This is a genomic window from Psychroflexus lacisalsi, from assembly GCF_020164495.1.
GTDB lineage: Bacteria > Bacteroidota > Bacteroidia > Flavobacteriales > Flavobacteriaceae > Psychroflexus > Psychroflexus lacisalsi.
In genome coordinates, this window is record NZ_JAIQYZ010000004.1 from 115,344 (window position 1) to 173,014 (window position 57,671).

Genomic DNA, 57,671 nt, shown 5'->3' on the forward strand with positions numbered 1-57,671 from the left:
ATGTCCTGTAATGTCTCATTGGTTACAATTATTTGTTAACTATGCGGCGTAGAGGTTCAAAAATTTTTTATGCACCGATAAAAGATTACTTTTGCGACTGAAAATTTCTGATTAATGGATCCATTTTTTATCAAAGCAGTTCAACTCCTTTTGAGTTTATCTATACTAATTGTATTACATGAGTTAGGTCATTTTATACCGGCTAAACTCTTTAACACCCGAGTAGAGAAATTCTATTTGTTTTTTGATGTCAAGTTTTCGCTTTTCAAAAAGAAAATTGGCGATACGGTTTATGGTATTGGCTGGTTACCACTTGGTGGTTATGTGAAAATTTCCGGGATGATAGATGAGAGTATGGACAAGGAGCAAATGGCAAAACCACCTGAGCCCTGGGAATTTCGTAGTAAGCCAGCCTGGCAACGACTCATCATTATGTTGGGCGGTGTGACCGTGAACATTGTATTGGGATTCCTGATTTATATGATGGTTCTTTTTGTTTATGGTGAAAACTATTTGTCTCCAAAAGTTTTTGATAACGGTCTTGAAAGCACCGAAATCATGAAAGACTACGGGTTTATGGATGGTGACAAAATTTTAAGCGTTGATGGAGAACCTCTACAAAGCCAGATCGACATTAATAAATATTTATTGCTTAGGGATATAAGCACCGTAGAAGTGGAGCATCCAACTGGTAGCTCAGAAACTTTATCGATTCCGGAAGATATCGGTCAGCAGTTATTTCAATCTGGTAGTTTTCAGCCTTTTTCACCGATTAAGAAACCCATGATCGATAGCGTATTGGCAGATTCTCCAGCAGATAAGGCCGGGCTTAAAAAAGGAGACATGATTACGTCCGTTAATGGTGAAAAGATCAATTACTGGCATGAGTTCAGAAAAAAAATACAAGACAATAAAGGTGTGCCCGTTGAGGTAACTTATACGAGTGCGCCTCAGGAAAATCCTGGACTGGATAGAGAATTGGCAGCAGAGGGGTTAGGTAAAGTAAATGTGACTGCCGATGAAGATGGTCTTATAGGGGTCATTACTTCAGCTGTAAGCGCGGATGATATCTTAACTAAGTCCTACAGCTTTGGTGAAAGTATAGGTGCTGGATTTGATTTTGCTTATTGGACGCTTCATGATTACGTCGCACAATTCAAATACGTGTTTACTAAGAAAGGAGCTACACAAGTGGGAGGCTTTGGAGCCATAGGAAGTTTGTTTCCCGATGCCTGGGACTGGAAAGCCTTTTGGACCACCACAGCGTTTATCTCAATTATCCTTGCATTCATGAATATCTTACCTATCCCTGCGTTGGATGGAGGACATGTTATGTTCCTGCTCTATGAGATGATCTCAGGGCGTAAGCCTAACGAAAAGGTGATGGAATATGCCCAAATGGTTGGTTTCTTCATACTTATAGCTTTGGTATTGTTTGCCAATGGAAATGACGTCTACCGCTGGCTGACAGGAGGCTAAATTTTTAAATATTTTTTTTGAAAAAACGTTTTGTGAAACTAAATATTGGTTTATATTTGCAACCGCAAAACACGATAGTTCATTACATCATATAAATTCCCCCTTAGCTCAGTTGGTTAGAGCATCTGACTGTTAATCAGAGGGTCCAAAGTTCGAGTCTTTGAGGGGGAGCAAAGTAAGCCTGATATGAAAATATCGGGTTTTTTTGTTTTTAAAGAATAATGTTTCAATGACTTATAGTGTCTACATCCTGAACTCTGAAAAGCTTGATAGGTTCTATATTGGATTTACGTCAAACTTGGAAAAACGACTGGAGTTTCATCTTAATGCGGAATCTCACAAGTTCACTTCTAAGGCGAAGGATTGGGAGATCTATTTAAAGATTGAATGCAAATCTAAGGAACAAGCTTTAGCCATTGAGAAACACATCAAAAAGATGAAAAGTAAAGTATATATCCAGAATCTAAAAAAATATTCTGAGATGAAAATTAAATTGCTAGATAAATATAGCTAGGGTTCGCCCCGATAGGTATCGGGGTTGAGGAGGAGCAAGTAAGCCTGATATGAAAATATCGGGTTTTTTTGTTTTTAAATTTTTCCTTCCTTAAGTATTGAACTTACTGGTGTTCTACGAGATTTAAGTCAAAGTCAACTTTTTCCTAATAAAAATTAGGGTACCTATTTTAGATCTAAAAAGGTCGAGAAAAAGGTAACAAGGTTTTTTGAAAAAGGTAACACATACTGAACTGTATATCAATTAATTAAAATTGATATGAAAACAAACAGCTTAAAAATTAGATTTATACTCTATAAATCTAGGATGACAACTAACGGTAGAGCTCCAATCCATTGTAGGATCACTTACAATAAAATAAGAAAGAGTTTTGCTACAGGATTATCTGTAAATCAGAAAGATTGGAATTCAAAAACACAATGCTCAAATCAAGACGAAATTATCAATCAAAGACTCAAAATTGTTCATCATAAATTAGAGGAGATTGAATTGTATTTGAATTTCAAAAAAGATGAATATGAGGTTGAGGCTATCTTGGCCTTATATTTCAATAAACCCATTGAAGAAAAAGGTGAATCTGTAATTTCCTTTTATAATAAATTCTTGAACAGGCAAAAGGATCTAATCGGTAAGGATATAAAGCAAATTACTTGGAATAAGTATCTCTACATTTATAATCATCTTGATGAATTTTTAAAATCAAAATCACTGGTTAAGCTTGAATTAAAAAAACTCAAACTAAACTTACTTTATGATTTCGAATATTTTCTAAAAGCCAAAAAAGGGAATAAGCAAATCACAGTCAATAAGACTTTGCAGAGATTTAAGAAAGTTATAAAACAAGCTCAAATAGAAGGGCTTATTGACAGAGATCCATTTTTAGGCTATAAGGTGAAAAAGATAAATAAGCAAATTGTTTATTTAAAGCATTCTGAGTTAAAGAAACTAGAAGAACATAAGTTTGGGAATTACAGGCTTGAAAAAGTTAGAGATTGCTTTGTTCTATGCTGTTATACTGGTTTAGCTTATAATGAAATGTCTAGATTAAAATCTAAGCATCTCCAAACTAATGGGGGTGTGAATTGGATAATAATAGACCGTACTAAAACTGAAAAGACCCTAGAAATACCACTTTTGAAAAAAGCTGAAAATCTGATTTCCAAATATACTTTTGATAAGGTTTTAGAATTACCAGTTGTTTCGAACCAGAGATTTAATTCTTATTTGAAAGAAATAGCTGAAATAGTTGGGATAGAAAAGAATCTGACTCATCATGTAGCCAGAAAAACATTTGCTACTACAGTCTTGCTAGAAAATAATATTCCAATAGAAATTGTAAGCCATGTACTTGGACATAGTAGTATAAAAGTAACACAGGATCATTACGGTAAAATCTTAAGTAGTAGCGTAGCAAAGGAGTTTAAGTCTCTAAACTCGGGATTGCTGATTTTCTTATAATTATCATCTATTAAATTAAGCATCAGTGTTTTACGCATAAAAATACACGTTTTTTTCTTGCGTAATTGCATGGTTTTTCGTATCTTTTACTAATAAACCTATGCAGTTATGATAAAATATACGCCTTCTAATCAGTTAAGTTTATCCGAGTTTTCACATCCCTTCGAACAAGAATTGTTATCTGATAATCGCTGGGTAAAATTATCACAACTCATCCCTTGGGATGCTTTGGCAAAGGTATATTCCAATAAACTCAATGCACGTAGTGGTAGAGAGAGTATTGATGTCCGCATGGTTATAGGTGCAATTATTGTAAAGCATAAGATAGGGCTAAACGATAGAGAGACCGTTACGATGATTAGCGAAAACATCTACTTGCAATATTTCTGTGGATTAAAGTGTTTTCAAACCAAACCCCCTTTTCATCCCACTGTACTTGTAGCTATTCGTAAACGAATGGGGGCAGTAAATTTTGACTCTTGGAATACTCTAATCATTGAAAAGGCAGATAGCTTGAAGCCAAAAAGGGCAAGGAATATTCAAAAGAACACCGAGGAAGATGCCCCTAAACAATGTACCTCTGGTAGTAAACACAAAGGCAAACTAAAGATTGATGCTAGTGTGGCTGATCAAAGAATAGTGTTCCCTACCGATGCTGGTCTGCTTAATACAGCACGCAAAGAAAGTGAGCGAATTATAGATTTGCTCTACGAGCAAACCCAAGGAGTTAATAAACCTCGGGATTACCGTCGAGTAGCAAGAACAGAATATCTTGTATTTTCTAAAAAACGCAGAAAGACAACCAAACAAATAAACAAGTTCATTCGAAAACAACTAGGATATACTAGGCGTAACCTATCTTATATTGAAAAACTGTTAGACCAAATAGAAGATCAAAAAAAGGATGAACACTTGCCTGGCATGTTTACAGATCTTAGCACTGCTTATCCCTGTAAATTCCCTCTACCAAAACGGGACCAAAAGATTTACTGGGTGCTTCAACTCATCTATGAACAACAATACTATATGTATCACGAAAAAGTTAATAGTGTAAAAAATAGAATAGTCAATATTTATCAACCTTACGTTCGTCCTATCCCAAGAGGAAAGGATAAAGCATCAACAGAATTTGGAGCAAAGATTAGTGCTAGTGAGATAGATGGAATGAGTAGAGTAGAACATATAAGTTGGGATCAATTTAATGAATCTAAAGATTTAGTATTACAAGTAGAATCCTACAGAACCACCTTTGGTCACTACCCAGAATTACTACTGGCAGACCAAATATACCTCAACAGAGAGAACAGAAAATGGCTCAAAGAAAAAGGGATTAGAATTGTAGGAAAACCATTAGGGAGACCGCCAAAACAAGAGCTTTCTGCCTATCAAAGGCGAAAACTCAAAAAAGAGCGAAACCAAAGAAACCTAATAGAAGGAAAGTTTGGACAAGCAAAAAACGCATACGGACTTAGCAAAATAAAAGCCAAAAGAAAAGACACATCAGAAAGCTGGATTAGTGCCATTTTCTTCATAATGAACTTAATAAACTTATCAAAAATAGCAGATAAATATGCTATTTTTTGTGCCTTATTTAAAAATTGGATATATGCTAAGCTAAATCCCAAAATAAAAGGGTGTTTCTATAATACTGATGTCACTAAACTCTTTTTTATTCAAAATTACACACCTCTTGAACTAAAATAAGCTTGAGTAAATCAGCAAGCCCTAAACTCGAAACTTTAATTTTTTTTGGAAAATTTTCAGATGTTTCTTTCATGGAGTTAAGCGCTACATAATTAAGGATCAACCCCACTCTTTTTTTACTCTGGGATAGCCCCGTACACATTTAATCTTAAAATTATTATTATGGTAACTATTATTGATTTTAAAGCCAGTGCAAACAAAGAAACTGGTGAAGAATTCTATTCATTGATTGTTCAAGGAGGAGTTGAATCTGTAAAGAGCAGAGAGACTGGGCGTAATTACTTAACAGCTAGGAAAGCTTACGTCACTTCCACATTTAATGAAGTAACCTGCAAGGGTTTAATTGGCTCTCAAATACCTGGGCAAGTTGTAAAGGTAGATTCTGAACCATACAGTTATAAAATTCCTAACACTGAGGAAACAGTAACTCTTACTCATCAGTATCGCTATATGGATGATGAAGAAGCAACGGTCAAACAAAACGTTGTAGAATCTGAAATGGTTAACTAACCTTTTCAAACGTGTCAACTATGAGTCTCCTATGGGGGCTCATTTTTATTTATAGCCTACTATACTTGAAAATAGTAGGCTTTATACTTTTTAAAATTAGAAACTATACTTATGAAATTAGAAATAGCAAAAAAAGAAGCTCTTAAACTTAGAATAGGTTTAAGCGGAGCAAGTGGTTTTGGTAAAACTTATAGTGCATTATTGTTAGCCTATGGTATAACTCAAAATTGGTCCAAAATTGCGGTTATAGATACTGAAAATAACAGTGCAAGTCTGTATTCAAATTTAGGGGAATACAAGACTATAAATTTAAAACCTCCTTATGCACCAGAACGCTTTATAGAAGCCATAGAGCTATGTGAGACTAGCGGAATTGAAGTCGTCATTATAGATAGTATTTCTCATGAATGGAATGGGAAAGGCGGTTGTCTTGAAATACATGAGCAATTAGGAGGAAGGTTCCAAGATTGGGCAAAAATAACACCTCGCCATGGTTCCTTTATAGATGCCATACTCAGTTCTGAATGTCATGTAATTACAACTACACGTCGTAAAACTGATTATTCTTTGGATGTAGTTGGTAACGGAAAGACTAAAGTCATAAAACATGGAACCAAAGAAATTACGCGTGATGGTTTTGAATATGAGCTTACAGTGAATTTTGAACTTATTAATGATAAGCATTTAGCAAAAGCTTCTAAAGACAGGACTTCATTATTTATAGATAAGCCAGAGTTTATTGTAAACACTCATACAGGAAGAAAACTATTAGAATGGTGTACAGAGTCAAATGAGGATAGGCTTAGAGGCGTTTCAAATGAAATAGAGAGATGTGAAACTGTTGATGGCTTAAAACACATATATCAAAAGAACATAGACCTAAAAAGTGAAATCGTGCCAAAGCTTCAAATTAAAAAGCAAGAAATAGAAAGCTTAAAAAATCAAATTGTAGAATCTAAAAACATCGACTAATTATGGAACAAGTTATAGAAAGTCAGCATATTATTAATGAAAATGAATTGGTTGAACCTGACCTAAAGGCTAATAATTTTATAGGAGGAAAGACAGAAGAGGTTACTTTAGAACATTTAAAACAAGACTGTATTATTCCTGTATTTTCAAAAGATAATGAATCTACAATTTCTCATTATCAGTTTGTAAGTGAAATTCAAGACCTTATAGAGACGGCCATTCCTTCTATAAAATTAACCAAGCCTCTTATAAAAGTATCTCACACAATCAAAGGGAGAACACCAAGTGCAATAGGAAAACCTGCTAAAGATTTAGAAGATGATGAGAAAACTATCTATTATGAAAGATGTGCTTTTATATTTCAGGCTATCGGTAGAAGTGAAATCGTAAATGGAGACAAACTTAACCTTACTATAGGAGGAGTAAGAGCTTATAATCAAGAGAACTTGTACAGCACAAAGTCACTTGAAAAGTTTAAAGTGTTTATTGGCTATCAAAATATGATTTGTACTAATCTGTGTATTTCTACAGATGGCTTTGCTAGTGAAATTAAAGTAGGCTCTGTCCATGATCTTAAAGAGCATGTTCTAGATTTAGTTCAAAACTTTGATGCAAGTAGACTCTTAGGAATGATGGAACGGATGAGTAAATTTAAATTAAATGAGCAAGAGTTTGCCCACTTCATTGGAAAACTTAGAATTTATAATCATCTAGATAAAACTGCTAAAGCGAAATTGCCAAAAGTCTTAATTACAGACAGTCAAATTAACCATGTGGTAAGATCTTATATAAAAGACTCTCATTTTGGTAAAGATGAAAATGGAGAGATAAGTTTATGGCAGTTATATAATTTGCTTACAGACGCTAATAAAGCTTCCTATATTGATAATAACCTAGAGCGTAATGTAAATGCATACGAACTAATGAATGAGCTTGGAGATTCTTTACTTTATGAAGATCCTAATTGGTTTGTGCACCAATTTATATAGCTATTTTCTATGAAATCTAAATATTTCAATTCTATTTTAAAGTATTGCTCACCTAAAGTTTTATACATCATAAATGCTCACAGAAGATTGGATAAAAGGATTTGTCCGTTTGAAGTTAGAGCTAGATCAGATGTTGGAGACCTTAGGCGAGGAGATATCATGTCAGTTGAAAGTATAAAAGTAACACAAGACTTAGTTACAGTGTTTATTGTAAACCGTAAGGCCTACTATTACTATCATTTTGATATTCTTTAAATAGCTATATAATAAGTGTTATACTGTATTTTGAATTAAAAACTTTTGAGACGGCTTCACTTCCAAAAAAAGCCACTGAAAACGATTGATCAATTAAGCCATCTTTAAAATTACAACTTTTAGAGATGGCTTTTATCAATGTTTTAGGCACTCGTAAAAAATCTATACGAAAAATAAATGACAATATGCTTGCATATTATGTTAAAATTTCGTACATTTGTGTTAAATGAATGATTTAGTTTACAGAAGAGAGATGATGTTGAATGAAAAAACTAATTTTACCATAGGCAAAGCGCCTAATCTTTCCCCTACTATATCCTTTACCCATTCGATTATAAAAAAATTAAACCAGACAGGTAGAGACTGGTAATTTATATAAGATTAGTCTGAAATCTAGTCTTACACTTAATTAAAAAAATAAATGAAAGAAAGATTAAATGAAAAAAAAAGATTAAATGAACTTGAACGTCAACCAATCCAATCCAATCAATCACCATCAACTATTAATTCATCTCTAACTATCAACTATGTTACTGATGCTTCAGAGTTAGAAAAAACTAATGAAACCCCTAATTTCATTAGCAATTCAACAACTATTGATAGATTTGAAGAGGTTGATAACAATGTCACTTTACCGATATTTTTTGGTGAGTGTAAAATAATACAAATACCTAAAGGTATAAGAAGGCGTATTAAAAGGTTACCTAAAGGAATATTAAAAAAGATTGACTTTAATACAGATATGGCAGTTGAGAAGTGTTTTATTATGATTTCGAACTTGACTTATACTGTATTTGAAGATGAGAATTATTGGAAAGGATTGTCTTCAGAAATTTTAAAACATCAGTTCAAAAAAGGGTCTGATAATACATTTGTTTATAAAAAAATTATTGAGGCTTTAAAATATGAGACTAATAATACTGATCCAATTATAGACTGTAAAAAAAATAGTAACAACACAGAAACCTATCGTGAGAATTATTATGCAAAGCAATATAGGCTTAATAGTAGTTCGAAAAATATAGCTCTAGAATCATATCAGATTAAATTTGAAGACAACATAATTATTAAGGAAGATCATTGTTTGGAACAATTCAATAATGCAAGTTCTAATGTAATAGGACGAAACCTAATTAATGTTTATGGCCAAATAACTTTACCATCTAGGGATGTAATCTTAAATCATGCAAAAAAACTTGTCAAAGAAAATCACAAAAATAAAAAGGGTAAGAAATTAACTTTTCTAAATAAGAAATCGAAATCTTATTATTCAAGTTCAAAACCAAGGTCCTTTGTAGAATATAATATCAAATTATATGATTCTTTGGTAGGTAGTAATTATATGATTCCGAAAATTGGTGATTTTAAATCAGGTAATCGTGTAGTTGATAGTTTCAATTTAATGCCTTCTTGGATAAGATCATTGATTAAAATAAATAATGAAGAAATTATTGAGCTTGATTTTAAAGCTTTACATCCGAATATAGCATTTTCTATTTATGGTGAACCAGAACACCAAATAACTCACGAATATGTTGCTAAAGCCTTAAGCAAACCTTTGTATGAGATAAAAATTGAACATTTGTCTTTTTTTAATAAGAGAGTAGAAGATATGAAAAAAAGCATCCTCTATGATTTTTATTACGAAAGAGAAAAAGTAATGTTAGAAAATCTAATTCGAGAGAAAGAAAAATATAATTACAAGAAAACATCTCAACAATTATTTAAAAAAGAGGTAATTATAATGAGTGATATAATTTATGAATTAAACAGATTTGGTATTTATGTATTATATGTCTATGATGCATTGTATTGTAGACAAACTCATGAGGGAATAGTAACTGAAATAATGAATAGAGTAATTAAAAAACATGGCGTTTTTACCAGTATTGGATAATAAATAAATTTAATAGAATGATGACAGAAGCAGAAGAGAGAAAAAAATTTATAATCTACAAATCAACAAACCAGACAACTAATCAAGTATATGTTGGTTCTACGACGTATTCACTTCAACAGAGAAGGTTAGATCACCAAGAAAGAGCTAATAGAACAGAAGAAGGAAAGTTTTATGAAGCTATATCCACCTATGGATCCAATAATTTTAGTTGGGAAACCATAGATACTACTGAGAACACAGATGAATTAGCCTTAAAAGAGCAATATTATATTGCTGAATATGATTCTTACAATTCTGGCTATAATTCAGATTGTGGTGGTGGATTTAAGAAAACAGTATTCCAATACTGCAAGGAAACAGGAAAACAAACCGCTAGGTTTGAATCTTTAGAAGAAGCTGCAAAGTCAGTTAACACTTCTAGATCTAACATAAGCTCAGCATGTTTAGGAGGCTCTAAATCAGCAAAAGGGTTTAGTTGGTCATACAAAGACCTTGATAGTTTTAAAACTGCTGATAAGCGCTTAAAATACGTTAAGCAGTTAGATGTAGATGAGGTCATTATCAAAGAATATAAGTCTATAGCTGAAGCTTCCAGACAAACAGGAATAAGCAAATCATGTATTGCAAAGACTGTAAGGGGAGAGAGGCAATATGCAGGAGGATTCTTGTGGATGAAATAAAGGCTACAATGCCTTATAAAAATAAAACCAGTTCATTTATTTGGGCTGGTTTTTTTTAAAACTAATAACAATTGATCATTAAGTATTTATATTTAAGGTTACAATATTTATTTTACTGTATACATTAAATGTGAAAACTAAAGGATTGGTTAAAGTAAATATAAGAAGAGAGGATTTTTGTTAGAAGACATAAAAACAGAGATTAGTTTGAGCTAAGTGTTGAAGACAGCTTTTCTGTTTTTAATGACAGTATTTTGGTGAAACCCAGTGATTTTGGCAATTTCTACATTCTTGTAGCCTTTCTCCAGTAATTCAATAGCTTTCTTATTCTTTGTTTTAGTCAAAAATTCAATAGGGTTTTCTTTAGTCCGTATACTGCGGCCCTTATATACTCCCCTAGCTTTTGAGATAGCAATTCCTTCTAGCTGTCTTTCTCGGATTTGGTTTCCCTCCATTTCTCCAATAAGACAATAAAAAAATCACTAAATTTATACTATTAATAAAACGGAGATAACACAACTTGTTGTGTTATCCATACGTTGTAGTGCATTAGAGAAAATGAAATGGGTATATTTGATTTTTTATTTGGAAAAGAATCTTTATTAGCTTTGCAATTGAGGATATTCTATATCGGGATTATTTAGTTGAACAAGCTAGAAAGAAAAACTCACCTTTTGATTTCATAGATATGTCAGCTAAGAAAGCTTGGAAGCAAAATGAATGGAAAAAAAGATGTAGAACAAAAATTAAGGGTTGTGATGGTGTGATTGCATTAATAAGCAAAAGAACACATTTGGCAAGCGGTGCAAAATGGGAAATGAAATGTGCATTAGAAGAAAAAGCACCAACTGTTGGTATGCAAATAAAATGGAACGATAAAGGTGCAAAACCGAAAGAACTGAAAAATAAAAAAGTAATCCAATGGACTTGGAATAACATCTCTGAATTCATTACTAAAATTTAAATTATATGGCAACAACACAAAATTTATTTATTAGCCATTCTTGGCAGTATTCGGACGCATATGATAAACTATGCAACCTTTTGGACAACCGCAGTTATTTCGATTATAAGAATTTTTCTGTTCCAAAAGACGACCCAATTCACACTAACGGCACTGACAAACAACTTCTTGAAGCTATTACTAATAAAATGAGGCTAAGTCACGTAATTTTAATTATGGCAGGGAAGTATTCAACTTATAGCAAGTGGATTAACAAAGAAATTATAGTTGGAAATGAAGGGTTTACGAACCCTAAACCAATCATTGGCATTAAACCTTGGAGAAGCACTGTAGTATCAAGTGTCGTAAGGGACAATGCGGCAGAAATGGTTAATTGGAATACACATTCCATAGTTGAAGCAATAAGAAGACATTCAAACGCTTAAATCAATGAGAAAAGCACTAATTGTAGGTATAGACCACTATTCAAATGTTTCTGAGCTTTTTGGATGTGTTACAGATGCTTATTCACTAAAATCTGTTTTAGAAAGACATAGTGATGGAACTATTAATTTTGCGTCTAAACTTGAAGTGGCGACTAATGATAAATCTGCCATAACGAGAAAAGAACTCAAAGAACTTTGCATAGAATTATTCAAAGATGATTCTGATGTTGCCTTATTCTATTTTTCGGGACACGGTTATGTCGAGAACACAGGTGGGTATTTAATAACTAGTGAATGTTCTGATGGCGATGATGGTTTTCCAATGACAGAGTTGTTACAAATCGCAAATGAATCAAAAGCTAGAAATAAAATAATAATTCTAGATTGTTGTCATTCAGGATTTGTAGGTAAAGCAGGTGGCTCTGATATAAGTGCTACTCTAAGTGAAGGAATGACAATATTGACTGCATCTAGTGAAACTCAATATGCAGTAGAAGAAAATGGTTCAGGTGTCTTTACGAGTCTTTTAGTTGACGCACTTAGCGGAGGAGCATCTAATTTAGTCGGAGAAATTACACCAGGCAGTGTTTATGCTCATATTGACCAATCATTAGGCCCTTGGGAACAAAGACCTATTTTTAAAACAAACGTTAGGAGTTTTACAAGTCTCAGAAAAGTTCAGCCGCCAATTTCTCTCTCTGATTTAAAACTAATTATTGAACTCTTCCCAAATAGGGAAGATGTTTTTAAGCTAAATCCAACATTCGAGCCAGAATATAATGGTCATATTGAGGAGAATACTGAAAAATTTGCAATCCTTCAGAAATATAATAGAATTAACTTGGTTATCCCTGTAGATGAAGAGCATATGTATTTTGCAGCAATGAACTCAAAAGGTTGTAAAATGACAATACTTGGAGAACATTATTGGAACTTGATAAAGAAGGACAAACTATAAAAACGCACTACAACAAAATGTATAGTTAATGGCGGTTTTATTCTAAATATCAGCATTTTAGCCTAGAATAAAGCACCTGTTAAGCTGGAATTTAAGTGCCTCGAAATCCGCCACTAACCATACACAAACGTTGGGCTTCATTCAAAAAAGAGCCAACCGCACAAATAGCACATTTGGTTTTTGCCGACACGAAAGCCAACGCAGAAAAAAACCAAAAGAGCTATTTTTTGCCAACGCTAACCGAGAATAATGAGAATTGAAATATGACAATAGAAAAATACATTGATAATATAAATCAACGCTACACACTCGGTAACGCTACAGAACATACTTTTAGAGGAGACCTTCAACAACTTATAGAAAGTTTAGCCATGGACGTGCGAGCTACCAATGAGCCTAAACGGCAGGAGTGTGGTGCTCCAGATTACATCTTAACTAAAAAAGATATCCCTGTTGGTTTTATTGAAGCTAAAAACATAGGAGATAAAGATTTAGAAGGTAAAAAAAAAACAGGCAATAAGGAACAGTTTGATAGATACAAAGCTTCTTTAAATAATCTGATGTTTACAGATTATCTAAACTTTCACCTATACAACGAAGGGGAATTAGTAACTAAAATAGCTATTGCTGAAATTTCAGGTGATAATATTATAGCTAAGCCTGAAAATTTTGAGCCTTTTGAAAATCTTTTAAAAGACTTTACAACTCATGTAGGGCAAACCATCAAAAGCTCTAAAAAATTAGCAGAAATGATGGCGGGCAAAGCACGCCTATTATCTGATATTATTGGCAAAGCTCTTGTAAGTGACGAGGTTAATCATCAAAACAGTACACTTAAAGACCAAATGTTGGCTTTTAAAGAAATTTTGATTCACGACATTACGCCTAAAACTTTTGCAGATGTTTATGCCCAAACTATTGCTTATGGTATGTTTGCAGCACGATTAAATGACCCTACTTTAGAAACATTCAGCAGACAAGAAGCAGCTGAACTTATTCCAAAATCGAATCCTTTTTTACGAAAACTCTTTGGGTACATTGCAGGACCAGATATAGACGACCGTATAAAATGGGTAGTAGATAGTTTGACCGATATTTTCTTAGCGTGTAACGTAGAAGTAATTCTAAAAAATTACGGAAAGACTACAAAAATGGAAGACCCAATCATCCATTTTTATGAAACTTTTCTGACTGAATATGACCCTAAATTGCGTAAATCCCGTGGCGTTTGGTACACTCCTGCCCCAGTTGTAAATTTTATTGTTCGTGCAGTAGATGATATTTTAAAAACAGAATTTGATTTACAACAAGGTTTAGCAGACACTTCTAAAACAAAAATTAAAGTAAACACACAAACTCCTGACAAGCGTTCTGTGACAGGATACAAGCAAATAGAACAACAAGTTCACAAAGTACAAATTCTTGACCCAGCTACAGGAACAGGAACTTTTTTAGCGGAAGTCATCAAACACGTCAACAAAAAATTTAAAGGACAAGAAGGGATTTGGAGTAGTTATGTTGAAAATAATTTACTCCCACGTTTAAATGGTTTTGAATTACTAATGGCAAGTTATGCAATGGCACATTTACAAATAGATTTATTACTAAAAAAAACAGGTTTTAAAGCTACCAAAGGGCAACGGACAAGAGTTTACCTAACCAATAGTTTAGAAGAATACCATCCAGATACAGGAACATTATTTGCCAACTGGTTAAGTAGTGAGGCAAATGAAGCCAACCACATAAAACGAGATACTCCTGTAATGTGTGTGATTGGAAACCCGCCATACAGCGGCATTTCTTCCAATAATGGCAAATGGATTAGTGATTTGATTGAAGATTATAAATATGTTGATGGCGTACATTTTAATGAGCGTAAACATTGGTTAAATGATGATTATGTAAAATTTTTACGCTACGGACAGCATTTTATTGAAAAAAATGGAAGCGGAATTTTAGCATTTATTAATCCTCACGGATTTTTAGACAACCCCACTTTTAGAGGTATGCGTTGGAATTTGCTTAAAACATATGATAAAATCTACACAATAGATTTACATGGGAATAGTAAAAAGAAAGAGGTCAGCCCTGATGGTTCTGCTGACCAAAATGTGTTTGATATAATGCAAGGAGTTGCTATCACTATTTTTGTTAAAACAGGGAATAAAAAGGCAAAAGACTTGGGAAGAGTATTTCATTTCGATTTGTTTGGAAAAAGGGAACTTAAATATGACTTTTTAATTAACAACTCGCTTAAAAAGATAGACTTTAAAGAACTTCACCCAGAAAAACCATACTATTTCTTCGTTCAAAAAGACAACGAAGGCATCAAAGAATATAATAAAGGGTTAAGTGTTACTCAAATTTTCAATCAAAAAACAGTAGGGTTCGTTTCTGCAAATGATGGTTTAAATATTTCATTTTCAAAAAAAGACCAAAAAGAAAAGATAGAAGATTTGTTTGAAATGGAAGAGTCTAATTGGAGAGAAAAATATAAAAGGAAAAAAGATTCCAGAGATTGGACATATTTAACAGCCAAGGAAGATGCGAGTCTTAATTATCAAGAGGACAAACTATTGGAGGTCTCATATAGACCTTTTGATAATAGATATACAGTTTATACAGGCAACTCTAAAGGTTTGTATTCAAGTCCCCAAAGAAAAGTCATGCAAAATTTTCTGCATGACAATAATGTTGGTTTGGTAATAGCAAGACAATCATCGGATGAGTATTGGTGCAATGTTCAAGTCACAAATAAGATGATAGATAATCGTTATCATTTTAGTTATAAAGGAACGGCCTCTCAATTTCCTCTTTACATTTATCCCGAAACCCGAGGTCAGAAAACTATTGAAAAAACTACAGAAAGAACACCAAATCTGAAAGCAGAAATAGTTAAGCAAATTGCAGAGCATTTAAGGTTGACTTTTACCAACGAAAAAGAAACCACCGAAAAAACCTTTGCACCCATTGATATTTTAGATTATATCTATGCCGTTTTACACAGCCCAACATACAGAGAAAAATACAAAGAGTTTTTAAAAATAGATTTCCCTAGAGTCCCTTATCCAAAAAGTCAAAATATCTTTTGGGAATTGGTAAAATTAGGTGGAGAAATACGCCAAATACATTTAATGGAATCGCCAAAAGTGGAGGATTTCATTACACGTTATCCAGAAGGTGGAGATAATACGATTACTACGAAAATTGGTAAAAAGGATTGGGAGTTATTTGATAAAGAAAACCAGTTGGGTAGAATATGGATAAATGAAGAACAGTATTTTGACAATATTCCGCTAACTGCTTGGGAATTTTATATTGGCGGCTATCAGCCCGCTCAAAAATGGTTGAAAGACCGCAAAGAAAGAACCTTAGAATTTGATGATATTTTGCACTATCAAAAAATCATAGTGGCACTTTCAGAAACGGATAGGGTGATGAAAGAAATTGATAAAATTGAGATTGAGTAAATACTAAGCCAAATGGATTTTAATAATTTATGTGAATATTACGAATACCTTGAAAACGATACTAATTTTCAGTATTTAGATTTAAACACGTATAAATACATTACCGTTTTACGAGATAAAACAGCAGACGAAAACACTAAGCAATTGTGTTCTTATGAATTATTTTTTGCTGACTTCTCAATAGAGAAAGGCGTGCACATTCCAAAATTTCAAAGTGGAGGAAATGCATATCCAACATTAGAATTATTTAACGATTTTGAATACATAAAAGAGAGGGCAAAAGAAGTAATAAATCCAAAGTATAAAGCAAAATACAATCATTTGCTTTGGCTAAGTTCAGCTAAACATATTGATTTTGCCAAAGAAGCAATTGAAAGTTATCTATTGCTATTGCAAAATTCTTCGTTTTTAATTGATGATAATTTGCAATGCTTTTCTTTCGTGAAATATTTCAAAAACCTTTTTGTGTTGTGCCAAACTATAAATCACAAAAAAGATGAAACTCTAAACTATTTAGTTTCGCTTTTGGAAAGTGATAAAATAAACGATTTCACTAAGTATTCATTGATGGATTTTGTCGTTGAGAATAGTAAAAAAATAGATTCTTCGATTACAAAAACCTTTTACGATTATTCAAAAAATAAAATTGACCATTTATCCGAAAGGGTATTAGAAAGTTATTTAAACCTGCTTGTCATTCTAAGTCAAAAGCTAAACAAACCAACAAACGAATTTCACGAAAAATCAGGTGATTATCATATTGCACAACTCAAAACCGAAAAAAATCATGGTTTTATTGCTCATCATTATTATACAAAGGCATTAGAAGAATATAAAAAGGCTAAAAATGAAGGGAAAATTGAGACAACAGCAGTTTTACTTGAGCAAGCGAAAAAGACTATTGACCTTAAAAAAGTTTCTTTTGAAGTTAAAGACGAAAAAATAAATAAAGCCTTAAATCAATTATGGGATTTTACAAAGAAAAAAATCGACTATCTTATTGAAAATGGAAATGATAAAGATATATACGAGTATTTAATTTTAGAAAATTTATTTCCTAAAGCTGCCACCTTAAACGAAGAAATTAAGCCAGTTATGCTCGATTTCGTTTCTACAATGACATTTGACATTAATAAAAACGTCAGCAAAAACAAATCAGGTGTTATCAATCCCTACTCAATACATATTAACAACTTTTCTATCAATCACATTTGGCTTGTTGTTACAAAAGGAATTAAAAGCTGTAATATTTCCTATGAAAGCTTAATTGATTATTTAAAAATCGATTCTTGGTATGGACAAGATTTTACTTATTTAGATACAAACAACGAAACCCAAGGTTTTAATTGGATTGAATTACTTTCTCCTTCACTACAAAGTTTTTTCGTTCAAACAGAAATTGATATAAAAACAAACAGTCATAACCCAAAACGCTACATTTTGGCAATAGACAGTTTGGTGTTGAAATTTGAGGGTCTATTGCGTGAGTTCTCAAGAATGATTGGTGCCCAGACAATAGAAATTAAAGAAAACGGTACAGAAGAAAGGATTGGTTTCGACAAATTATTGGATAACGAAAAGCTAAAAGCATTAATTCCAGAAGACGATATTGCGTTTTTTAAATTCTTGTTCACTTCAAGCGGAATGAACTTAAGAAATAATGTTGCACATTGCTTTTTTACAACTAAAAATTACACATCAGCAGTTATGCTTTTACTAATTGTTGCATTACTAAGACTTGGAAATTATAAACTTGAAACGAAAGAAAAAGAACTTTAAATGAAAAGCCAACGCATAAAGTCATACACATTTACAAGTCGCTCGAAAAGCCAACCGCCAGAGCCAAAACTTGTCAATAAGCATGTCTTCGCCAACGCTGTCGAAAAGAAAGCACAGGCATACAACAAAGAACTGAGTTAAAAAACAACTTTTCTACTTTAATTTGAAACACTATTAGTCTAGGCTTAGAGATTTACATTTGTGATTCTTTGAGTTTTTTGTTGTTTATCCTTTAAGCGTTTATGAAAAAATGTATTCCTAAAATAGAAACTTTCAACTTCATAACCAATGTCGTTTTAGAACCATTGGAGGCCATTAAATAGCTATTGATTTACCTATTAGTAGCTATAAAACAGCACTTTAATATTTGTTTGGAGGTTATTCTTTAATCTTTTATAATAGAGTGTACTCTTAAAATAGAATTTCCCAACTTAAAAACCAGCAGCTTTAAGAATAGCCGTTGGTTAAAACAATTTAGTTTTTGAGATTAATGCAAAGTCTGTTGGTTAATATATATGAGAGTGTTAGTTTTAATCAAAATTAAAAATATCCTACTAAAAGATACATAACTTATAATGAAGTAAAGATTTGAAAAGAGTTTATACGGATGTTATCTGCAAGCAAATCAAAATATTCCTAAATAAGTTAAATACATATAAACCTAAATGACATGAAAAAAAAAATAATTCTAATTGCAATCGGTATTTTTACAATGACTAGTAGCTATTCTCAGGTTTTTTCAGATTTGCCGTTCAATATTAAAATTGGGGAAACAGGTCATGAAGAAATAGAAAATCATGGTGTTTGCGAGAAAAGAATAAAAGTAAGTGCCTACTCCTTTAGATGTGAGGAATATGAAATAGCGGGTAAATTCAGGGTTTTCATGTCTCAAAATGAGGTTGTTAATAAGATTAAATTTAGCAATTATCATAATCATAGACTACCAAGAAAGTGGAGTGAATTAGGGTTATCTCTAGGATCTGGCTATCAAGGTTCCGATGGTTTATTTACTCAGACAACAAATGGGACTCAGAAGGAGGAAGTATTAAGAATTTTAAAATTACAAGGCATTTCGGGTATCAGAGAAATAAAATCTTCAGATTATAAAGATATTTTGTTCGAGCTGGGAAATTATGAATATCAATTTAGAGTTCATTATGGTAAAGGACTTTGGTCTATAAATATTAGTGAATTTTATTAAATAATTTTGATAGTCAGTTTCTTATCCTAAACACCTTTAAAGAAAATTGTAATAAATAGTGAACAGCTAACAAAGGACTGAGGTAAAAAACAACTCTTTTCTACTTTAATTTTGAGACACTATTATTCTAGACTTAGAGGTTCACATTTGTGATTCTTTGAGTTTTTTTGTTGTGTTTTCTTTCTACCTATCTAGACAAAACAGATGCTTTTAACTTCATAACCAACGTGGAACCAACGGGTTTTTGCAATCCATTGGTATTCTAATCCAAGATAATTGTAAAGCCATTGGAGGCCTTTGATTTGCCTATTAGTGTCTATAAACAGCATATTTATAAACGTTGCTAGGTTATTGTTTAAACATCTATAAAGAGTTTACTTTAAAATGTGATTGATTTAGTCAAAGAACAATAAAAACGACATTTTTTTGGTTAAAATTTTAAGACCATAAAAAATTCACTAGGTTTATATAAATAACATACGGATAACACAACTTGTTGTGCTATCCGTATGTTGCCTACAATTGCAGAATGCACTCTGACGGAATAAACCAGATTAAAAAAAATACAACTATGACAGCTTACGAAATCCTTGATAATGGTGGACCCGGATTCCCAGGTGAAACAGCCCGAGTTATGACAAGAAATTATATCGAATTTAAATCTCCATTTAAATCCAGTAATTCAGTAATTAGGAAAATTTTGAATGATAGAGATGTTGTATACAAACAAATAGGAATGGATGTATTAAATTCTGTGTTAATAGAAAAAATTATACAAAAAGCCAATGGCGAAATACTTTTTGCTGCATTTGTAGAAATGGCAATTACTAATAAAACAACAAATAATGTTAACGCAGTGATGGAAAACTTTGACATATTAGTAGAAGTTATGTTAGATAATTATAACAGATTAGTACCTGCTAATAAAGGAATTTATGACTTTACTAGTTTTAAAAATAGGTTAATGTTATTTATGAAAAGTGAACTAATTTAGCAATTCAAAATATGTACAATTATAGTGAGACTAAAGAAGGCATAATCAAAGATTATTTCAGAGAAAATGGCGAAGCAAAAGCACGTAAAATAATAACAAAAATCAATAATTCTAAACATACCGGAAGCTTCATGTACCAGAGTAGAAGCAGAAGAATGACTCCCACAGCAAACGATTTGGGTTCTACAGTTTTAAGTAATGTTTCGTTAAGTTTTGCGAGACCATCAACTGTGAAATTTGCATGCTTGATTTTATTAGATAAATGGAATAATGAAATTAATAATGACCTATACCTTGCTTCTGAAGAACGACTAATAAGTATAATAAGGTCTGTTTATCAAAATATTCATTAACTAGCTATTATCTACAAACTGTATGTCAATTGATTTAAATTAAAGTGCAATTTTTATATTAAGTGTTAGTCTCTCTTAAAACAGAACTGAACGTTGGACGAAAAGCGGGCGATACAAAAACAACTGTAGGCAATAAAATATATAATTTATTGCTTGTTCTCGCCTACTTAAGAAAATCCTTGCAGATTTTCTTGGTCTGTAATTATTTACTAAGTTAGTTGCTTAAATACGCAACAAACCATATACGTTATGGGCAATTAACAAACATCCAAAGTCGGAACAAACTGAAAAAGACTCAAAACAAAAGTAGGTGTAAAAAAAATTCATAAAAATGAAAAAAATATTATTAGTAATGGTAATGGCACTTGGAACAACTTTTTTAATGTCATTTACAAATGTAGAAAGTAAAATAATAGAACACGAAGTTACTTTAGAATCTAAATTTGATGAAGGATTTAAAGATGGTTATTGCGAAGGTTGGAAAGATGTAAAAGGAAAATATGCTTATTGTCCATACCCACCATATCCACCTTACCCAGAATATCCACAAAGTTCAGACTCTTACAGAGATGGTTATAATACAGGTTTTAAAGCAGGAATGAAAGCTGCAAGAAAAGATTAATTTTATTATCTGACTTCTTATAAAATAAGGAGTCAGGTATTTATATTGTCTAAAAAAATACAATATTCCAACTTGTCTTAAACCTAATCGAAATTATGGAAGGAAGTTTAAAAGAAAAAATAACTAAAATACATTCTTTACTATCTAATGAACAGAAGGAAAAAGATATTATTGAATTGGAAAATAATTCTCAAAATCTTTATAAAAATATTAAAAAAATTTAAATAAATTATTTATGAAAAAATTAATCTTTATAACGCTTTTTCTTATTTGCAATATTGGCTTTTCTCAATATGATATAAAGACAGTAAATAGACCAGATGGAGTAACTATGAAATATTTTAGTCCAGCTCCTGTCGTCATTGCTGATTCACACGAAGCTGGATTGTCATTATATAAAAATGTTAAGACCAAGCAATATTTTTTAACAACAACTGTCTTGTTCAAAAAACAATCTCCATCAAAATTATCAGGAAATTTAGCTATTCAGACAGTCGGAACTGAAGGCTTATCTCTTTCACCTGTTTGGCATAAGTTGATAAATATGAATGGCCAAAACGTAGCAACATCAATGTATTTATTAACAGATAAAGATATAGACCAGCTTAAAATTAACGAAATAAAATTAATTAGTTTTAATGCATATGACCAACCTGTTGGTTTAAATCTTACAAAAAATAAAGATTTATTAATTATTGAGTTGTCTAAATTATCACGGCTGTAATTACGAAAATATGATAAATTATAATTGAAAAGATAATTACAAATACGCACCTGTCTTTATTTAAACGTTGTGCATAATGAAAAAAAACTAAACGCCAAAACCAATATGATACAAAGAGTTGCAATGTGGGCTGATATTAAATTGGAGTTTGACAACGAATTAACCATTTCCGAGTTGATAAAACTATACACTTCTATATTTTCGGGAAAAGATATTGACCAAGAATATCTTTTAATAGCCCAACCACTCGTAATCGATTCCGATTTACTAAAAAGGATTGTAGGCGAAATGGAAAATTTCGCCAATATAAGACCGATGACTTTTAGATATGGAAACACATCCGAAACAACAATTGTTAATTATCAAAGCGAGATAAAAAAAGAGTTTAAAGAATACTCAAAAGAAATTGGAATGGATATTTCAAAAATGCGAGAAATCCATTTTGTTAAACTGTTCCATTTATCATTCTTGTGCTTGGCTGGAAAAGCAACGGACGATGAAAATCTTAAAGAAAAGATATATCGTAAATTAAACCGTGCAAAAAGCACTATGCACGATAACTAAGCATATGGCGTGCTGATAGGCCCGCACTTCGACAAGCTATTAGATTTGTTGTTTATATTGAAGAATCGATAATTAGTAGAATATCTGAACAACCAAGAGAAGATTGGTGAACTAGTTCGACGGTTGACTTTATAGAGTCATACTGAGCAATAGTCCTCTCTTCTCTAAGGTTCAAGTATCATTTAGAATGTTAAGCACCAAGGCTTATTAATAGCGTTAATACCAAACCTTGTGGTCGTTTCAGAACAATTCTACATAACATCAAATTTATGAAAAATACATAAAAAATCTTAAGCTTTGTTGTCTTGAAGAAAGCTATGATTCCAGCTATATAAATATAATTGATTTTGATAAGGAAGAGTTAGATTATAGAAACTCTAATATTGATCTTACAAAATTATCAAAAACAGAAGCTCCACTAATTAAGCTATTTAAAATAGGGAATATCAAACTACTTATTCATCTATTATACTCAAACTATCTAAAGTATAGTGTGAATGAGATTGATAAGGGGCAGACGCTATTTATTTGTCTTACAAGATATTATCTATCACAAGATAATCAAGATCTAAAAGAAAATTATCTAGACTTTGAAAATCAAATACTTCTTTTATATAGAAGGGGTTAGTCCTCTAAAACAGAAGATAAAGCATTCATTAAATCTCAAGATTATAAGTCAGATTCAAGACGATTGAAATATCTGTTGCTTGCCTCGTATTCTTTAAAGTTAGATGACTTTACTTTAATCCAAGTCCTGTTTTGTCATATGAATTTAATAACCTGCTTAGCATGCCTAAAAAATGATTTAAACATTGGTTTTTATAAGTCTATTGACATCGAAATAACTGAGTTGACAAGGTATAGAAGTAATTATCAAAATGATATTATTAATTATAACAGGAATAGCAACAACGCACAATATAAAGTTTTAGAAAATAAACTTTTTAAGATGATGTTGAATAAGCATGAAGTGATTACAGATATTGGTTTGAAGGAGGAGCTTGAGAAGTTGACTTAAATTGTTTAATTTTATAAGTATCATATAACTAATCAGCATCGCGAACTACAAATCAGCTAGGTCATTACACTCTCTATATAAATCAGACCAATATTAAAGTTGAAAATTTATTAGCTTTAAAAAAGTAGCTAGGAACAATTTATTAATGTTAGGAAAAAAGGATACAGAATGCAATCTAATTCCTATTGCAGGGCATGGGAAACAAACTAAACAATGCTATGTTAGAAAACAAGATAACCAAAGATCATCCATTGGTAATTCCTGAGGGATTTAAAGCAGACAAGTCAGCTTATGATTCAATCGTCACAGACTTCAACGAGGAGTTAGACATCGTAATGAAGAAAATTAAGTATGTTAATGGCGATGCAGTCAAGTGGTGTACTAGAATTGTTATGGAAGCAGAAATTACTAAAGGCTTAAAGAAAGGTATTCGTTTTGATATTGATATCGATGAAGAGTACTATTTCATTCAATGCAAAGAGGTTGAAGGTAATGGTAATAGTTTGAGAGCCTTTATAGGTTCTGTTTATATTCAAGGCATTATAGATAATGGGGAGGATCCTTATGAAGTTTTTGGTAAAGGTAAAACAATCCAAAACGAATCATTTTATGAAGAGGTTGATGGTAAAATCTTACCTAGAAATCAAGCCTCTCGATTACAGCTAGTAGGTGTTAAAATTACTAAGGCTTTGCCATTAGTTGTTCCAGAAGGTTTTGTTACTGATAAGTTAGCTTATGACTTAATTGTTACAGAGTATGACGATGATACAGGCATCACCATGAAGAAAATCAGGTATGCATTGTATAGTGGTACAGGAGATGACAAGAAAGAGCTGAAGTATAAGTGGTGTGTTAGACTCGTCCAAGATGCAGTCATTACTAAAGGCTTAGCTAAAGCTACTAGTAAGAAGACTGTCGAAGACTATCACTTCTTCGAGTGTAAAGAGATTGACGGTAATGCTTCAAGTATGAACTTATTAGTAAGTAGTAATTATATTCAAGGCATTATAGATAAAGGGCAAGATCCTTATGAAATATTTGCTAAAGGTGAGGAGGTTTATAGCGAAAGCTTTTATGTTGAAGTAAATGGTAAGTTCTATCCTGTAACCATATTAGGTTTTGAAATTACTGATGAAACGATTGTAAATGTACTTGATTACTTAGAGCCTGAGCCAGTAGAATATCACACTTATGAATCATTTCCACCTTCCATTAAAATAGAAGAGATTAGAAACAAAACACATTTTAATAATGACAAAAAAAATATTTACGAAACAGATGATGATTTAGACAATTTGGAAAATAAATCAAGGAATTCAACCAATTTCGAAGACAAAGAAAATAATGACCCTAAAAATAATAAATTTTTAATTATTGTCTTGTTGATAATTTCTTTTGTGTTTGTTACCAATCAAATAATAGGACCATTAGGTGCTTTAATTGGAGACATGGCCGTTCCTATAGGATTATTTGCAGTTGTGGTTGTAGCAGGATTTTTATATAAAGTATTTACAGGTTTTGACGGTTAAGAAAAAATAAAAGAACAAGATAAAATGGACGCAGATTTTTTAGAAGAATATGATGAGAAAGATGAAGACACCTTTTATTATGATAAAAAACCTAAAAATACAACAATAGATGAGTATGGATTATCTTATAAATTCTATTGTAGGTGATGAAAATGAAAGAGTTAGAAGTCTTAATAAAAATGATTGCTACATCTTATATACTTTATTAAAGTCTTATTTAGAGGATAATGGCATATACCTTGAATAAAACAATGACAATAATGATGCTTATGCTTGGGAACATCTCTTTATTAGAAAAGTAGAAAAACAAGATTAGATTGAATACATTTTGGACGTGTAAATTAAAGTCTTTGTTTATAAAATCAATACTTTGAGTTTAATCATATGCTAGCTGTAAATAGCAGTCCGTACAAAACTCAAAGTAAACCCATGACATTGTGGGCAAAAGTTAGAATTAAAATTAAGTTTTAGATCAAAATTATCGTGAGTACGCCCAATATAACCTTTGTGCTTTAAAGTATCATCTGTATAGAAGTCGTAATAGTCATGTAAACTTTTATCTTTATGATTAACTATTTTAAATTCACCTGTAGTTTTTTCAATAGCGGGTGCAAGACAATTATATTTAAAGTTCATCATGCCTCCACCATAAGATACTTGTGCATTAAAATCACAATCTTTGCATTCAGCTTTAAGTGATTGTCCCATTTATAAAAATTAATTTTAGAATACTTATTAAGTAATATTAGCTAATTTTACTTAAATAAAAAGATGATTTAGAATTTAAATAATAACCCAAAAGGTATACAATTCGGTAACACAAAAAGTCAGACAGGCTTAACTCTCTTAAAATCAATGTGTAATAGTCCAAAGTTCGAGTCTTTGAGGGGGAGCAAAGTAAGCCTGATATGAAAATATCGGGTTTTTTTGTTTTGTTCAATAGATGGATGCTATGCAATATTTGGTTTATATCTTATTTTCAGCTAAACTCAATAGATTCTATACTGGCTTTACCACGAACATATTCCAACGTTTGGAATTCCATAAAAATGCGAAATCAAATAAGTTCACTTCTAATGCTAAGGACTGGAAATTGTACTTAGAAATTGAATGTAACACTAAGGAACAAGCTTTGGCTGTAGAACAGCACATCAAAAGGATGAAAAGCTAAGTTTATATTCAAAATTTAAAGTCGTATCCCGAAATGAGATCTAAGCTGTTAGCAAAATATCGCCAAAGTTCGCCCCGATAGCTATCGGGGTTGAGGGGGAGCAAATTGAGTCTAGCAGGAAACTGTTGGACTTTTTTGTTTTATATAATTTACTTCTTAAGCCCTGAATTCATTGGTACTTACAGAGATTCAAGCTAAAGTTAACTTTTTCCTTTAAAAAATCAAGGTACCCATTTTAGACCTAAAAAGGTGTAGAAAAAGGTAGCAAGGGTTTTTAAAAAAGGTAGCATGTACTGTGTTGTATATCAATTAATTAAAATTGATATGAAAATAAAAAGCTTACAAATCTCGTAGAACCATTCAAGGTAAAGTTCCAATTTTTCTAGGCTCACTTATAACAAAATTGAAAAAAGTTTTGCAATTGGTATTTATGCCAAAGAGAAAAAAACGGAAATCAAAACTCAGTAGTCTTGACAAAATGAAATCATCTAGTTTTTAATCCAGATATCAATCTTATTCATTTTGAAAAATCAAATTTATAGCAACTTAAAGTAATTATACTTGGAAATCAGTGAACTATATGATTAATATTTGTTATTTTTATATTTTAATTGCCTTAAAATATATAGCTAACTCGATTAAATATGATAAAATTTTTACTCTCTACATTAAGTGTATTTCCAAAATGGCTCTTTATAGGCGCTTTACTTTTAGTTGTTACTTTCAATGTAAATGCACAGACAATTACACCGCAAGACGGTGATTACAGGTCAATTGGTGGGACAGTAACAAATCCAAATCCATGGTTAGATGCAGACACATGGGAAAAGTATAATGGTAGTGGCTGGATTGATGCAAATGATTTTCCGTTATCAGGTGCTTTCAATGGCACAGTTTTTATCCAATCAGGAACTTTTGTAGAATATAACGTGGACGGCATGACTAATGGATTTAATTTGACAGGAGCAATTGTAATAGACGGTAATTTCCTCGTTGATATTCCATCAAATTCTAATACCAATTTTGCTGGAGACATTAACGTGTTCGAACTCAATGACGGCGGAGTTTTTAGAACTACTTTTGGAAATAATCCTAAGCTTGAAGTTAGAATACAAGAGCTTTTTAGAATAAATGGAGGTGAATTACGGTATCAGAATGGTGGTAATAATTCTGCTCTTTTTATAGAATGCAAGGGAGATGTGGAAGTCAACGGCGGATTAGTTATTGATGATAAAGGTAATGGTTTAAACACTTCAGGCTTGTATATGAGCGGGGATGGAACTTCAGCTAGTCCGCAACATTTAAAAATTATTTCAAATGTATCTCCGCTTGCCAGAGAACGTTTTTTTGCAACTACAAGTACTTATATTGTAGAAGAATATGCAGGTAGTATTGAGCAAAATACAGTTTATGGTGATATAACAGGTGAAGATATTAGGACTGATTACATTGGATTGGAAGGTAAGGGTGATATTCTTACAATAAATAACTCTAGTGTCACTGGAGTAAACTTAAATAGAAATAAAACAGTATCAGATACACTTAAACTTTTCAACGGTACTCTAAATTACAATACAAACGATCTAAACATTGCTACAGATGCTACGATAGAACGAACGGGTGGAAATTTGAATACACCTCCTACTTCCTTCGGCACGAGCCTCAACTTGCTTTACAGTGACCATACCAGTCCAGTGACTATGGCGAATGAAGTGCCGACTGCAGATATTATTGAGAATTTAACTATAAATACTACAAATAGTGTCCTTGCTAACACTGACTTAAAGATTAATAGTACTATTGACCTTACTAATGGTATCCTTCAATTAAATATTCAAAAACTTAGTGTTGGTGAAAATATTATCAGATCTAGTGGTAATATTGATGCTACAGATGCGGTAGTCGAATTTACTTCAAGCACCAATCAATCTCTTGCGATTTCTTCTTTTATTGATAATACAATAAAGCATATCATCAATTCTGGCAGTGGAGGCCCTAACCTTTCAAGTGAACTTAAAGTATCAGATTTACTTGAAGTCAATGCTGGTGATTTTAAATCGAATGGGCATCTTGTCATGTTGGCTAGTCCAACAAACACATCTCAAGTTGGACCTGTCGATGGCAGCATAACTGGAGAAGTAACTGTTGAGCAATATTACCCAGCAAGGAGAGCATTTAGATTGATTTCTCCTTCAGTCACTACTTCTGCTTCTATAAACGCCAACTGGCAGGAAGGAGCCAGCGATTACCTGGATAATCCAGAAGAAGGATATGGAACTCATATTACAGGTTCCACGACTGGAGCTAATGGTTTTGATGAAACTCCTTCAGGAAATCCTTCGCTGTTTACGTTTGATAATATCAATAGAGGATGGATAGCTGTAGCTGGAACAGAATCCCAAACCTTAACAGCTGGCTCTCCTTACCGATTGATGATAAGAGGTGACAGAAGTATAGATGTAACGTCTAATGATGCTACACCAACTAATACTCGCTTGAGAACCACTGGTGCTTTAAACATAGGAAGTCAATCGCAATTAAATATATCACCAATTTCAGGAGATTTAAGCTTTATTGCAAATCCATACCACGCTCAAGTCGATATGAGCTCTGTGCTAACGAATTCCACAAATCTTTCAACTACTGAATATTACATTTGGGATCCAACACTAGGCGGCAACGATGGTAGAGGAGCTTATGTAACGATTGATCCTGCTACCGGAGACAATGCTCTTAGTCCCAATACGGTTGACCCGGGAGGTAATTTTTCAGATGCAAATCAATTCTTACAACCTATGCAAGCAGCTTTTGTAAGAACAGGGAATGCAGTTGATGCCCCATCAATTAATTTTGAGGAATCTGATAAAAACGTAAGCCCAGCTCAGACAGAAACAAAATCATTCTCTCAAAAAGAATATATCAATGTGATGTTATTTGATGCCGATTCTTATGCTGAAGGGAGTTCACCATCAGATGGACTTCGCATCAATTTTAATGATTCTTACAGTGTTACTGCTAAAGATGATTCTCCAAAGCTTGGAAATTTGGACGAAAACTTAGCCAGAATCGAAGGCAATGACTATGCATCGATAGAACGAAGACCTTATCCATCGGATGAAGAAAGGCTTGAGTTATTTGTCAATCAGTATAGAAATGAATCTTATGTTCTGAAATTTGAACTAACTGATAATTTAAACACTAAAGTCTTTATTGAAGACAAGTATTTAAATCAAACTAAAGAAATCACTGTATCTGATAATACATATGCTTTTGAAATAGACGAATCCATTTCAGAGTCTAAAGCTTCAGATCGATTTAGCATTGTGTTGAATCCAGTGAGTCTTTCAACTGTTGATGAGAGTTTTGCTGACATCAACCTGTACCCCAATCCGACGAAGGACAATTTCAGAATAAACGGTCCAGATTTAGCTCAAGGAGCACAGGTAGAAATTTATAATTTACTTGGTCAGCAAGTTTATAAAAGGGATTTTAAAGGTCAGTCTACGATAGAGATTAATGGCTTTAATTTTAATACAGGAATTTATCTAATCAAAATAGAAACACATAAAGGGAAAACAACTCTCAAATTGGTTAAAAAGTAAATATATGCAATTCAATTTTTCACGCTTTATAGCTTTAGTGTTAGTCATAATACTTTTATTAATACCCAGACTTAATTATGCCCAATTCGGGGATATTGGATTCGAACCTGACGTCAATGATGAACCAACAGCTCCAATTAATGGATTTATTGCCTTAGGTTTTTTGATTGGAGGATATTTGGGAATTAGAACTCTAAGAAAGTAATGTAGACAGTAGTCATCTTAAAGACTTTTTTAAAGACAGAGCAATAGATAGATATGATTTTGGTCATGAGGTAAAAGAAGAGATAAGATCTTTCGGCTCAAAACCTGATAAGGGTACCAGTGTAAAAGGGGATGCTCATCGGGTTTGGATGAATTTAAAATCTACTTTTGCAAGCAATAGCGATCAAGCGATTTTAGAAGAAGCTATTAGAGGTGAGAAAAAAGCTTTGGAAGATTACAATGAGATCCTAAAAGAAGCTGATCTTCCAGCTTTCACAAAAGCAGTATTAGAAAACCACAGAGAAAAGGTTCAATCAGCATTGGATCATGTGAAAACCATGAAATAATATGTTTAAAAACTTTTATATTTATAACTCCAAAAGACTACTTTATAGTAGTCTTTTTTATGTCATAATGAATTAACCTGACTTAGGGCTTAAACTTGTAGACCGTAATAATTTTAGACTGAATATTTTCCCTATTTTTATTGAAAACAAAATCACATGAAATCGATATTTACATTTAGTCTTCTACTCTTCAGTTTTTTGCTCTCAGCACAGCAAACTTATATTCACTGCGGAAAATTAGTTGATGTAGAAAAAGGAAAAGTAGTTTCAGAAAAAACAATCATCGTTGAAGATGATTTAATAAAAGACATAAAAAATGGATTTGTTGAAGTTCCGGAAGGTTCAGAACTAATCGATTTAAGTTCTTCAACGGTTCTTCCTGGATTATTTGATATGCACGTGCATCTCGAGTCTGAAACATCAAAAGACAATTACATAAAGCCGTTCAAGTTGAACGAGGCAGATGTTGCCTATGAAGCCCAGGTTCACGCTAAAACTACTTTGATGGCAGGCTTCACTTCGGTAAGAGATCTTGGAGGAAGTGGTGTGAATACAAGTTTAAGGGATGCCGTTAATAAAGGATTTGTGGTAGGACCAACCATCTATTCTGCTGGTAAATCCATAGCGACTACCGGAGGTCATGCCGATCCTACCAACGGTTACAAAGCTACCTTAATGGGAAGTCCTGGTCCATACGATGGTGTTATCAACGGAACTTCAGAAGCTCGGGAAGCTGTAAGGCAGAGATATAAAAACGGTTCTGACGTGATCAAAATCACTGCAACTGGAGGTGTTTTGAGTGTCGCCAAAAGTGGTTCTAATCCACAGTTCTTTGAAGATGAAATCAAAGCTATTGTAGAAACAGCAAATGATTATGGGATGCTAACTGCTGCTCACGCTCATGGCGACGAAGGAATGCAGAGAGCTATTAAAGCCGGGATAAAAACTATAGAACACGGAACATTGATGTCTGAAGAAACTATGGAGCTGATGAAGGAATATGACACTTATCTAGTTCCTACAATCACAGCAGGTAAAAGTGTTGCTGAAATGGCTGAAATCGAAGGTTATTACCCAGATCTCGTTACTCCTAAAGCTAAAGCAATAGGTCCAAAACTTCAAGATACGTTTGAAAAGGCCTATAAAAAAGGAGTAAAAATCGCTTTTGGTACTGATGCAGGAGTGTTCAAACATGGATTAAACGCTAAGGAATTTGGATATATGGTTGAGGTGGGTATGCCAGCTATGGAAGCTATACAGTCGGCTACACTTGTATCTGCAAAATTACTTAAGGTAGATAAGTACTATGGATCTATTGAAAAAGGTAAAATGGCTGATATTATTGCAGTAAAAGCTAATCCTTTAGAGGATATCTCTACGATGACAGAAGTTATATTTGTGATGAAACACGGAAAAGTAGTAAAGCTATAAACGTCTTGCTTTCCTAGCATTTATAATGCTTTACTTTTAATTTCTTCTCGAGGGTTTAAATCTCCAAGGTTTGCCTTGAGGATTTTAATTAGCTGCTATTTTTTTGTTGTTTTACAACTTCCATAAAAAGTTGAATGTTATTAAAATTAACTATTATTTAATTTCGAACTAATTCTACATGATGTCGAGAAACAGGAGTCTATTTTTGTACGAAATATCCTATTATGAACAAAATTACTTCCGTCTTTATATGCTTATTTATTTCATTATCACAACTCATTTTTTCACAAAATGGACCAGGTGGTGTGGATGACGATACTTCCAACAGATTTTGGTTTATTGCTGAGCAACTAAATCAAAGCAATGGCTCAGCAGTTCCTTTATGGTCAAATCTTGGCGGGAATGCTAACGACGCTACTTCGTTCAACAACGATCCAACTTATGTCACAAACTCATTGAATGGCTATGCTGCCATACAATTCGGTATTGGAGCAAATGCTGGATTAACAATTCCTGATAATACAGACTTGAATGACGGAGGACCTTGGTCGGAGCGCTCGTTTTCAATAGTTGTTGAAACTGGAGCTAATGTGACGACAAGACAAATGATTTACGAAGAAGGTGGAGAAGCAAGAGGGCTTAATATGTATATATTTAATGGAAACTTATACTATGGAGCATGGAATTTAAATGAAGATGATGGAGCTGGTGAAGCTTCACCCTGGGGATTTACTTCTTCCCAAACTCCGATAAGCGCAAACACAAGCTACGTTATTTCTTTTATCTACAATGGAAATGATACGTCTACAGGCTCAATTGATTGTTATTTGAATGGAAATCTTGTAGGAACTATCCCTACTATTGGATTTTTATATGCTCATAATCAAGCTGGCATTGGGAATGTAGCCGACAACGACTCTCATGTTGAAACCGGAGTGGTAAATTCTAATCTTCCTTTTGATGGTTCTGTTGCAGAATTCGTTATGTATAACTTCAGTTTAAATACAAGTCAGCGTATTTCGTTAGAAAACTACCTTTCTTCTAAGTATGATATTGGTATTTCTCCAGATGATATTTATGATCAAGATACAGCCTTAAATGGTGAGTATGATTTTAATTTGGTGAGTGTCAACAGGCAAAGTTCAACAGACGAACACGTAATAACCAGTCGAGGTACGGGTTTAATCTCTTTAAACACATCTGCACCACTCACTGATGGCGATTATTTCAGTTTAGGAAGTGATCTTAAAGATCAAACTCTACTAGGACCTGTAGTATGTAATCCTATATCAAGGTTGCAAACTTCTTGGCGAGTAGATAAAGTGGGAAGTGTTACACCTGATATTGATTTTGATCTCTCACCAGCTAATATAAATGTTACTGACGTAAGCGAAATAACAATTTTAATAGACGATAATCCTAGCTTTTCAACACCGATTTCTCTAAATGCTTCAACAGTAAGCCCTACGACTGCTACTTTTTCTGGATTAACTATAAATGATGGGGATTATGTAACGTTTGAAGTATCTGTAAACCGAAGTATTTTAAATACGAGAGCTGGTCTTAATTTACCCCAAGAATTAAGATTTGCTTTTGAAGCTAATACTATTGATCAAGCTGATGGTACTGATGTTGCTACTTGGATCAATGAAGGTGAAAACCTAAACGATGCTAGTACACAAACGAATTCGCCAAGTCTTCTAATGGATGTTGGTAATGGACAAGATTTTGTTCAGTTTTCTAGTGCCAATAATGAGAGCCTAGAGATTCCTAACAATTCAGATATTAATGTTGGTGGCGAACCTTATATAGAACGCACCTATTCTCTAGTTTTTCAAACTGGGACAAATGTTAATCCCAGACAAGTTATTTACGAAGAAGGAGGTACCACTAGAGGTGTAGTCATTTATATCTTAAACGGAGAGCTATATTTTGGAGCTTATAATGAATCTAATGATGGGGCAGGCTCCCCTTGGACATTTAGGTCAGTCATGACAAATGTTACTCCAAACACGACCTATGTTATGACCAATGTATTTAGCGGTAACGATTCATCTACAGGGGTAATACAAACTTACCTTAATGGAAGTTTGGTGGGAACGACAACTGGAGTGGGGTATCTCTATGATCATGGTGCAAACATCAGTATTGGACAGAATGGCGATGGAAATATAAATGAAAGTGGGAATGGTGCTGCTGGAAGTTATTTTAATGGACTATTAGGTGAATTTTTAATTTACGATAATGCTTTAAATACTAATCAAATAGATATTCTCAACAATTTCTTATTAGCAAAATATGGAGTTACTCCAACAGGGAATGATATATATGCATACGACACTAATGGAGGAGGAGATTTTGACTTTAATCTATTAGGGGTAAGACAAACTTCAGCATCTAGACTAGATGAAACAACATACTCAACCGGTATTATTAAATTTAAGAATCCAAGTTCAATGACGCTTGGTGATGCATTGATAGCTGCTAGCGATACAGAAGAGCAAACCACATTGAATACGTCTACTGTAGATTGTTCAAACACTTTAGCGGATGATTTAAGATTAACTGCAACATGGAGAATAAACGTCTCTGGAACCCCTGGAACTATAGATATTGAATTAGATTTTGATAAAATTGATATTGAAGTAAATTCAGCTTCAGAATTGGATTTACTTATTGATGATAATCCAAACTTCACAAGTCCAACTAGGATAAGTGCTTCTGAATTTTGCTCGACTGCTCTTTATCAAAATGTAAACTTCACCAATGGGGAATATTTTACATTTGAGCGAACTGGAATTCAACCTGTCTTATGGGATGGGTCAAATTATAGTAATGGTTCAGGACCTTTAAACGAGCCTACAGTTACAGACCAATATAAGAAATTAGTGATCGACGGAGCTGGAGCTATTTTAAGTGAAGATGCTGCTTGTACATGTCTTAGTGTTACAGCGCCAAGCAGTTTAAATACCAGTGGCTTTAATCTAAATATCACTGGCGATGTAAACAATGCTGGCATTTTAAGTGGCGATGGCGAAGTGGTCTTAAATGGAGCTTCGGCACAGAGTATTTCTGGTGGCGGTTCTTTTGAGAATTTGAGATTAGATAATTCAACAAGTGTAGATTTTACAGACCCAGCAGATTTGTTTGGAGTAGTCTACGTAGATCAAGGCACCTTAAACACGAATGGCAATCTTTCTTTACGATGTAATTTTGGAACACCAGGAAAGACGGCTCAGGTGGGTCCTGTTGGAGGAACAATTGTGGGCGATGTTACTGTAGAACAATGCTATCCCGCTCGACGAGCTTTTAGATTCTTATCTCCATCGGTAACCACGGCAACCGATATTAGAGCAAATTGGCAAGAAGGTGCAGCTAACTATACCGATAATCCAAGTCCAGGCTTTGGCACTCATATCACAGGGGTAGAGCCAGGTTCTGCTAATGCAACTGTAGGCCAAGATGGAAATAATGGGTTTGATTATAGTCCATCGGGGAATGCATCGATGTTTACTTATGATAATGTAGGGAGAAGCTGGAACAGTATCTCTGGCACCAATGTTCCTTTAACTGCTGGTATTGCTTACCGTTTATTGGTAAGAGGCGACCGAGGGATAGATATTGCTAGTAATGCTTCAGTCCCAACCGATACCAGGTTACGCGCTACAGGAGAATTAGCTATAGGGACAAGTACACAGTCGAGCCTTGGCTTAAACAATGTCAATTTCGTTGGTAATCCTTATCAGGCTCAAGTAAATATGATTGACCTTATAGCAGGTTCAACAAATATATCCCCAACACAATATTACGTCTGGGATCCCACTCTTGGCGGTGCACCAACCCCGGGTTCGCCAGGAGGCAGGGGAGCCTATGTTACTGTTGATCTTCCAGCAGGCACCAATTCTACTAGCTCATTAGCCAATGAATTTTTACAACCTATGCAAGCCGCTTTTGTAACCACTACAGGGACAGCTTCTGTAACTTTTGAAGAGTCTTATAAGGCGGTTGGTGAGATCCAAACGGATGTTAAATCTAATAGTGTTCAAGAGTATATCAATATTCAACTGTTCAACGCTAACTCATTTGCTGAAGGAGAGACACCATCGGATGGATTGAGAATTAACTTTGATAAATCCTTTAGTGTTACAACAACAGACGACTCTTCTAAACTTAGTAATCTGGATGAAAACTTAGCTCGATTGGCAGAGAATACTGCTATAGCGATTGAGCGTAGACCACTTCCAGAGGCTACAGAAGAATTGCCTTTGTTTATCAATCAATATAGACGGGAGAGTTATGTGATGAAGTTTGATGTGACCGATAACTTAAATACGCAAATTTTTGTCAAAGACAACTATTTAGATACTCTCTCTGAAATCACATCTTCAGACAACACCTTTAGTTTTACAATAGATTCTTCTATTCCAGAATCAGTGGCTTCAGATCGCTTTAGCTTAGTGTTTGAACCAGTGAGCTTATCGACAGGAGATGAAAATTTAGTAAACCTAAGTTTGTATCCTAACCCAACCAAGGGAAACTTTAGCATAAGTGGAATAGACTTTGCTAAAGATGCTCAAGTGGAGATCTACACTATGATAGGTCAACAAGTGTACACTTCAAAATTAAATGGCCAATCTAGTATAGAGATCAAAGATTTTAATGCTTCAACAGGGGTTTACCTTGTGAAGCTAAAAACCAAACAAGGCACAAAAACATTTAAACTCATAAAAGACTAAAATCATGAAAATAAACAAATCACAGTATCTAGCCCTAGTATTGGTTATAGCCTTTATCCTAATTTCGGCAACCAGTTATGCCCAGTTTGGAGATATTGGCTTTCCAGATGATGTCGATGATGAACCAGCTGCACCCATAAGTGGTCTTATCGCTTTAGGTCTAGCAGTAGGAGGTTGCTTAGGAATAAGACAGACGAGAAAACAAGACTAGCGAATAAATTAATGATAATAGTACAAAAGAGAAAAACCATCTGAGGAATCAGATGGTTTTTGGGTTAATTATCTTTATTCTTTTTTCGGTCTCTTACTATTTTAGCGTACATCACCACAATGTAAATCATGATAAGAACGATGCCTAGATAAACCCAATTCTCTTGGATGAATTCTGAAAATTCAAAAGCTCTATAGGATTCATTATTATGGGGTTTGGGAAGTTCACTTTGCATAAATTACGATTTTATTCAAAATTATAAACCTTTTATAAAACTACCGAAGGAATCACCAAAATTTAACTGAGTGTCGACCTGGTTTCTGTCTAGTTTTTTATGAACAGATAAGCCCCAAAGGATAAATTCCATCCAAAAGTACTTTTCACCTTTATCATAATTGGAGACATATTCATTTAGCATTTCTTCTAAAGGCTTGATTTTATTGAGAGCTGATTCATATTCTGCATTAGAGTCATCTTCAAAAAACTGAACATCGTCATTCTTCATAAACCAATTCATAACTTTATCATACGATTGGTCCTCATCTTGTTTTTCTAGTTTTTTGATTTCAGGAAAATACTTAGGATATAGATTTAAAATTGCAGCTTCTATAAGTTGTTGAGCAACAAATTCAGCGCCTTCTTCTTCTCCTTCGTAAACCAATTCAACCTTACCAGTGATAGCCGGTATAATACCATTAAAATCACTTAATCTGAGGCACGTTTTATGATCTCCATTTACAAGAGCTCTCCGTTCTGCAGTACTCATTAAGTTTTCGAAAGCAGTAATACTTAGTCTTGCACTCACACCACTTTTAGAATCTACATAATGACTTTGTCTTGCTTCAATAGAAATTTGTTCTAGTAAGGTTCTTGCTAAATCTGGAACAATAATATTTTCTTTTTTGAAGTCAGACAGTTGAGCTTCCTGTTTGGTGATTTGCTTAGCAATCTCAATATCTTTAGGATAGTGTGTCAAAATTTGAGAGCCTATTCTATCTTTTAAAGGAGTAACAATGCTTCCTCGGTTGGTATAATCTTCTGGATTTGCGGTAAAGACAAATTGAAGATCCAATGCTAATCTTAAGTTGAAACCTCTTATTTGAACATCTCCTTCTTGAAGAATATTGAATAGAGCGACTTGAATTCTAGCTTGTAAATCTGGTAGCTCGTTGATAACGAAAATGCAACGATTGGCTCTAGGGATCATTCCATAATGAATTACTCTTTGGTCGGCATAGCTCAACTTTAAGTTAGCCGCTTTTATAGGATCGATGTCTCCAATCAAGTCCGCAACAGTCACATCTGGAGTAGCTAGTTTTTCTGCAAAACGCTCACTCCTGTGCAACCAAGAAATAGGTGTATCATCTCCTTTTTCTTCAATAAGTTCTCTGGCATATAAGGAAATAGGGTGGAAAGGATCATCGTTGATTTCAGACCCTTCGACTACTGGGATGTATTCATCCAGTAGATTTAAGAGTTGCCTTGCTATCCTTGTTTTGGCTTGGCCTCTTAAGCCCAGTAAATTGATATTATGCTTGGATAAAATAGCCTGTTCTAGCTGGGGAATGACGGTGTGTTCATAACCAAAAATACCCTCAAATGAAGATTTATCCTTTTTTAAATTATGAATGAGATTATCCCTCAACTCATCTTTTATAGATCTTGATATATAAGAATTGGATTTTAAATCACCAAGTGTCTTTAGTGCAGTCAATTGCATATTATATTTTTTTTCGTTTGTTATTTTCGTAATCTTCAAAAATCATCTCTCCTAAGCCCTTTAGCCCAGAGAAGTATGCTCTACCTTGGTTGGACTTGGTAAATTCCCTTACAAATTTTTGCAAATAGGGATCAGAAGCAATCATAAAGGTGGTAATAGGTATCCTCAATTTTCTGGCTTGTGCAGCCATGTTGTAGCACTTTTTAGTGATGACATCATCTAGACTCGCACTATTTTTATAGTAGCTCCCATCTGAAAGTTTTAAGCAACTTGGTTTACCATCGGTGATCATAAAGATTTGCTTATTTGCATTTCTCTTTCTGCTTAAAATTTTCATGGCTAGTTGAAGTCCAGCCACAGTATTGGTATGATAAGGACCCACCTGTAAATAAGGTAAGTCTCCAATTTTTACAGGCCATGCATCGTTTCCAAAGACAATGATGTCTAAAGTATCTTTAGCATATTTTGTAGTAATCATTTCTGCCAAAGCCATTGCCACTTTCTTGGCCGGCGTTATTCTATCTTCACCATACAAGATCATACTATGACTAATGTCTATCATGAGCACGGTGCTCATCTGTGTTTGGTGATGAGTATCGTTGACCACCAAATCATTTTCAGACATTTTAAACTCATCGATGCCGTGATTAACCTGAGCATTTTTGAAGCTTTCGGTCATGGAGACTTGATCAAAACCGTCTCCAAACTGAAAATCTCTTAAATCGCCTGTTTTTTCGGTGCCAAGTCCAGTATGTTTGGTTTTATGTTTACCTGAGCCACTTCTTTTCAGTTTACCAAAAATTTGTTCCAAAGCGTGTTTTCTAATCGCCTGCTCTGTTTTATTGGTAATCTTGACCCCAGAATTCCCGTCAGGTTTTATCTCTTCACGGATGTATCCTTTGCTTTTAAGGTCCTCGATAAAATCATCAATAGTGTAATCTTCATTAGTGATTTCGTAAGCTTTATCGAGTTCTCTTAACCAGTCTATAGCTTCATCAAAATCTCCTGAAGTATGCGTTATTAATTCCATGAAAATATCCAGAAGCTTATCGAATAAACTTGTGGTCTCTTCATAAGTTTTAAAGACTATTCCTTTTCTATAATTTGCCATACCTTAAAAGTAGTAGAAATAAGAGGAGGTAAGGAATAAGTTTGTGTTAAACTGTTTTTAAAACTAAACTAGTTTTTTCTACGTTTTATCGAGGTACTTATTTCGGAATTTAATCACTAGAGCTAAGCTTCTAATGAGCATCCAAACAAAGAAGGCAATCCAAATCGCGTAGAGCTTGAGTCCCAGATAATCAAAAATTAACAGAGTTGGCCAAAACCCGAGGAATGTCGCGACGAGTAGGACGTTTCTGAGGTATTTCGCCTCTCCTAGACCTTTAAAAATCCCATCAAACATAAATGCAATGGAGTTGATAGGTTGCATCAACAATACAAGCCAGAAAACGGAAGAAAATAGCAGTAAGACTTGTTCATCTTTATTGAAGATAAGACCTATTTCATCATAAAATAGCGCACAGATTCCCATTAATATTAGTGCTATGATCACTGCATATTTACTGATGTCCTTGCTCAAGTCCCAGAGTTTAGTATAGGCTTTTGCCCCTAGAAGTTTACCTCCAATGGCATTTCCGGCATTGGCATAACCATCAATAAAGAACGAGAAAAACAACCAAATGTTCATCAAAATACTCTGTGCAGCAATATAATTTTTACCATAATCTGTAGCATAAGAGTTTGCTAGGTAAATGGCGATATTGAGTGCAAGCGTTCTCAAAAATAAATTGGAGGCCATTGAGATAAGAGGCTTCAAATTTGGGTTGAGATTCAAGCTAAGTTTAAGGTGAAATGGAGTCTTTTTAATAAAAAAATACAGAGCCATAGCTAGCATTACCCCTTGTGCAATGATACTTGCAATCGCCGCCCCTTCAAGATGCATGGCAGGTATAAATCCTTCAATTCCATACACCAAAAGAAAATCCAGACCTATATTCACAGCACCACCAACGAGGCTGCATTTCATTGCCCACAATGTATTTTGCAACCCTCGGAAAACTCCAAATATGGCAAAAGTGACGAGTGTAAAGGGGTAGCCTAAAGCTCTTATCCTGTAGTAACTTTTTGTATAGTCAAGAATCAATCCTTCAGCATTGTAGGCGCTGAAAATCAATTCAGCAAAAAATGCGGTGATGAAATAAATAAGTAAACTCAGTAAAAAGTTCAGTAATATGGTTTGAGGGACCAGGGTTTTGACAGCATGTAACCTGTTTGAGCCTAAATGTTGTGAGACTAAAGCTGAAATGGCAGTTTTCGTTTGAGCTAGAATCCAAATGATTGCCGATAGAAAGGAACCAACGATGCCTGCTGCGGCCAAAGCTTCAACAGCATTCTCCTCAACATTGCCAATTATAGCAATATCACTTAATGATATGAGTGGTTCTGCAATTCCAGCTATGATTGCAGGAATTGCAATAGTATTTATCTCTTTAAAAGATACTTTGGGAGTTTTTATTTGAGTATTAGAGGACATCCATGATACTTTCCAATTTCATTCCTCTTGACCCTTTAACTAATATTGGTGAAGAAATTCTAGAGATGTCTTCTTCAATGTATTTTTGAAGGTCACTTGTCGTTTTAAAACCAATCACATTCTCAAATTCTGAAGATACCTTATGAAATCGTTCACCACAGACCAGAATATTTTCAAACCCCAGATACTGGCAAGTGTCTAATATATGAAAGTGCTCTTTGACCGAATCTTCACCAATTTCAAACATATCGCCCAATATCACAGTCTTATGATCTCCTTTCATTTGTTTAAAACTTTCCAAAACAGCTTTCATGCTTGTAGGATTTGCGTTATAAGCATCGAGTAAGATATGTTTGCCGTTTTTTTCGATGATTTGAGACCTCATTTCTTCCGGCACAAAGTTTTCAATTGCCTGCTTTATGTTTTCCTTATCAACACCAAAGTATCGTCCAATACCAATTGATGCAGATACATTCTTAAAATTATAACTTCCTACCAATTTGGTTTCTATAATTAAATTGGAATATTCAACTGTCACAAATGGTTGCGTTTCCATTAGAACAACCTGACAATCGGAAAGAGATTTTTCGCCAATGCTATAGTTTTTATGTTGTATTGCTTTTTCTACTTGAATTTCGTCATCTCTATTAAAGAAAATGAGTCCATCGTTTTCAATTAGGTAATCGTACAATTCAGATTTCCCTTTTATCACACCCTCTATGCCCCCAAAACCTTCCAAATGGGCTTTGCCAAAATTGGTTATATAACCGTAATTAGGTTCTGCAATATTACATAAGGATTCAATTTCTTTTTGGTGGTTTGCACCCATTTCTACAATACCAAAATCCAATTCGGCCGTAAAGGATAACAAGGTGAGAGGAACACCAATATGATTATTAAGATTTCCTTCAGTAGCTTTTACTTTAAATTCTTTTGATAGGACTTCTAAAACTAGCTTTTTGGTAGTGGTTTTCCCGTTACTTCCGGTAATCGCCAGTATTGGTATATCGATTTGTTTTCTATGGAAATTTGCCAATTCTTGTAGAGTCAGCAAAACATCTTCAACGATGACTTTGGAATCATCTTTCTGATTTTTATCATCAACTACTGCAAGTAGTGCTCCTCTTTCTAATGCTTGATCGGCGTATTCATTTCCATCGAAGTTTTCACCTTTTAAAGCAAAATAAATTGAATTTTTCTTAAGTTTTCTAGTGTCAGTACAAATCCCGCTGCTTTCTAGAAATTTTGAATACAGATCTGATATATTTTTCATGATTGGGTATAAAAAAAGCTCTAATACAAAATTAGAGCTTTTTTAAAAGAGTTAGTCGGTTATAATTTAATTTCTTGTTCTTCTGCCCTTGTTGGATTTTGAGCCAACCTTTGACATTGCATTTCTAAAACCAATATCATCTGTTGCCATATCCTGTGGAAAATATCTCCTTTGAGCCGGATCCATCCAATATGCCCTATCTCTCCAGGATCCACCCTTATATACTCTCACGTTATCATCGATAAGCGTTGTTCTATCAGATGAACCATCATAACGTCTGTTTATTTCACCATCCTTAAGTGTTACCTTATTGTTTGGAGAATTATACATCTCTTTGACATCTTCATCAGATGAACGCTTCTCATAGTCTCTAGAAGAGGACTTGTCTCCATCTCTGAAATTGACATTATCACTTTTTGAAAATTGAGTTCTCAAGTAAGTTTCCTGATCTCCGATTTTTACCTGAGCAATTTCGCCTGGTGTATTTCTTGCCACAATTCTACCATTGCTTAAGGTGTCATAAATAACCTCATCTGCAGTAAGCACTTTTACTTTACCATCTTCAGTAATCGCATTTTTAGTATAGACATTACCTCTAAAGTAGTTGAAGTCATTGTATTCATTATCAACTCTTGGTCTGTAAACATCTGCTACCCATTCTGAAACGTTTCCTGCCATGTCATATAAACCATAATCATTCGGTTCATATGATTTTACTTCAGCAGTAATATCTGCTCCGTCATCACTCCAGCCAGCTATACCACCATAATCACCCTGACCTTGCTTGAAGTTAGCGCGTTGATCGCCAATAGTTTTTCTGTCACCAGATCTTGTATATTGTCCATCCCAAGGGTATTTTTTTCTACCTCTGTAAGAATTATAATCCCTTAGAGAGCTTTGACCTAATGCAGCATATTCCCATTCAGCTTCAGTAGGAAGTCTATAAGCAGGAAGTAATTCTCCGTCCTTTCTCTGTACGTAAACGTTTGTGCTGTCTGGATTATTTCTTAATTTTCTATCAGTTTCTCTTCCACCTCTAGTGATTGAATCATTCCCTCCGTAGACTTGACTTGGTGCGTTAAGATATGTTTCTGTACTAAAAATATTATCAGCACTGCTATTTTTATAGGCATCTCTCGATGTGTACCCTTTATCTGATAGACGTTTTTCGTTAACACGGTCTGTTCTCCATTGGCTAAATTCAGTAGCTTGTATCCAATTCACTCCAACTACAGGATAATTGTGAAAAGCAGGATGTCTCAAATAGTTATTTACCATGTTTTCATTAAATCCTAACGGATTTCTCCAAACCAAAGTGTCTGGCAATGCTCCAGTATAAATGTTTTTATAACGTTCTTCAATTGGGGGGAATACTTGCTTTAACCAATCCAAATATTCTAAATACATTACATTGGTCACTTCTGTTTCGTCTATGTAGAAAGATTGGATGTGCTGTTGAGTTGGTGTATTATTCCAATCGTGCATAGGATCATCTTGAACTCTACCCATTGTGAATGTTCCACCTTCCACAAAAAGCAATCCTGGACCAGGTTCCTGACCTTCGTAGTCAGTTTTGTAGCTTACGCCTCCATCTCTACCGCTTAAATCCCAACCGGTAGCTCTTGAGTTACTTTTGTAGTCCCTCGAGTTATTACAGCTTGTCATAGCAATAGCTAAGGATGCAAGCATACATGATTTAACGAAGTTTTTCATAATCATAATTTCGATTTTAATCCAAAATTTGTTCGCAATATAATGATTAACGCTGTATTAACAAGAATATTTTCAATTCCGAAAATTTATTTTCCTGACTTGATTTAATTCTATATTTAATATACTATCATTGTTTAGTCAACGTTATAGTTTGTATTCAATTGTATTTAAATGAGAATTCTATTATTACTAATATTTATATTCATTTACGTAATTAGTCCTGCACAGGTTGGTAAAGTTAATATAAATTGGGGTAATGACAATAATATTGCTAAAAAAAACACTAGTGAAATTGATTTCAATCAACTGGATATATCTTATTTTAATTATTATCCAAATGAGGCTTTTTTAGAATATACATATTTTATTGATGCCAACTCCAACTCCTTAAGTCTCACAAATATAATTACAGAAGCTGTTTCTGAAGATATTCAAGAGGACATCAAGAATATCCCAAATCAAGTAGAGTATTCTTTTTCCAGGGTTGCAGGAACTCAAGGTCAAAAAGCTCTACTTCGACTCAATCCTTTTTTTTTCAACAATAATAGAATAGAAAAGATTATTTCCTTTGATGTAGTCTCCGATCAAAATTCTCAAGCCTCTTTTAAACCAAGCTCTAATTCTAATAAAAATACTACTGCAATAACCAATTCAATTTTTGCATCGGGTGAAATCAAAAAATTCTATGTTGAAGAAACCGGAATTCATCGCCTGGATTTTGCATTCTTGAGAACTCTGGGTATTAATGCGTCATCCATCCCAACAAGTAATTTGAAAATATTTGGTCATGGCGGCGGGATGCTTCCTCTGGTAAATCAAGACAATCAATATTATGATCCGCCCGAGTTATCCATTCAGGTTTTTGATGGGGGTGATGGCACTTTTGACTCAGGAGATTACGCATTGTTTTACGCGACCAATACAGAGGGCTGGAGTGAAGAAAATGAAACCAATTTAAACCTCTATACAGACAGGTCTTACTATTATTTGTCCGTGGATTCTGGGGGAGGCAAAAGAATGCTTGTATTGAACCAACCTGCGGGTAATCCCTCAACTACTATAAATGAGTTTGATGATTATCAATTCTTTGAGGTTGATGAAACCAGTTTGTCTTTGGTCGGCAGACGTTGGTTTGGTGATCGATTCGATATTGAGACCGAAAGAACCTATGAATTCAGTTTTCCAAATTTAGTTCAAAATCAACCAGTTCAATTAGATGTCAGAGTTGGAGCAATTTCACCTCTTAGAAGTTCTTTTGACATTTCTGTAAATGGTAATTTAGTCAACAATATTCTTATTCTTGAAACAGCCGCAAATTTGCCTTCAAGAGGAAATAGTCGTCAATTTCAGGTTCCTTTAAATTCAGATGAGATCGCTGTGACAATGACCTACAACAAAAATGGAAATCCTGGAGCAACTGGTTTTCTTGACTTTGTTTCAGTTGAGGCTAGGCGAGAATTGATAGCGAATGAAGAGCAATTTCAGTTTAAAAATAATGACGTAGCGACTTTATCTGGAATTGGTGAATATGTTATTCAAAATGCATCGGAAATAACTCAAATCTGGGAAATTACAGATCCTATCAATCCAGCTTTTGTGTCAAACCAAGATCAAACATCTGTTTTTTCTTTCAAAAGCACGTTAGGTTCTGAAAGAGAATTTCAGGCAATCACTTCTTCATTTCTACAACCCCAAGTTGAATTAGGCAACACTTCAGTGACCAATCAAAATATCAAGGGAACTATTTTGAGAAACAGACAAGGTCAATTTCAGGATTTAGACTATTTGATTATTACTCAATCTAGTTTTCTTTCGGCGGCAAATCGACTGGCTCAATATAGAAGAGATAATGATGGACTCGTTGTAAAAACCTTAGCTGTTGAAGATATATACGAGGAGTTTAATTCTGGAAAACAAGATATTGGCGCTATAAGAAACTTGGTTAAATATATATATGACAATGCTGAAGAAAGCAGGATTGAATTTCTGGGCATTATCGGCGATGCTTCTGTAGATTATAAAAACAGATTGCAAGGGAATACCAATATTGTCCCGACATTCCAAAGTTTAGGAAGTTTTTCTACAACTGTCTCCTCTTTTATGTCGGATGATTTTTACACAATGATGGATCCAGATGAAGGGGATATCAGCAGGGGAGGACTTATGGATCTAGCTGTTGGAAGAATATTGGCTGATTCTCCGCAGCGAGCAAATGAAATGGTAGACAAAATCATATCCTCAGAACAGAAAGAATCGTATGCGCAATGGAGGAATAATTTTGTACTAATCTCAGATGATGCCAACACGGCCAGTGATTTTAGAAATCAGGAAAGACTAGATGAATTAGGAGATGAGATTTCGGAGCAGAAACCGACTGTCAACGTCAAGAAAATCCATTCAGATGCTTTTCAGCAGATTACAAGTGCTGGAGGTGATCGTTATCCTGACGTGAATAATGCTATTTCGGATGCCATAGAATTAGGGGCTTCAGTTGTTAATTATTTTGGACATGGAGGTGAAGATGGACTTGCACAGGAACGAATTGTCACTCAAACCAATGTTCAAAGTTGGAGAAATCCAGATAGATATACCTGTTTTGTGACGGTTACCTGTGAATTCACAAAATTTGATAATCCTTTGAGAATGACAGGTGGGGAGCTTACCTTTTGGAATGAAAATGGTGGAGCGTCTTCATTGGTCACAACTACAAGAGCTATAACGGTGACTGCTGGCGTTAACTTTAACCAGGCATTCGCTCCCTTTCTTTTTGATTTTGTAAATAATGATGAGACCATTGCTCAATCTGTAGCAAGAGCTAAACAAGAACTTTCTGGAAATGGAAAACGGATTGTCTTTTTTATAGGAGACCCCGTCATGAGGTTACCATTACCAAAATCAAGAATTGAATTAACAACCATAAATGAAACCCCGATCAGTCAATTTTCAGACACCTTACAGGCGCTTGGTAAATATAAATTTGAAGGACAAATTGTGGATAGTAATAACCAAAGTCTTCAAGATTTCAACGGAAATCTATCAGTCACGATTTTTGATAAAATAATAGATAGGAAAACACTTGGGAATGATGGTACCAGGATAAATGGGGGAGTAGCGATTTTAGACTTTACTACTTTAGGAGAAAATTTATTTAAAGGTCAGGCAAGTGTAGAAAATGGAAAATTTGATTTTGAATTTGTTCTACCTAAAGATACTCGTCTTCCTGTGGATTTTGGGAGGGTGAGTTTCTATTCGTCGAGCCTCTCAGGCTTCGAAGAATATAGTGGTTTTAACACATCAATACTTGTTGGTGGTCTAAATGAAGATGCGCCCGAAGATAATGAAGGCCCGCTCATAAATCTATACATGAATGATGAGAATTTTGTGAGCGGTGGGATCACAGACAACCAGCCTTATATTTTAGCTTTACTCGAAGACGAAAACGGAATCAATACTGCTGGAGGTATAGGTCATGATATTATAGCAATACTGGACGGTGATGAGGCTAATCCGATTATTTTAAATGAATACTACGAAGCCAACAAAGATGATTTTAGAAGAGGTGAAGTATTTTACAGACTTAGAGATCTCGAAGAAGGTGAACATACATTAAGCATTAAAGCATGGGATGTTTATAATAATTCGCAAACACAGGATATCAGTTTTATTGTTGCCGGTGATGATGAACTCAAAATAACCAGAGTTCTTAATTATCCCAACCCGTTCATTGATTACACCGAGTTTTGGTTTAATCATAACCGTCCTTTTGAACCTTTGGAAGTTATGATTCAGGTGTTTACGGTCTCCGGTAAATTGGTTTGGACCAAAAATCAAATTGCCAACACAAATGGGTTTTTATTTAGAGAAATGAGTTGGGATGGAAGGGATGATTTTGGAAATAAAATTGGAAAAGGTGTTTATGTATACAAGCTTACTGTAAAATCTACGTTAACTAACCAAAAAGCCGAGAAATATGAAAAGCTCGTCATTTTATAAATTACATATATTTGCTAATTCAAATTTGAATATGAAACCATACCTATTAATTCTTCTACTTAGTTTACTGTGTTCTAAAAATTCGTTCTCTCAGGACAATCGTCGTGTTATTACCACAGGTATCCCTTTCTTATTGATAGCTGCAGACGCAAGATCTTCAGGTTTGGGAGATCAGGGCGTAGCTACGAGAGTAGATGCCTTTTCTCAACAATGGAATCCGGCTAAGTATGCTTTTTCTAAAACTAAATCTGGAATAGGTTTATCATATACTCCTTATTTAAGAGAACTTGTAAACGATATTAATATAGGTAACCTTGCTTATTTCAACAGAATTGATGAACGAAGTGCTTTTGCTGCTAGCATCCGTTATTTTGCACTTGGTGAAGTAGAGCTTAGATCAACAGCTCAGCAGGTGCCAAGAATTGCCAGTCCAAATGAATTTGCTATCGATTTGAGTTATTCCCTGCGTTTAAGCGAGGTATTTTCAATGGCTGTCACAGGACGGTATATTAATTCTAACCTGAGAATTCCTACCGGTATTGCAGATGCTTCCGCAGCAAGTAGTTTTGGTGCAGATATTTCTATGTTTTACAGAAGTGAAGAGAAATTTTATAAAGATTTTAATGGTCGCTGGAGAGGTGGATTATCTATAAGCAACATAGGGCCTAAAATAAAATATGATGACGTAGGGCAGGAAAACTTCTTGCCTACCAACTTTAGAGCCGGAGCAGGTTTTGACTTTATTTTAGATGCTTCCAACACCATAGGTGTGCATTTAGAAGTCAATAAATTATTAGTTCCAACACCACCAGCATTTGATACAGATGGTAGTGGAAACTTAACTCCAGAGGGACAGCAGGCGTTTTTAGACTATACAAGAGAAAATGAATTTGGTGCGATTTTCTCCTCTTGGGGAGATGCTCCAGATGGTATTTCTGAAGAACTCAAAGAGATTACCTGGGCTCTTGGTGCAGAATACTGGTTCGAGGACAGCTTTGCATTGAGGTTAGGGTACTTTAATGAGTCTCAGGATAAAGGATTTAGGAAGTTTGTCACTATGGGAGCAGGGTTTAAATATTCCACCATAAATATTGATGCTTCCTATTTGTTTTCAACTTCAACGGTTCAAAATCCTTTAGAAGGAACTTTGAGGTTTGGCGTAACCTTTAATATTGGTGATAAAGCTTATATTGAATATTAACTCTATATTTGTGATAAATCTCAAAGAAAGTATCAATTTTATTGATGCTTTTTTTGGCTCTAAGAAAATCAGTTCATGATACAAAAGCAGATAAACACTACAATAGAAATTTATGATTCTGTAACAGAGCTTCCAGATGACATTCAAAAATTAATGAAAAGGGCCGTGGATGCCAGAGAGTCTGCTTACGCTCCTTATTCAAAATTTATGGTAGGGGCCGCGATTATTTTAGATAATGGAGAAGTTGTGAAAGGAAGTAATCAAGAGAATGCATCATATCCCTCTGGCTTGTGTGCAGAACGTACCGCTATTTATGCAGCGGGAGCAAATTATCCAAACCAGAAAATTAAGGCTATGGCAATAACCGCAACATCAGTAAAACATGATGTGCTGGAGCCAATAGCTCCATGTGGCGCATGTCGACAAGCGATAGCAGAATATGAGCAAAAACAAGATGAACCTATTGAGATTTACTTCACAGGTACAAAAGGTAAAGTTATTCATGTCAAGGCTTTACTGGATATTTTACCATTGGCTTTCGATAATAAATTTCTTTAGAGTTAATACTCACTAAAGTATTTTCAATTCCTACATAAAGTATTACTTTTGTAATTCTATTTTTATAAAGAAGAGCAATAAAATTAAGCTGTACATGAAAAAAATAACGAAAAAAACCTATTTGAAGTGGTATGAAGATATGCTGTTTTGGAGAAAGTTTGAGGATAAGTTGGCTCAAGTATATATTCAACAAAAAGTAAGGGGTTTCCTTCATTTGTATAATGGACAAGAGGCGATTTTAGCAGGAGCTTTGCATGTGATGGATTTGGAAAAAGATAAGATGATTACTGCTTATAGAAATCACGTACAGCCTATAGGAATGGGTGTAGACCCTAAGCGAGTAATGGCTGAACTTTACGGAAAAAAGACGGGGACGTCCCAAGGTCTAGGTGGTTCGATGCATATTTTTTCAAAAGAACATAGGTTTTTTGGAGGCCATGGTATTGTTGGGGGACAGATTCCTCTAGGTGCAGGTTTAGCATTTGCAGATAAATATTTCAATAACAACGCGGTGACCTTATGTTTTTTAGGTGATGGTGCTGCAAGACAAGGTTCACTCCATGAAACTTTAAACATGGCAGTAAATTGGAACTTACCAGTTGTGTTCTGTGTGGAAAATAATGGGTATGCCATGGGGACTTCTGTAAAAAGAACCTCCAGTCACGAAGACATTTGGAGACTTGGCCTTGGTTATGAAATGCCTTGTGGTCCTGTTGATGCTATGAATCCTACCAAAGTTGCGGAGGCATTAGACGAAGCTATTACTAGAGCAAGAGCAGGTAAGGGCCCTACGTTTTTAGATCTTAAAACTTACAGATATAGAGGACACTCTATGAGTGACGCGCAAAAATATAGAACCAAAGATGAGGTTGAAGAATATCAAAAAATAGATCCAATTTCTCAGGTTAAGAAAATATTGCTAGATAAAAAATACGCTACAGAAGACGATATCAAGAAAATTGATAAGAGCATTAAAGAAAAAGTCGCCGAGTGCGAAAAGTTTGCTGATGAGTCAGATTTTCCAGATAAAAACGTCATGTATGACGTTGTGTATGAACAAGAAGATTATCCTTTCATTCCCCACAAATTATAAATAGATGGCTGAAGTAGTAAATATGCCAAGATTGAGCGATACCATGGAAGAAGGTGTCGTTGCAAAATGGTTAAAGCAAAAAGGAGACAAGGTAGAAGAAGGTGATATTTTAGCTGAAATTGAGACTGATAAAGCTACCATGGAATTTGAATCATTCCACGATGGTGTTTTATTACACATAGGTGTAGAAGAAGGTGAAGGTGCTCCTGTAGATACACTTCTAGCTATTATTGGTGAAGAAGGTGAGGATATTGAAGATTTAATCAAAGGAGCTAAAGATAATAATACTTCTAAAGAAAGTGAAGATGAGAAGTCTGAATCTAAAGATGATAAAAAGTCTAAGGAAGAGGATGGAAAAGTCGAAGGCGAGTCTGATGGAGAAAAATCTGATGAAGACGCAGAAAGTGGAGATGGAATTCCTGATGATGTTGAGGTAGTTACTATGCCGCGTTTGAGCGATACTATGGAAGAAGGAACCGTAGCGACTTGGTTAAAATCTGTTGGTGATGATGTAGAGGAAGGTGAAATTCTAGCTGAAATCGAAACTGATAAAGCGACAATGGAATTTGAGTCTTTCTATTCTGGAAAGTTGCTTTACATAGGTATCGACGAAGGCGATTCTGCTCCAGTAGATGATGTATTAGCAATTATTGGACCTGAAGGAACAGATGTAGATAAAGTATTAGCATCTTTAAAGTCAGGAGGTAAGTCTTCTTCAAAAGATTCAGAGAAAAAATCAAAAGAGAAATCTTCAAAAGACGATAAGTCTGAAGAAACTAAATCTCAAGACTCTGCAAATGAATCAAGCACTCAAGACCTTTCTGGCGATGAAGATGCAGATAATACTGACGCAGATGGAAGAATACTAGCCTCTCCATTGGCTAAGAAAATTGCTGAAGATAAAGGCATAGATTTAAGAAAAGTAAGTGGATCTGGAGATAATGGTCGCATCGTCAAAAAAGACGTTGAAGATTACAAGCCATCTGAAAAACCTGCTGAAGAGAAAACTGCTGAAACTAAAAAAGAGCAGCCTAAGAAGGAAGAGGCAGCTCCTCAGCCTGTAGCAGAAATTTATACGCCGGCTGGTGAAGAATCATTTGAAGATGTTAAGAACTCTCAAATGAGAAAAACTATCGCTAAGCGTTTACTGGAATCCAAAAATTCTGCTCCTCACTACTACCTCAATATTGAAGTAGATATGGAGAATGCAATGGCATCAAGATCTCACATCAATGAAATGCCAGACGTAAAGGTTTCTTTTAACGATCTAGTGATCAAAGCCTCTGCAATGGCACTAAGAAAGCATCCGCAAGTCAATTCATCTTGGGATGGTGATGCAACTAAAATTGCAAAACATATCCATGTAGGCGTAGCTGTTGCAGTGGATGAAGGTCTGTTGGTTCCAGTTCTGGAGTTTGCAGATCAGCAAAGCTTAACTCAAATAGGTAGTAATGTAAAGAATTTGGCTGGCAAAGCTAAAAACAAAAAACTACAGCCTAACGAAATGGAAGGAAGCACATTTACAGTATCTAATCTTGGAATGTTCGGAATTACTGAATTCACAAGTATCATCAATCAACCAAATTCCGCAATACTTTCTGTAGGAACTATAGTTGAAAAGCCTGTGGTCAAAAACGGTGAAATTGTTGTAGGTCATACAATGACACTTACTTTAGCTTGTGATCATAGAACTGTAGATGGAGCAACTGGAGCTAAGTTTTTACAGACCTTGAAAACTTATTTGGAAAATCCAGTGACTATGCTTGCATAAACTCACTTACAATAAATAAATCAACTGCCTTTTTAGACTATTAAGATGTCTGTAAAGGCAGTTTTTTATATATTCACTTTATGAAAAAAATTATTTTAACCCTTTGTATAGGTTCACTTTTAGCCCTCTCCTGTAAGAATTCACCTCAAGGAGAAAAAAAAGAAATATCCAACACATCAGAAAAGACACAATTTGATTATTCTGCAACCTCTGCTTTAAAATATTTATCTTCAGATGAATTAAGTGGACGCGATACTGGTTCAGAAGGAATTGAAAAAGCTGCACTTTACATTGAAAATGCATTCAAAAATTTTAATGTCAATCCTTATTTTGAAACCTATAGAGATTCTTTTGACCTTAAAGGTGTTGATGGTTATAATGTGGTAGGAGTTATTAAATCAAAAGAACAATCTGACCTGAAACCACTTGTTATTGGTGCTCACTTCGATCACATAGGACATATCGAAGCGATAGACCAAGATAGCATAGCGAATGGAGCCAATGATAATGCTTCTGGGACAGTTGCTGTTTTGGAACTGGCCAAATTTTTAGCAGATAAGGAATTAAAGAGAGATGTCATATTTGCTCTGTTTTCTGCTGAGGAAAAAGGTTTAGTAGGATCAAAACATTTGGCGAACAAAATGAAAGATATGGAGGTTGAGCCTTACGTAGTATTTAATATTGAGATGCTTGGTGTTCAAATGGAAGGTAAAGATTACCGCGCTTACATTACAGGTTATGAAATGTCAAACCTTGCTGAGGTCTTTAATGAATTTTATAATAGTGAAGAGCAATTTTTAGGATTTTTACCTGAAGCTGCTCAGTATGGACTTTTTAAAAGAAGTGATAATTATCCATTTTTTGAGGTCTTTGGCGTGCCTTCTCATACCATTTGTACATTCGATTTCACAAACTATGAATACTACCATCATGTCAACGATGAATTTGAGGAACTAGATGTCGAAGCTTACCTTAACTTAATTGATGACTTAAAGCCTGGTGTTTTACAACTTATTAATTCAACTGAAACTACAGTAAATCTTAACTAATGTCAAAAACTATTGTTATCACTGGTACAAGTCGAGGTATCGGATTTGAGCTGGTAAAACTTTTTGCGTCTGAAGGACATACAGTTTTCGCATTGTCAAGAAATGACAAGCCAGTGAAGAGTTTAAACTTAGATAATGTATATACTTTTTCCTGTGACTTAAATAATTCTTCTGATGTTGCTGAGGTCACTGAAAATATTAAATCGAAAGTAAAATCTGTTGATGTTCTTATCAACAACGCTGGTCAATTTTTGAAGCAAGAATTTAAGGACACAAACATGCAGGATGTAAAGAGCGTTTATGAAACTAATGTATTTGCGGTCTTTGATTTGACACACAAGCTGATGCCATTGATGAAGGAATCAACACATGTAGTTACCATCAGTAGCATGGGTGGAGTGCAGGGCAGCATGAAATTTCCAGGTTTAGCAGCTTATAGTTCAAGTAAAGCAGCTGTAATTACATTAACTGAATTACTTGCTGAAGAATATAAAGAAAATGGACCTTCTTTTAATGTTTTGGCACTCGGCGCCGTACAAACCGAAATGCTTGAAGAAGCTTTTCCAGGTTTGGAAGCACCCAATTCAGCTTTGGAAATGGCTCAATATATCAAGGATTTTTCTGTCAACGGGCAGAAATTTTATAATGGTAAGCTATTGCAGGTCTCCAGTTCAACTCCATAAATCTTAATGAAAGACACTCTTCATAAATATTTGCCCGAGCGTGCGGTTATTCCTATCATGGGAATGATCAAAGCTTATCAAGTTCAACTGAAGATTGTAAACCAAAGACAAAGCAAACATGGAGATTATAGGTTGAAACCAGATGGTTTCCATCAAATAACGGTTAATTCTAATTTAAATAAATATAGATTTTTATTGACAACTGTTCATGAAGTGGCGCACTTATTGGCTTTTAAGACATACGGGTTTTCAATTCTTCCTCATGGTGCAGAATGGAAACATACTTTTCAAAAACTGATGTTGCCTTTCTTGAATCCAGAAATATTTCCGAACGATTTGCTGCCAGAGCTGGCCAGACATTTTAAAAATCCAACGGCAAGCAGTGATACGGATGCAATATTATCGGTCGCTTTAAAGCATTACGATGGACCTAATGAGAAAAACTTTATATTTGAAATTCCCTTTGGTAGTATTTTTCAGATCCCAAATGGTAGAAAATTCAAGAAAGGGAGACGAATTCGTAAAAGGTACGAGTGTCAGGAAGTAAGTTCTGGAAAAATCTACGTTTTTCAACCTAATGCAGAGGTTGATCTTTTAAAATAAATGATATGAACAAGAAGGATAATTATGCTGTGATTATGGCAGGGGGAGTTGGCTCAAGGTTTTGGCCTGTCAGTAAAACTTCCTATCCTAAGCAGTTTCATGATATGCTGGGGACAGGGAAATCTCTGCTTCAGCAAACCTTTCTAAGACTCAGTAAAATAGTTCCTTCTACTCAAATTCTGATTTTAACAAATTCAGAATACGTTGATTTAGTCAATAAACAATTACCCGAAATTGATATGGATCAAGTCATCGCTGAACCTGCTATGCGAAACACAGCTCCTTGTATTTTGCTTTCGGCATTAAAAATTTATAAGGAAAATCCTAAGGCCAGAATGATTGTCGCCCCAAGCGATCACTGGATTGAAGATGAAGAGGCCTTTACAAAAGATGTGAACCAAGCATTTGAAGCCTGTTCCAGCGAAGATTTGTTAATGACTCTGGGAGTCAAACCTACATTCCCAAATACAGGTTATGGTTACATCAAATTTAAAAATGAAGATTCTGCGAACGTGAAAATGGTTGAAACTTTTACAGAAAAACCAGACTATCCCACGGCAAAATCTTTTCTAAAATCAGGTAATTATTTATGGAATGCTGGAATTTTTATCTGGAAATCCTCCTACATCATAGACCAATACCAGGCTTATTTACCAGAGATGTTTTCAATCTTTGAAAAATCTTTGTTTAAATTAAACACTAAGGCTGAACATTCATTCCTAGAAGAATATTATTCAGGCTTTGAAAACATATCTATCGATTATGGTATATTGGAAAAGGCTACAAATGTGGGTGTCATCGAGGCTTCCTTTGATTGGAGTGATCTTGGAACCTGGGGCTCTTTGCATAATCAACTTCCCAAAGACGAAAATGAAAATGTAAGTATCAATGCTCAATCAATTTTTATAGAGACCACGAACACTATTTTAAGGACTTCGAAAGATAAAGTTACAGTTGTTAAAGGGCTGGATAATTATATAATAGTAGAAAATGAAGATTCACTTGTAATACTTCCAAAACAAGATGAACAAGAAATAAAAACAATACGTAACTTGGTGATGGATAAATTTGGTAAACATTACGGCTAACAGATGACTGAAAATACTACCAATCCTTCTGACAATGATTCAAACTCTGAATCCTCAAAACAGGTAAAAACAAGCCTTAAGCATTCTTTTTCAAATATAAAAGAATTTCTTTACGAGCTTTTGGATATCACACACGATACCGATAGAGAAGCTACAACGGAAGCTATCATAAAGGATATCCCTTTCAAAGGTCACAATGCTTGGATTTTAATCTTTTCAATAATTGTGGCTTCCGTTGGGCTCAATGTAAGTAGTACAGCAGTTGTTATAGGCGCCATGCTTATATCACCACTTATGGGACCGATAGTCGGGCTTGGCTTTTCTGTAGCCATCAATGATGTGGATGCTTTGAGAAGATCATTGATCAACCTTGGTGTAATGGTTGGACTTAGTTTGGTGACTGCATTTCTATATTTTCAATTGTCTCCACTCACTCAGCTTACACCAGAACTCGAAGCAAGGACTTATCCGACCATACTTGATGTTTTAGTCGCTATTTTTGGTGGCTTAGCGCTCATTATTGCTAAAGCCAAAAAAGGAACAATTATCACTGTAATTTCTGGTGTAGCTATCGCTACAGCTTTAATGCCTCCATTGTGTACTGCTGGCTACGGCTTAGCTGTTTGGGATATGAGCATTTTTGGTGGAGCCATGTATTTGTTCACCATCAATACCATATTTATAGCTTTATCCACTTTTGTGGTTTCCAAGTTTTTGAGATTTCCATTAGTGAAATATGCAAATTCTTTGAGACGAAGAAGGATTGCTCAAATCGCTTCTTCCATTGCTATAATTGTAATGATCCCAAGTGTATATTTGTTTTATAATTTACTGAAGGAGTCTTACTTTATTAATGATGCTAATAGGTTTGTGCAGGAAGAGTTAATGAATTATAAACAATCTTTTCTTCAAAAGAATTCTACTGTAATTACTTATGATTCCGGTCTTTCTCCGACAATTGATGTTTCTTTTTTAGGTAAAGAAATACCAAAAGAAGTGATCACGCTTTGGAAGGATAAGATGAACAACTATGAATACTTGGAAGATACTGAGCTAAGGGTTCTTCAGAATGAAAATTCTGAAAATTTCAATCAATTGCAGTTTATGTCTGAGCTGAAAAAGCGGGATTCTCTTGAGCTTGCTGAGTCTAAAGCTGAAATTGAAAATTTACAATACGAGTTGAGATCCATGCAGAAAAATAATAGAATCGTAAGGTTTGATCGTTTAGCTCAAGAGATTCAGTTGAATTACGAAAAAGTGGCTGAAGTGAGTTTTGCTGATGTCATAAAATCCAACTTTGAAAACCTGGACACGATACCAACATTTAGTATAAAGTGGAAGCCTGAAATAAATTCAGAAGAAAAGCAAAAGAAACTTAAACAACTTGAAGATTGGTTATCCTACAAGCTTAATTTAGATGATATAAGTGTCCTGTCTATAAATTAAAGACCTCTTCTTTGTGTAATTCTTACTTTTTGAAATAGATTGGAGGCGTATACAAAGTCTGTAAGTTTTTTATTATCCGTCTTGTATATATTATCTTTATTGCCTTCCCATGCTTTTATACCATTCTCAAGATAAATTATATTTTCACCAATTTCGAATACAGAGTTCATATCGTGAGTA

General features: G+C 34.3%; 51 protein-coding genes and 1 tRNA gene (1 of these 52 only partly in view). 43 read left to right on the top strand and 9 right to left on the bottom strand.

Annotated features, from left to right (window positions below):
• Window positions 1-114: 114 nt before the first annotated feature.
• From rseP to LB449_RS11415, 11 genes are all read left to right on the top strand, one after another.
• Window positions 115-1,479: an RIP metalloprotease RseP gene (gene rseP / locus LB449_RS11365; RefSeq protein ID WP_224455219.1), complete on the top strand. Its 1,365-nt coding sequence runs from the start codon at window positions 115-117 to the stop codon at window positions 1,477-1,479.
• A gap of 97 nt (window positions 1,480-1,576) precedes the next feature.
• Window positions 1,577-1,650, top strand: a tRNA-Asn gene (locus tag LB449_RS11370).
• Window positions 1,651-1,708: 58 nt separating this feature from the next.
• On the top strand, window positions 1,709-1,993 hold the full coding sequence (locus tag LB449_RS11375) for a GIY-YIG nuclease family protein (RefSeq protein WP_224455220.1): 285 nt from the start codon (window positions 1,709-1,711) through the stop codon (window positions 1,991-1,993).
• Between the two features lie 258 nt (window positions 1,994-2,251).
• Window positions 2,252-3,451: a site-specific integrase gene (locus LB449_RS11380; RefSeq protein WP_224455221.1), complete on the top strand. Its 1,200-nt coding sequence runs from the start codon at window positions 2,252-2,254 to the stop codon at window positions 3,449-3,451.
• A gap of 108 nt (window positions 3,452-3,559) precedes the next feature.
• Window positions 3,560-5,155, top strand: a complete 1,596-nt coding sequence (locus tag LB449_RS11385; RefSeq protein WP_224455222.1) for an IS5 family transposase — start codon at window positions 3,560-3,562, stop codon at window positions 5,153-5,155.
• A 162-nt stretch (window positions 5,156-5,317) separates the two neighbouring features.
• Entirely contained in the window at window positions 5,318-5,665 is a 348-nt protein-coding gene (locus LB449_RS11390; protein ID WP_224455223.1) for a hypothetical protein, read from the top strand.
• A gap of 111 nt (window positions 5,666-5,776) precedes the next feature.
• Window positions 5,777-6,637, top strand: coding sequence for an AAA family ATPase (locus LB449_RS11395; protein ID WP_224455224.1), 861 nt, complete (start codon window positions 5,777-5,779; stop codon window positions 6,635-6,637).
• 2 nt (window positions 6,638-6,639) lie between these two features.
• Window positions 6,640-7,626 (top strand): DUF3871 family protein, encoded by a 987-nt coding sequence (locus LB449_RS11400; protein ID WP_224455225.1) that lies wholly within the window; start codon window positions 6,640-6,642, stop codon window positions 7,624-7,626.
• Between the two features lie 9 nt (window positions 7,627-7,635).
• Window positions 7,636-7,881: a hypothetical protein gene (locus LB449_RS11405; RefSeq protein WP_224455226.1), complete on the top strand. Its 246-nt coding sequence runs from the start codon at window positions 7,636-7,638 to the stop codon at window positions 7,879-7,881.
• Window positions 7,882-8,302: 421 nt separating this feature from the next.
• On the top strand, window positions 8,303-9,778 hold the full coding sequence (locus LB449_RS11410) for a hypothetical protein (protein WP_224455227.1): 1,476 nt from the start codon (window positions 8,303-8,305) through the stop codon (window positions 9,776-9,778).
• A 17-nt stretch (window positions 9,779-9,795) separates the two neighbouring features.
• A complete protein-coding gene (locus tag LB449_RS11415) occupies window positions 9,796-10,461 on the top strand; it encodes an NUMOD1 domain-containing DNA-binding protein (RefSeq protein ID WP_224455228.1) in 666 nt (221 codons plus the stop codon).
• 212 nt (window positions 10,462-10,673) lie between these two features.
• Here LB449_RS11415 and LB449_RS11420 read toward each other — a convergent pair whose 3' ends face one another.
• Window positions 10,674-10,916: a hypothetical protein gene (locus tag LB449_RS11420; protein WP_224455229.1), complete on the bottom strand. Its 243-nt coding sequence runs from the start codon at window positions 10,914-10,916 to the stop codon at window positions 10,674-10,676.
• Window positions 10,917-11,062: 146 nt separating this feature from the next.
• Between LB449_RS11420 and LB449_RS11425 the strand changes: the two genes are divergently transcribed.
• The 15 genes from LB449_RS11425 (at window position 11,063) to LB449_RS11490 (ending at window position 25,062) form a co-directional block, all read left to right on the top strand.
• Window positions 11,063-11,425 carry a TIR domain-containing protein gene (locus LB449_RS11425; RefSeq protein WP_224455275.1) on the top strand — a complete coding sequence of 121 codons (363 nt, stop codon included), beginning with the start codon at window positions 11,063-11,065 and terminating at the stop codon, window positions 11,423-11,425.
• 5 nt (window positions 11,426-11,430) lie between these two features.
• Window positions 11,431-11,850, top strand: coding sequence for a TIR domain-containing protein (locus LB449_RS11430; protein WP_224455230.1), 420 nt, complete (start codon window positions 11,431-11,433; stop codon window positions 11,848-11,850).
• 4 nt (window positions 11,851-11,854) lie between these two features.
• Window positions 11,855-12,808, top strand: a complete 954-nt coding sequence (locus LB449_RS11435; RefSeq protein WP_224455231.1) for a caspase family protein — start codon at window positions 11,855-11,857, stop codon at window positions 12,806-12,808.
• Between the two features lie 263 nt (window positions 12,809-13,071).
• On the top strand, window positions 13,072-16,278 hold the full coding sequence (locus LB449_RS11440) for a type ISP restriction/modification enzyme (RefSeq protein WP_224455232.1): 3,207 nt from the start codon (window positions 13,072-13,074) through the stop codon (window positions 16,276-16,278).
• Between the two features lie 12 nt (window positions 16,279-16,290).
• Window positions 16,291-18,057 (top strand): DUF4209 domain-containing protein, encoded by a 1,767-nt coding sequence (locus LB449_RS11445; protein WP_224455233.1) that lies wholly within the window; start codon window positions 16,291-16,293, stop codon window positions 18,055-18,057.
• Window positions 18,058-18,198: a hypothetical protein gene (locus LB449_RS11450; protein WP_224455234.1), complete on the top strand. Its 141-nt coding sequence runs from the start codon at window positions 18,058-18,060 to the stop codon at window positions 18,196-18,198. It begins immediately after the preceding gene.
• 529 nt (window positions 18,199-18,727) lie between these two features.
• Complete coding sequence (locus tag LB449_RS11455) at window positions 18,728-19,258, top strand: hypothetical protein (protein ID WP_224455235.1); 531 nt, start codon at window positions 18,728-18,730, stop codon at window positions 19,256-19,258.
• A gap of 571 nt (window positions 19,259-19,829) precedes the next feature.
• Complete coding sequence (locus tag LB449_RS11460; RefSeq protein ID WP_224455236.1) at window positions 19,830-20,252, top strand: hypothetical protein; 423 nt, start codon at window positions 19,830-19,832, stop codon at window positions 20,250-20,252.
• A gap of 11 nt (window positions 20,253-20,263) precedes the next feature.
• Window positions 20,264-20,605, top strand: coding sequence for a hypothetical protein (locus LB449_RS11465; protein ID WP_015024719.1), 342 nt, complete (start codon window positions 20,264-20,266; stop codon window positions 20,603-20,605).
• A gap of 331 nt (window positions 20,606-20,936) precedes the next feature.
• A complete protein-coding gene (locus tag LB449_RS11470) occupies window positions 20,937-21,227 on the top strand; it encodes a hypothetical protein (RefSeq protein WP_224455237.1) in 291 nt (96 codons plus the stop codon).
• A 95-nt stretch (window positions 21,228-21,322) separates the two neighbouring features.
• Window positions 21,323-21,451 carry a hypothetical protein gene (locus LB449_RS14000; protein ID WP_262901863.1) on the top strand — a complete coding sequence of 43 codons (129 nt, stop codon included), beginning with the start codon at window positions 21,323-21,325 and terminating at the stop codon, window positions 21,449-21,451.
• A gap of 11 nt (window positions 21,452-21,462) precedes the next feature.
• Entirely contained in the window at window positions 21,463-21,951 is a 489-nt protein-coding gene (locus tag LB449_RS11475; protein ID WP_224455238.1) for a hypothetical protein, read from the top strand.
• Between the two features lie 105 nt (window positions 21,952-22,056).
• On the top strand, window positions 22,057-22,515 hold the full coding sequence (locus tag LB449_RS11480) for a hypothetical protein (protein WP_224455239.1): 459 nt from the start codon (window positions 22,057-22,059) through the stop codon (window positions 22,513-22,515).
• Between the two features lie 766 nt (window positions 22,516-23,281).
• Window positions 23,282-23,533 (top strand): hypothetical protein, encoded by a 252-nt coding sequence (locus tag LB449_RS11485; RefSeq protein ID WP_224455240.1) that lies wholly within the window; start codon window positions 23,282-23,284, stop codon window positions 23,531-23,533.
• Between the two features lie 194 nt (window positions 23,534-23,727).
• Window positions 23,728-25,062, top strand: a complete 1,335-nt coding sequence (locus tag LB449_RS11490; RefSeq protein WP_224455241.1) for a hypothetical protein — start codon at window positions 23,728-23,730, stop codon at window positions 25,060-25,062.
• A 387-nt stretch (window positions 25,063-25,449) separates the two neighbouring features.
• Here the strand turns inward: LB449_RS11490 and LB449_RS11495 are convergent, their stop codons facing one another.
• A complete protein-coding gene (locus tag LB449_RS11495; RefSeq protein WP_224455242.1) occupies window positions 25,450-25,770 on the bottom strand; it encodes a hypothetical protein in 321 nt (106 codons plus the stop codon).
• 244 nt (window positions 25,771-26,014) lie between these two features.
• Between LB449_RS11495 and LB449_RS11500 the strand changes: the two genes are divergently transcribed.
• The 7 genes from LB449_RS11500 (at window position 26,015) to LB449_RS11530 (ending at window position 36,764) form a co-directional block, all read left to right on the top strand.
• The gene (locus LB449_RS11500) at window positions 26,015-26,233 is read left to right on the top strand and encodes a GIY-YIG nuclease family protein (protein WP_224455243.1); all 219 of its coding nucleotides are present in this window, start codon (window positions 26,015-26,017) and stop codon (window positions 26,231-26,233) included.
• 644 nt (window positions 26,234-26,877) lie between these two features.
• Window positions 26,878-29,835 (top strand): T9SS type A sorting domain-containing protein, encoded by a 2,958-nt coding sequence (locus LB449_RS11505; protein ID WP_224455244.1) that lies wholly within the window; start codon window positions 26,878-26,880, stop codon window positions 29,833-29,835.
• A gap of 4 nt (window positions 29,836-29,839) precedes the next feature.
• On the top strand, window positions 29,840-30,040 hold the full coding sequence (locus LB449_RS11510; RefSeq protein WP_224455245.1) for a hypothetical protein: 201 nt from the start codon (window positions 29,840-29,842) through the stop codon (window positions 30,038-30,040).
• Window positions 30,041-30,083: 43 nt separating this feature from the next.
• Window positions 30,084-30,386 carry a ferritin-like domain-containing protein gene (locus tag LB449_RS11515; RefSeq protein WP_224455276.1) on the top strand — a complete coding sequence of 101 codons (303 nt, stop codon included), beginning with the start codon at window positions 30,084-30,086 and terminating at the stop codon, window positions 30,384-30,386.
• Window positions 30,387-30,542: 156 nt separating this feature from the next.
• Window positions 30,543-31,817, top strand: coding sequence for a metal-dependent hydrolase family protein (locus tag LB449_RS11520; RefSeq protein WP_224455246.1), 1,275 nt, complete (start codon window positions 30,543-30,545; stop codon window positions 31,815-31,817).
• A 224-nt stretch (window positions 31,818-32,041) separates the two neighbouring features.
• Window positions 32,042-36,553: a T9SS type A sorting domain-containing protein gene (locus LB449_RS11525; protein ID WP_224455247.1), complete on the top strand. Its 4,512-nt coding sequence runs from the start codon at window positions 32,042-32,044 to the stop codon at window positions 36,551-36,553.
• Window positions 36,554-36,557: 4 nt separating this feature from the next.
• A complete protein-coding gene (locus tag LB449_RS11530) occupies window positions 36,558-36,764 on the top strand; it encodes a hypothetical protein (protein ID WP_224455248.1) in 207 nt (68 codons plus the stop codon).
• Window positions 36,765-36,828: 64 nt separating this feature from the next.
• On the opposite strand, the gene LB449_RS11535 is transcribed toward LB449_RS11530, so the two are convergent.
• The 6 genes from LB449_RS11535 to gldJ all read right to left on the bottom strand — a co-directional run bounded on the left by LB449_RS11535 (window position 36,829) and on the right by gldJ (window position 44,012).
• The gene (locus tag LB449_RS11535) at window positions 36,829-36,999 is read right to left on the bottom strand and encodes a hypothetical protein (RefSeq protein WP_224455249.1); all 171 of its coding nucleotides are present in this window, start codon (window positions 36,997-36,999) and stop codon (window positions 36,829-36,831) included.
• Between the two features lie 21 nt (window positions 37,000-37,020).
• Window positions 37,021-38,484: a magnesium chelatase gene (locus LB449_RS11540; RefSeq protein WP_224455250.1), complete on the bottom strand. Its 1,464-nt coding sequence runs from the start codon at window positions 38,482-38,484 to the stop codon at window positions 37,021-37,023.
• A 1-nt stretch (window position 38,485) separates the two neighbouring features.
• Entirely contained in the window at window positions 38,486-39,595 is a 1,110-nt protein-coding gene (locus LB449_RS11545; protein WP_224455251.1) for a vWA domain-containing protein, read from the bottom strand.
• 78 nt (window positions 39,596-39,673) lie between these two features.
• Window positions 39,674-41,020 (bottom strand): MATE family efflux transporter, encoded by a 1,347-nt coding sequence (locus tag LB449_RS11550; protein ID WP_224455252.1) that lies wholly within the window; start codon window positions 41,018-41,020, stop codon window positions 39,674-39,676.
• Window positions 41,010-42,293, bottom strand: coding sequence for a UDP-N-acetylmuramoyl-tripeptide--D-alanyl-D-alanine ligase (locus tag LB449_RS11555; RefSeq protein ID WP_224455253.1), 1,284 nt, complete (start codon window positions 42,291-42,293; stop codon window positions 41,010-41,012). Before LB449_RS11555 ends, LB449_RS11550 begins: the two co-directional genes overlap by 11 nt.
• A 66-nt stretch (window positions 42,294-42,359) precedes the next feature.
• Window positions 42,360-44,012, bottom strand: coding sequence for a gliding motility lipoprotein GldJ (gene gldJ, locus LB449_RS11560; protein ID WP_394372316.1), 1,653 nt, complete (start codon window positions 44,010-44,012; stop codon window positions 42,360-42,362).
• 165 nt (window positions 44,013-44,177) lie between these two features.
• On the opposite strand from gldJ, the gene porU reads away from it, so the two are divergent.
• From porU to LB449_RS11610, 10 genes are all read left to right on the top strand, one after another.
• Window positions 44,178-47,999, top strand: a complete 3,822-nt coding sequence (gene porU / locus LB449_RS11565; protein ID WP_224455255.1) for a type IX secretion system sortase PorU — start codon at window positions 44,178-44,180, stop codon at window positions 47,997-47,999.
• 31 nt (window positions 48,000-48,030) lie between these two features.
• Window positions 48,031-49,200, top strand: coding sequence for a type IX secretion system outer membrane channel protein PorV (gene porV, locus LB449_RS11570; RefSeq protein WP_224455256.1), 1,170 nt, complete (start codon window positions 48,031-48,033; stop codon window positions 49,198-49,200).
• Between the two features lie 75 nt (window positions 49,201-49,275).
• A complete protein-coding gene (cdd, locus tag LB449_RS11575) occupies window positions 49,276-49,758 on the top strand; it encodes a cytidine deaminase (protein ID WP_224455257.1) in 483 nt (160 codons plus the stop codon).
• A 94-nt stretch (window positions 49,759-49,852) separates the two neighbouring features.
• Entirely contained in the window at window positions 49,853-50,851 is a 999-nt protein-coding gene (gene pdhA / locus LB449_RS11580; RefSeq protein WP_224455258.1) for a pyruvate dehydrogenase (acetyl-transferring) E1 component subunit alpha, read from the top strand.
• Window positions 50,852-50,855: 4 nt separating this feature from the next.
• The gene (locus tag LB449_RS11585) at window positions 50,856-52,622 is read left to right on the top strand and encodes a pyruvate dehydrogenase complex dihydrolipoamide acetyltransferase (protein ID WP_224455259.1); all 1,767 of its coding nucleotides are present in this window, start codon (window positions 50,856-50,858) and stop codon (window positions 52,620-52,622) included.
• An 80-nt stretch (window positions 52,623-52,702) separates the two neighbouring features.
• Window positions 52,703-53,671, top strand: coding sequence for a M28 family metallopeptidase (locus LB449_RS11590; RefSeq protein ID WP_224455260.1), 969 nt, complete (start codon window positions 52,703-52,705; stop codon window positions 53,669-53,671).
• On the top strand, window positions 53,671-54,354 hold the full coding sequence (locus LB449_RS11595; protein ID WP_224455261.1) for an SDR family NAD(P)-dependent oxidoreductase: 684 nt from the start codon (window positions 53,671-53,673) through the stop codon (window positions 54,352-54,354). Before LB449_RS11590 ends, LB449_RS11595 begins: the two co-directional genes overlap by 1 nt.
• A 6-nt stretch (window positions 54,355-54,360) precedes the next feature.
• Window positions 54,361-54,957 carry a SprT-like domain-containing protein gene (locus LB449_RS11600; RefSeq protein ID WP_224455262.1) on the top strand — a complete coding sequence of 199 codons (597 nt, stop codon included), beginning with the start codon at window positions 54,361-54,363 and terminating at the stop codon, window positions 54,955-54,957.
• Window positions 54,958-54,962: 5 nt separating this feature from the next.
• Window positions 54,963-56,045 carry a mannose-1-phosphate guanylyltransferase gene (locus LB449_RS11605; RefSeq protein ID WP_224455263.1) on the top strand — a complete coding sequence of 361 codons (1,083 nt, stop codon included), beginning with the start codon at window positions 54,963-54,965 and terminating at the stop codon, window positions 56,043-56,045.
• A 3-nt stretch (window positions 56,046-56,048) separates the two neighbouring features.
• On the top strand, window positions 56,049-57,491 hold the full coding sequence (locus tag LB449_RS11610) for a DUF389 domain-containing protein (protein WP_224455264.1): 1,443 nt from the start codon (window positions 56,049-56,051) through the stop codon (window positions 57,489-57,491).
• Here the strand turns inward: LB449_RS11610 and LB449_RS11615 are convergent.
• Window positions 57,488-57,671: the final stretch of an ABC transporter ATP-binding protein gene (locus LB449_RS11615; protein WP_224455265.1), read on the bottom strand. The gene runs 581 nt beyond the window's last position; the window shows 184 of its 765 coding nt (coding positions 582-765); its start codon lies off the right edge, out of view; its stop codon occupies window positions 57,488-57,490. The two genes, LB449_RS11610 and LB449_RS11615, sit on opposite strands and share 4 nt — an antisense overlap.

What these genes read in the sequence shown, in the direction of transcription:
- LB449_RS11550 (WP_224455252.1), bottom strand. Translation starts at nt 41,020, where the DNA reads ATGTCCTCTAATACTCAAATAAAAACTCCCAAAGTATCTTTTAAAGAG.
- LB449_RS11510 (WP_224455245.1), top strand. Translation starts at nt 29,840, where the DNA reads ATGCAATTCAATTTTTCACGCTTTATAGCTTTAGTGTTAGTCATAATA.
- LB449_RS11400 (WP_224455225.1), top strand. Translation starts at nt 6,640, where the DNA reads ATGGAACAAGTTATAGAAAGTCAGCATATTATTAATGAAAATGAATTG.
- LB449_RS11545 (WP_224455251.1), bottom strand. Translation starts at nt 39,595, where the DNA reads ATGGCAAATTATAGAAAAGGAATAGTCTTTAAAACTTATGAAGAGACC.
- LB449_RS11530 (WP_224455248.1), top strand. Translation starts at nt 36,558, where the DNA reads ATGAAAATAAACAAATCACAGTATCTAGCCCTAGTATTGGTTATAGCC.
- LB449_RS11405 (WP_224455226.1), top strand. Translation starts at nt 7,636, where the DNA reads ATGAAATCTAAATATTTCAATTCTATTTTAAAGTATTGCTCACCTAAA.
- gldJ (WP_394372316.1), bottom strand. Translation starts at nt 44,012, where the DNA reads ATGATTATGAAAAACTTCGTTAAATCATGTATGCTTGCATCCTTAGCT.
- LB449_RS11520 (WP_224455246.1), top strand. Translation starts at nt 30,543, where the DNA reads ATGAAATCGATATTTACATTTAGTCTTCTACTCTTCAGTTTTTTGCTC.
- LB449_RS11470 (WP_224455237.1), top strand. Translation starts at nt 20,937, where the DNA reads ATGAAAAAAATATTATTAGTAATGGTAATGGCACTTGGAACAACTTTT.
- LB449_RS11535 (WP_224455249.1), bottom strand. Translation starts at nt 36,999, where the DNA reads ATGCAAAGTGAACTTCCCAAACCCCATAATAATGAATCCTATAGAGCT.
- LB449_RS11395 (WP_224455224.1), top strand. Translation starts at nt 5,777, where the DNA reads ATGAAATTAGAAATAGCAAAAAAAGAAGCTCTTAAACTTAGAATAGGT.
- LB449_RS11590 (WP_224455260.1), top strand. Translation starts at nt 52,703, where the DNA reads ATGAAAAAAATTATTTTAACCCTTTGTATAGGTTCACTTTTAGCCCTC.
- LB449_RS11540 (WP_224455250.1), bottom strand. Translation starts at nt 38,484, where the DNA reads ATGCAATTGACTGCACTAAAGACACTTGGTGATTTAAAATCCAATTCT.
- LB449_RS11600 (WP_224455262.1), top strand. Translation starts at nt 54,361, where the DNA reads ATGAAAGACACTCTTCATAAATATTTGCCCGAGCGTGCGGTTATTCCT.
- LB449_RS11585 (WP_224455259.1), top strand. Translation starts at nt 50,856, where the DNA reads ATGGCTGAAGTAGTAAATATGCCAAGATTGAGCGATACCATGGAAGAA.
- LB449_RS11460 (WP_224455236.1), top strand. Translation starts at nt 19,830, where the DNA reads ATGACAGCTTACGAAATCCTTGATAATGGTGGACCCGGATTCCCAGGT.
- LB449_RS11465 (WP_015024719.1), top strand. Translation starts at nt 20,264, where the DNA reads ATGTACAATTATAGTGAGACTAAAGAAGGCATAATCAAAGATTATTTC.
- LB449_RS11430 (WP_224455230.1), top strand. Translation starts at nt 11,431, where the DNA reads ATGGCAACAACACAAAATTTATTTATTAGCCATTCTTGGCAGTATTCG.
- LB449_RS11505 (WP_224455244.1), top strand. Translation starts at nt 26,878, where the DNA reads ATGATAAAATTTTTACTCTCTACATTAAGTGTATTTCCAAAATGGCTC.
- LB449_RS11490 (WP_224455241.1), top strand. Translation starts at nt 23,728, where the DNA reads ATGGGAAACAAACTAAACAATGCTATGTTAGAAAACAAGATAACCAAA.
- LB449_RS11420 (WP_224455229.1), bottom strand. Translation starts at nt 10,916, where the DNA reads ATGGAGGGAAACCAAATCCGAGAAAGACAGCTAGAAGGAATTGCTATC.
- LB449_RS11595 (WP_224455261.1), top strand. Translation starts at nt 53,671, where the DNA reads ATGTCAAAAACTATTGTTATCACTGGTACAAGTCGAGGTATCGGATTT.
- LB449_RS11440 (WP_224455232.1), top strand. Translation starts at nt 13,072, where the DNA reads ATGACAATAGAAAAATACATTGATAATATAAATCAACGCTACACACTC.
- LB449_RS11450 (WP_224455234.1), top strand. Translation starts at nt 18,058, where the DNA reads ATGAAAAGCCAACGCATAAAGTCATACACATTTACAAGTCGCTCGAAA.
- LB449_RS11605 (WP_224455263.1), top strand. Translation starts at nt 54,963, where the DNA reads ATGAACAAGAAGGATAATTATGCTGTGATTATGGCAGGGGGAGTTGGC.
- LB449_RS11610 (WP_224455264.1), top strand. Translation starts at nt 56,049, where the DNA reads ATGACTGAAAATACTACCAATCCTTCTGACAATGATTCAAACTCTGAA.
- LB449_RS11455 (WP_224455235.1), top strand. Translation starts at nt 18,728, where the DNA reads ATGAAAAAAAAAATAATTCTAATTGCAATCGGTATTTTTACAATGACT.
- LB449_RS11495 (WP_224455242.1), bottom strand. Translation starts at nt 25,770, where the DNA reads ATGGGACAATCACTTAAAGCTGAATGCAAAGATTGTGATTTTAATGCA.
- LB449_RS11485 (WP_224455240.1), top strand. Translation starts at nt 23,282, where the DNA reads ATGAATTTAATAACCTGCTTAGCATGCCTAAAAAATGATTTAAACATT.
- LB449_RS11375 (WP_224455220.1), top strand. Translation starts at nt 1,709, where the DNA reads ATGACTTATAGTGTCTACATCCTGAACTCTGAAAAGCTTGATAGGTTC.
- cdd (WP_224455257.1), top strand. Translation starts at nt 49,276, where the DNA reads ATGATACAAAAGCAGATAAACACTACAATAGAAATTTATGATTCTGTA.
- LB449_RS11480 (WP_224455239.1), top strand. Translation starts at nt 22,057, where the DNA reads ATGATACAAAGAGTTGCAATGTGGGCTGATATTAAATTGGAGTTTGAC.
- LB449_RS11385 (WP_224455222.1), top strand. Translation starts at nt 3,560, where the DNA reads ATGATAAAATATACGCCTTCTAATCAGTTAAGTTTATCCGAGTTTTCA.
- LB449_RS11380 (WP_224455221.1), top strand. Translation starts at nt 2,252, where the DNA reads ATGAAAACAAACAGCTTAAAAATTAGATTTATACTCTATAAATCTAGG.
- LB449_RS11415 (WP_224455228.1), top strand. Translation starts at nt 9,796, where the DNA reads ATGATGACAGAAGCAGAAGAGAGAAAAAAATTTATAATCTACAAATCA.
- porU (WP_224455255.1), top strand. Translation starts at nt 44,178, where the DNA reads ATGAGAATTCTATTATTACTAATATTTATATTCATTTACGTAATTAGT.
- pdhA (WP_224455258.1), top strand. Translation starts at nt 49,853, where the DNA reads ATGAAAAAAATAACGAAAAAAACCTATTTGAAGTGGTATGAAGATATG.
- LB449_RS11435 (WP_224455231.1), top strand. Translation starts at nt 11,855, where the DNA reads ATGAGAAAAGCACTAATTGTAGGTATAGACCACTATTCAAATGTTTCT.
- LB449_RS14000 (WP_262901863.1), top strand. Translation starts at nt 21,323, where the DNA reads ATGGAAGGAAGTTTAAAAGAAAAAATAACTAAAATACATTCTTTACTA.
- LB449_RS11475 (WP_224455238.1), top strand. Translation starts at nt 21,463, where the DNA reads ATGAAAAAATTAATCTTTATAACGCTTTTTCTTATTTGCAATATTGGC.
- porV (WP_224455256.1), top strand. Translation starts at nt 48,031, where the DNA reads ATGAAACCATACCTATTAATTCTTCTACTTAGTTTACTGTGTTCTAAA.
- LB449_RS11390 (WP_224455223.1), top strand. Translation starts at nt 5,318, where the DNA reads ATGGTAACTATTATTGATTTTAAAGCCAGTGCAAACAAAGAAACTGGT.
- LB449_RS11500 (WP_224455243.1), top strand. Translation starts at nt 26,015, where the DNA reads ATGCAATATTTGGTTTATATCTTATTTTCAGCTAAACTCAATAGATTC.
- LB449_RS11555 (WP_224455253.1), bottom strand. Translation starts at nt 42,293, where the DNA reads ATGAAAAATATATCAGATCTGTATTCAAAATTTCTAGAAAGCAGCGGG.
- LB449_RS11410 (WP_224455227.1), top strand. Translation starts at nt 8,303, where the DNA reads ATGAAAGAAAGATTAAATGAAAAAAAAAGATTAAATGAACTTGAACGT.
- LB449_RS11445 (WP_224455233.1), top strand. Translation starts at nt 16,291, where the DNA reads ATGGATTTTAATAATTTATGTGAATATTACGAATACCTTGAAAACGAT.
- LB449_RS11525 (WP_224455247.1), top strand. Translation starts at nt 32,042, where the DNA reads ATGAACAAAATTACTTCCGTCTTTATATGCTTATTTATTTCATTATCA.
- rseP (WP_224455219.1), top strand. Translation starts at nt 115, where the DNA reads ATGGATCCATTTTTTATCAAAGCAGTTCAACTCCTTTTGAGTTTATCT.